Origin of the sequence: Streptomyces sp. NPDC089799, from assembly GCF_040684755.1 — a bacterium.
GTDB lineage: Bacteria > Actinomycetota > Actinomycetes > Streptomycetales > Streptomycetaceae > Streptomyces.
In genome coordinates this window covers 226,753-283,851 of the sequence record NZ_JBFBGR010000003.1, presented here as the reverse complement: position 1 = coordinate 283,851, position 57,099 = coordinate 226,753, and the positions used below count along the sequence as shown (strand labels likewise).

The 57,099-nt window shown below is 72.7% G+C and carries 48 protein-coding genes and 2 pseudogenes (2 of these 50 cut by a window edge); 38 read left to right on the top strand and 12 right to left on the bottom strand.

All coding sequences use genetic code 11. The annotated features are described in order from the left end of the window. Positions 1–556, bottom strand: the 5' portion of a protein-coding gene (locus AB0O36_RS04420) for a hypothetical protein (protein WP_365103873.1). 98 nt of this gene lie to the left of the window's left edge; the window shows 556 of its 654 coding nt (coding positions 1–556); it begins with the start codon at positions 554–556; the stop codon falls past the left edge of the window. Between the two features lie 274 nt (positions 557–830). Between AB0O36_RS04420 and AB0O36_RS04415 the strand changes: the two genes are divergently transcribed. From AB0O36_RS04415 to AB0O36_RS04365, 11 genes and pseudogenes are all read left to right on the top strand, one after another. After that, positions 831–1,844 carry a ketoacyl-ACP synthase III family protein gene (locus AB0O36_RS04415; protein WP_365103870.1) on the top strand — a complete coding sequence of 338 codons (1,014 nt, stop codon included), beginning with the start codon at positions 831–833 and terminating at the stop codon, positions 1,842–1,844. A gap of 213 nt (positions 1,845–2,057) precedes the next feature. Further along, positions 2,058–3,008 carry a hypothetical protein gene (locus AB0O36_RS04410; RefSeq protein WP_365103868.1) on the top strand — a complete coding sequence of 317 codons (951 nt, stop codon included), beginning with the start codon at positions 2,058–2,060 and terminating at the stop codon, positions 3,006–3,008. A gap of 14 nt (positions 3,009–3,022) precedes the next feature. Further along, positions 3,023–3,904, top strand: coding sequence for a diiron oxygenase (locus AB0O36_RS04405; protein WP_365103866.1), 882 nt, complete (start codon positions 3,023–3,025; stop codon positions 3,902–3,904). Further along, positions 3,901–4,146: a phosphopantetheine-binding protein gene (locus tag AB0O36_RS04400; RefSeq protein ID WP_365103864.1), complete on the top strand. Its 246-nt coding sequence runs from the start codon at positions 3,901–3,903 to the stop codon at positions 4,144–4,146. The genes AB0O36_RS04405 and AB0O36_RS04400 overlap by 4 nt, the downstream gene beginning before the upstream one ends. Beyond that, positions 4,146–4,973 carry a hypothetical protein gene (locus AB0O36_RS04395; protein WP_365103862.1) on the top strand — a complete coding sequence of 276 codons (828 nt, stop codon included), beginning with the start codon at positions 4,146–4,148 and terminating at the stop codon, positions 4,971–4,973. The genes AB0O36_RS04400 and AB0O36_RS04395 overlap by 1 nt, the downstream gene beginning before the upstream one ends. After that, positions 4,973–5,956, top strand: coding sequence for a nitronate monooxygenase (locus AB0O36_RS04390; protein ID WP_365103860.1), 984 nt, complete (start codon positions 4,973–4,975; stop codon positions 5,954–5,956). The genes AB0O36_RS04395 and AB0O36_RS04390 overlap by 1 nt, the downstream gene beginning before the upstream one ends. Positions 5,957–5,961: 5 nt before the next feature. Next, the gene (locus AB0O36_RS04385; RefSeq protein ID WP_365103857.1) at positions 5,962–6,828 is read left to right on the top strand and encodes an alpha/beta hydrolase; all 867 of its coding nucleotides are present in this window, start codon (positions 5,962–5,964) and stop codon (positions 6,826–6,828) included. Beyond that, positions 6,821–7,075 carry a hypothetical protein gene (locus tag AB0O36_RS04380; RefSeq protein ID WP_365103855.1) on the top strand — a complete coding sequence of 85 codons (255 nt, stop codon included), beginning with the start codon at positions 6,821–6,823 and terminating at the stop codon, positions 7,073–7,075. Before AB0O36_RS04385 ends, AB0O36_RS04380 begins: the two co-directional genes overlap by 8 nt. An 18-nt stretch (positions 7,076–7,093) precedes the next feature. Then, positions 7,094–7,270: pseudogene (locus tag AB0O36_RS04375) on the top strand (hypothetical protein); the annotation flags it as partial. A gap of 246 nt (positions 7,271–7,516) precedes the next feature. After that, positions 7,517–13,792 (top strand): sulfolipid-1 biosynthesis phthioceranic/hydroxyphthioceranic acid synthase, encoded by a 6,276-nt coding sequence (pks2, locus tag AB0O36_RS04370; protein WP_365103853.1) that lies wholly within the window; start codon positions 7,517–7,519, stop codon positions 13,790–13,792. A gap of 38 nt (positions 13,793–13,830) precedes the next feature. After that, positions 13,831–14,949, top strand: a complete 1,119-nt coding sequence (locus AB0O36_RS04365; RefSeq protein WP_365103851.1) for a thioester reductase domain-containing protein — start codon at positions 13,831–13,833, stop codon at positions 14,947–14,949. A 183-nt stretch (positions 14,950–15,132) separates the two neighbouring features. On the opposite strand, the gene AB0O36_RS04360 is transcribed toward AB0O36_RS04365, so the two are convergent. After that, positions 15,133–17,385 (bottom strand): amino acid adenylation domain-containing protein, encoded by a 2,253-nt coding sequence (locus AB0O36_RS04360; protein WP_365103848.1) that lies wholly within the window; start codon positions 17,383–17,385, stop codon positions 15,133–15,135. Beyond that, entirely contained in the window at positions 17,375–17,674 is a 300-nt protein-coding gene (locus tag AB0O36_RS04355; protein ID WP_365103846.1) for a phosphopantetheine-binding protein, read from the bottom strand. Before AB0O36_RS04355 ends, AB0O36_RS04360 begins: the two co-directional genes overlap by 11 nt. A 219-nt stretch (positions 17,675–17,893) precedes the next feature. Here AB0O36_RS04355 and AB0O36_RS04350 point away from each other — a divergent pair, with 219 nt between their 5' ends. Next, on the top strand, positions 17,894–18,853 hold the full coding sequence (locus tag AB0O36_RS04350; protein WP_365103843.1) for an alpha/beta hydrolase: 960 nt from the start codon (positions 17,894–17,896) through the stop codon (positions 18,851–18,853). An 80-nt stretch (positions 18,854–18,933) separates the two neighbouring features. Here AB0O36_RS04350 and AB0O36_RS04345 read toward each other — a convergent pair whose 3' ends face one another. From AB0O36_RS04345 to AB0O36_RS04330, 4 genes are all read right to left on the bottom strand, one after another. Next, positions 18,934–21,690, bottom strand: coding sequence for an AAA family ATPase (locus AB0O36_RS04345; RefSeq protein ID WP_365103841.1), 2,757 nt, complete (start codon positions 21,688–21,690; stop codon positions 18,934–18,936). Between the two features lie 76 nt (positions 21,691–21,766). Beyond that, positions 21,767–23,038 (bottom strand): cation:proton antiporter, encoded by a 1,272-nt coding sequence (locus AB0O36_RS04340; protein WP_365103838.1) that lies wholly within the window; start codon positions 23,036–23,038, stop codon positions 21,767–21,769. A gap of 51 nt (positions 23,039–23,089) precedes the next feature. Next, complete coding sequence (locus tag AB0O36_RS04335) at positions 23,090–23,680, bottom strand: response regulator transcription factor (protein WP_365103835.1); 591 nt, start codon at positions 23,678–23,680, stop codon at positions 23,090–23,092. Positions 23,681–24,943: 1,263 nt separating this feature from the next. Next, complete coding sequence (locus AB0O36_RS04330; protein ID WP_365103832.1) at positions 24,944–25,579, bottom strand: TetR/AcrR family transcriptional regulator C-terminal domain-containing protein; 636 nt, start codon at positions 25,577–25,579, stop codon at positions 24,944–24,946. A 121-nt stretch (positions 25,580–25,700) separates the two neighbouring features. Here AB0O36_RS04330 and AB0O36_RS04325 point away from each other — a divergent pair, with 121 nt between their 5' ends. The 9 genes from AB0O36_RS04325 to AB0O36_RS04285 all read left to right on the top strand — a co-directional run bounded on the left by AB0O36_RS04325 (position 25,701) and on the right by AB0O36_RS04285 (position 35,317). Further along, positions 25,701–27,158 (top strand): MFS transporter, encoded by a 1,458-nt coding sequence (locus AB0O36_RS04325; protein ID WP_365103829.1) that lies wholly within the window; start codon positions 25,701–25,703, stop codon positions 27,156–27,158. A gap of 161 nt (positions 27,159–27,319) precedes the next feature. After that, positions 27,320–28,507 carry a histidine kinase gene (locus tag AB0O36_RS04320; protein WP_365103826.1) on the top strand — a complete coding sequence of 396 codons (1,188 nt, stop codon included), beginning with the start codon at positions 27,320–27,322 and terminating at the stop codon, positions 28,505–28,507. Further along, complete coding sequence (locus AB0O36_RS04315; RefSeq protein ID WP_365103823.1) at positions 28,504–29,223, top strand: response regulator transcription factor; 720 nt, start codon at positions 28,504–28,506, stop codon at positions 29,221–29,223. The genes AB0O36_RS04320 and AB0O36_RS04315 overlap by 4 nt, the downstream gene beginning before the upstream one ends. 225 nt (positions 29,224–29,448) lie before the next feature. Beyond that, positions 29,449–31,647, top strand: coding sequence for an MMPL family transporter (locus AB0O36_RS04310; RefSeq protein ID WP_365103821.1), 2,199 nt, complete (start codon positions 29,449–29,451; stop codon positions 31,645–31,647). Positions 31,648–31,694: 47 nt separating this feature from the next. Next, complete coding sequence (locus tag AB0O36_RS04305; RefSeq protein WP_365103818.1) at positions 31,695–32,222, top strand: hypothetical protein; 528 nt, start codon at positions 31,695–31,697, stop codon at positions 32,220–32,222. Positions 32,223–32,600: 378 nt separating this feature from the next. After that, positions 32,601–32,762, top strand: coding sequence for a hypothetical protein (locus AB0O36_RS04300; RefSeq protein WP_365103816.1), 162 nt, complete (start codon positions 32,601–32,603; stop codon positions 32,760–32,762). Further along, complete coding sequence (locus AB0O36_RS04295) at positions 32,762–33,427, top strand: 4'-phosphopantetheinyl transferase superfamily protein (RefSeq protein WP_365103813.1); 666 nt, start codon at positions 32,762–32,764, stop codon at positions 33,425–33,427. Before AB0O36_RS04300 ends, AB0O36_RS04295 begins: the two co-directional genes overlap by 1 nt. Before the next feature lie 290 nt (positions 33,428–33,717). Next, positions 33,718–33,981, top strand: coding sequence for a DUF5988 family protein (locus AB0O36_RS04290; RefSeq protein WP_365103811.1), 264 nt, complete (start codon positions 33,718–33,720; stop codon positions 33,979–33,981). Positions 33,982–34,255: 274 nt separating this feature from the next. Beyond that, the gene (locus AB0O36_RS04285; RefSeq protein ID WP_365103808.1) at positions 34,256–35,317 is read left to right on the top strand and encodes an NAD-dependent epimerase/dehydratase family protein; all 1,062 of its coding nucleotides are present in this window, start codon (positions 34,256–34,258) and stop codon (positions 35,315–35,317) included. Between the two features lie 140 nt (positions 35,318–35,457). On the opposite strand, the gene AB0O36_RS04280 is transcribed toward AB0O36_RS04285, so the two are convergent. Both AB0O36_RS04280 and AB0O36_RS04275 read right to left on the bottom strand, forming a co-directional pair. Then, the gene (locus AB0O36_RS04280; RefSeq protein WP_365103805.1) at positions 35,458–36,576 is read right to left on the bottom strand and encodes a HAMP domain-containing sensor histidine kinase; all 1,119 of its coding nucleotides are present in this window, start codon (positions 36,574–36,576) and stop codon (positions 35,458–35,460) included. Then, on the bottom strand, positions 36,573–37,295 hold the full coding sequence (locus tag AB0O36_RS04275; RefSeq protein WP_365103802.1) for a response regulator transcription factor: 723 nt from the start codon (positions 37,293–37,295) through the stop codon (positions 36,573–36,575). Before AB0O36_RS04275 ends, AB0O36_RS04280 begins: the two co-directional genes overlap by 4 nt. Positions 37,296–37,411: 116 nt before the next feature. On the opposite strand from AB0O36_RS04275, the gene AB0O36_RS04270 reads away from it, so the two are divergent. The 11 genes from AB0O36_RS04270 (at position 37,412) to AB0O36_RS04220 (ending at position 46,337) form a co-directional block, all read left to right on the top strand. Then, positions 37,412–38,113 (top strand): glycosyltransferase family 2 protein, encoded by a 702-nt coding sequence (locus tag AB0O36_RS04270; RefSeq protein WP_365103799.1) that lies wholly within the window; start codon positions 37,412–37,414, stop codon positions 38,111–38,113. After that, positions 38,110–38,739, top strand: coding sequence for a DUF2064 domain-containing protein (locus AB0O36_RS04265; protein WP_365103796.1), 630 nt, complete (start codon positions 38,110–38,112; stop codon positions 38,737–38,739). The genes AB0O36_RS04270 and AB0O36_RS04265 overlap by 4 nt, the downstream gene beginning before the upstream one ends. Then, positions 38,736–39,464: a methyltransferase domain-containing protein gene (locus AB0O36_RS04260; protein ID WP_365103793.1), complete on the top strand. Its 729-nt coding sequence runs from the start codon at positions 38,736–38,738 to the stop codon at positions 39,462–39,464. Before AB0O36_RS04265 ends, AB0O36_RS04260 begins: the two co-directional genes overlap by 4 nt. Beyond that, on the top strand, positions 39,461–40,924 hold the full coding sequence (locus AB0O36_RS04255) for a glycosyltransferase family 87 protein (RefSeq protein ID WP_365103790.1): 1,464 nt from the start codon (positions 39,461–39,463) through the stop codon (positions 40,922–40,924). Before AB0O36_RS04260 ends, AB0O36_RS04255 begins: the two co-directional genes overlap by 4 nt. 32 nt (positions 40,925–40,956) lie before the next feature. Then, complete coding sequence (locus AB0O36_RS04250; protein ID WP_365103788.1) at positions 40,957–42,330, top strand: molybdopterin-dependent oxidoreductase; 1,374 nt, start codon at positions 40,957–40,959, stop codon at positions 42,328–42,330. Next, a complete protein-coding gene (locus AB0O36_RS04245; RefSeq protein ID WP_365103785.1) occupies positions 42,327–42,881 on the top strand; it encodes a hypothetical protein in 555 nt (184 codons plus the stop codon). The genes AB0O36_RS04250 and AB0O36_RS04245 overlap by 4 nt, the downstream gene beginning before the upstream one ends. A 218-nt stretch (positions 42,882–43,099) precedes the next feature. Continuing rightward, the gene (gene panD / locus AB0O36_RS04240; protein ID WP_365103783.1) at positions 43,100–43,519 is read left to right on the top strand and encodes an aspartate 1-decarboxylase; all 420 of its coding nucleotides are present in this window, start codon (positions 43,100–43,102) and stop codon (positions 43,517–43,519) included. 35 nt (positions 43,520–43,554) lie between these two features. Beyond that, a complete protein-coding gene (locus tag AB0O36_RS04235) occupies positions 43,555–43,893 on the top strand; it encodes a GNAT family N-acetyltransferase (RefSeq protein WP_365103780.1) in 339 nt (112 codons plus the stop codon). After that, positions 43,890–44,573 carry an arylsulfatase gene (locus tag AB0O36_RS04230; RefSeq protein ID WP_365103777.1) on the top strand — a complete coding sequence of 228 codons (684 nt, stop codon included), beginning with the start codon at positions 43,890–43,892 and terminating at the stop codon, positions 44,571–44,573. The genes AB0O36_RS04235 and AB0O36_RS04230 overlap by 4 nt, the downstream gene beginning before the upstream one ends. Before the next feature lie 42 nt (positions 44,574–44,615). After that, positions 44,616–44,789 (top strand): hypothetical protein, encoded by a 174-nt coding sequence (locus AB0O36_RS04225; RefSeq protein ID WP_365103774.1) that lies wholly within the window; start codon positions 44,616–44,618, stop codon positions 44,787–44,789. A 258-nt stretch (positions 44,790–45,047) separates the two neighbouring features. Then, entirely contained in the window at positions 45,048–46,337 is a 1,290-nt protein-coding gene (locus AB0O36_RS04220) for a transglycosylase family protein (RefSeq protein WP_365103771.1), read from the top strand. Between the two features lie 198 nt (positions 46,338–46,535). Here the strand turns inward: AB0O36_RS04220 and AB0O36_RS04215 are convergent. Next, positions 46,536–47,342 (bottom strand): annotated as a pseudogene (locus AB0O36_RS04215) (DMT family transporter); the annotation flags it as partial. Between the two features lie 239 nt (positions 47,343–47,581). Here AB0O36_RS04215 and AB0O36_RS04210 point away from each other — a divergent pair. Next, complete coding sequence (locus AB0O36_RS04210) at positions 47,582–49,063, top strand: SDR family NAD(P)-dependent oxidoreductase (protein WP_365103769.1); 1,482 nt, start codon at positions 47,582–47,584, stop codon at positions 49,061–49,063. Here the strand turns inward: AB0O36_RS04210 and AB0O36_RS04205 are convergent. Then, positions 49,042–49,665: an HD domain-containing protein gene (locus AB0O36_RS04205; RefSeq protein WP_365103979.1), complete on the bottom strand. Its 624-nt coding sequence runs from the start codon at positions 49,663–49,665 to the stop codon at positions 49,042–49,044. The genes AB0O36_RS04210 and AB0O36_RS04205 overlap by 22 nt on opposite strands. Before the next feature lie 339 nt (positions 49,666–50,004). Between AB0O36_RS04205 and AB0O36_RS04200 the strand changes: the two genes are divergently transcribed. Further along, positions 50,005–50,178 carry a hypothetical protein gene (locus AB0O36_RS04200; RefSeq protein WP_365103986.1) on the top strand — a complete coding sequence of 58 codons (174 nt, stop codon included), beginning with the start codon at positions 50,005–50,007 and terminating at the stop codon, positions 50,176–50,178. Between the two features lie 169 nt (positions 50,179–50,347). Beyond that, positions 50,348–51,355: an NAD-dependent epimerase/dehydratase family protein gene (locus AB0O36_RS04195; protein WP_365103766.1), complete on the top strand. Its 1,008-nt coding sequence runs from the start codon at positions 50,348–50,350 to the stop codon at positions 51,353–51,355. Here the strand turns inward: AB0O36_RS04195 and AB0O36_RS04190 are convergent. Next, complete coding sequence (locus tag AB0O36_RS04190; protein ID WP_365103763.1) at positions 51,335–52,834, bottom strand: lipase maturation factor family protein; 1,500 nt, start codon at positions 52,832–52,834, stop codon at positions 51,335–51,337. The two genes, AB0O36_RS04195 and AB0O36_RS04190, sit on opposite strands and share 21 nt — an antisense overlap. 223 nt (positions 52,835–53,057) lie before the next feature. Here AB0O36_RS04190 and AB0O36_RS04185 point away from each other — a divergent pair, with 223 nt between their 5' ends. From AB0O36_RS04185 to AB0O36_RS04175, 3 genes are all read left to right on the top strand, one after another. Then, positions 53,058–54,611, top strand: a complete 1,554-nt coding sequence (locus tag AB0O36_RS04185) for a DUF6777 domain-containing protein (protein ID WP_365103760.1) — start codon at positions 53,058–53,060, stop codon at positions 54,609–54,611. A 7-nt stretch (positions 54,612–54,618) separates the two neighbouring features. After that, positions 54,619–56,682: a SpoIIE family protein phosphatase gene (locus AB0O36_RS04180; protein ID WP_365103757.1), complete on the top strand. Its 2,064-nt coding sequence runs from the start codon at positions 54,619–54,621 to the stop codon at positions 56,680–56,682. Between the two features lie 172 nt (positions 56,683–56,854). Continuing rightward, positions 56,855–57,099, top strand: partial view of a DNA-formamidopyrimidine glycosylase family protein gene (locus AB0O36_RS04175; protein ID WP_365103754.1) — the beginning only. 619 nt of this gene lie beyond the right edge of the window; the window shows 245 of its 864 coding nt (coding positions 1–245); it begins with the start codon at positions 56,855–56,857; the stop codon falls past the right edge of the window.

Here is a 57,099-nt window from a genome sequence, read left to right as displayed (position 1 = left end):
CGACGAGCAGACGCAGACCGCCGGGCAGGACCGACCGGGCGCGGAGCAGCCGGTCGACGACACCCGAGCGGAGACGCGCGAAGACGTACGCGGGATCCGCACGGCGGTCATCGAGGAGCAGCTCTCCGGCGGCCCGGACATCGGCGAGCGGAACCCCGCCGAGCACGACCGCCAGTACGGCGGGCTCGACCGGATCCTCCGCGCCCACCCAGGTTGCCCACCGCCCGAGGAGATCCGGGAGTGGCTCACGGATCCCGCCGACCGGCTCGACGAGAGCCGGGTGAACCGGCAGGTGCCACTTCCGGCCGCGCCCGCGACGCCCTGAAAGAACCGGCCTCGACGAGGACGGCCCGGCCCTGGCGCCGGTGGCGCTCGGCGCGAGACCCACCGCGCCCCGGTCCCGGTCCTCGGGGAACGGCGATCTGCCGTCCCCCACGTCGACGATCGCGATGGGTTCGTGCTCCTTGAGTTCGGCCCAGCGCAAGTTCCGGGTGGCGCGTTGGAGTCCACCGGTGAATTCCTTCAGGTACTGACGCTGCTTCTCCTCATCAGCCATCGGTCGTGCGGCTCTCCGGTTGAATTACCAGGACCGATTGGCGCGCCCGGGAGGGAATGGCTGATGGCCATGTTGATTCCCCACTGAATGTACTGCGCGGCCCTGCGCCCTGATACCCCACCGTGACCCCTATGCGCGCCTGTCAGCCGGACGGCTAAGGGTGTCTTAGGGGTTGATCGGGCATCGGGGGCCGGGTAGCAAGGGACAGCCGCGGCGGATCGCAGCCGCCGTGTATTCGTTCCGGACGTTCAACTGGGAAGAGGTCGAAAAGCCGATGGCTGAACAGGGCAATGGGCTGAGCATCAAGGCGGCGGCGGCCTGGTTCCCGCCGGACAGGGAGACCGCGCCCGACGGGCTCGGTCCGGCGGACCTCGAACGCATCGGTGTCACCGAGCTGCCCGTCGCGAACGGGCTGGCGGCGCCCGAGATGGCCGTGCTGGCCGCGCGGGAGGCGATCGGGGCGAGCGGGGTGGAGCCGGGTGCCGTCGGACACCTCCTCCACTCGAACCTGTACCACCAGGGCTTCGACATCTGGTCGCCGGCCCACTACATCGCGCAGGAGTCGGGAGCCGTCGCCGCCCTGCCGGTCAACGTGCAGCAGACCTGCAACGGTGCCGCTGTGGCGCTGCACCTCGCGTCCGTCCTGCTGACCGCCGCGCCGGACTCGACCGCGGCCCTCGTCACGGCCGCGGACCGATTCTGCGGGCCCGGCTTCGACCGCTGGCGCAGCGACGACGAGGCCGTCTACGGGGACTCGGGCGTCGCGGTCGTGCTCGGGCGCAGCGGTGGCGGCAACGACCTGCTGGACCTCCTGGCGCTGGAGCTGGGCGCGGACCCGGCGTTCGAGATCCAGATGCGCGGGGACGACGGGTTCGGCCCCGCCCCGCTCCACCACGGCGCCCCGATCGACCTCGTGCGCCCCAACAACGTCTTCCGGGCCTCGGGCCAGGCGGCGCAGCTCGGCAAGGCCGGTGTCGAGAAGCTGTTCGGCGCCGCGCAGCGGGCCATGGCCAAGGCCGGTGTCACGCCGGAGGGCATCCACCGCGTCGCGATCCCGCGGCTCACCCGGCACATGCGCGAGAACGTGTTCAAGCCCGCGATCGGCATGCTCCTCGGCCGGCCGCCGGAGTTCCTGGAGCACGACACCGGCTGCCTGGGTCCGGGGGAATACCTGGCGAGCCTGGCGGAGATGGCGGGGGCGCTGGAGCCCGGTGAGGCCGGTCTGGTCATCCAGGGCGGCGGCGGGTTCACCTTCTCCTGCACGATCGTCCGACGGTCGGTGAACTGAGTCCGGGATTCCGGAAAATGCTGATCGCCTCGGCGGGATTCGATCCCGGTGAGGCGATCAGTCATTCCCTTTTTCGGAATGAAGAATGCACGGTCGATTGTGCGGAGCTAATCTTTCGGCGTGAATCAGCGCGCTGCTATCGTCGGAAAGGTCATTGAGGAGCTGGGCGTCGAACGTCGGGGGAGATGGACTGTGCCGGGCCAGCCTGTAGTGGTGGATATACCCTGGGAAAGGGTCGCCAAATCCATCGAATTCATTCCCGCCGAATATTCCGAACGGACCCAGCCGGAATCGGTGGCGCAGGAGATGCTGCGCTGCGGGCCGGCGGAGATCGACCGGCTCGTCGCCGTGGGCCTCCCCTTCGAGGAGCGCGACGGCGTTCGCTGCTTCGACCCGAACGATCTCTACAACCTCGGCATGTACTCGAACACGGCGCAGACGCAGCCGGAGCTCGCGTTCCGCATGCTCTTCCGGTTCGCGGGCCGGCCGGTGGACGACCTGCTGCGCACCAAGACCTGGGACTTCCGGGTCCGGCTCGAGTGCCCGGACTGTGCCGGGGAGGCCCCCTGGCGCCTGGAGGAGCCGGACATCGCCCGGTTCGGCGGCGCCGTCACCGACGTGACGCCGCCGGTGCCCGGTGCGGGTTCCGCCACCTACGCGGCCACGGTCACCACGACGGGCGCGCACACTCCGGTGGTCTCCCCGGTCCTGCGGGAACTGACCGCCGCATACCTGGCCGCCGGCTACCGCTGGCAGATGATCCCCGTGCCCATGCAGGCCGACTACCGGTTGGTGCACGAGCTGGGCGCGACCAGCTGCATCGCTGCCAGCCTGCTGCTGGCCGAGCGCTTCCGGGAGGCCGGGTACCGGGCCGAGGCGAAGCGCGGCTGGTTCTGCGGCGTGCTCGGCGGCGCCCTCGACCTGCCGCACGCCAGCGTGGAACTCGAGGACGACGACGGCAAGGTCAAGACCATCGACATCGCCAAGTCGCAGCTGGCCGCCCGGCTCCCGGGGAACACCGGCCGATTCCGGGAGCTGTGCCTCGGATCCATCTACAACAAAGTCATTCCGTCCACGGCTCGGGGCAACGCCGCCCTGGGCCATCACGAGTGCGGCTCGCGGACACCGGTCCACGTGCGCGCGGACATCCGATCGGTGCGTTGAGGAGACGAGTGCACATGGCGACACGTGAGATCGAGCCGGTCGTTCTGGACCTGGACCGGCTGGAGCAGATGGCCGAGTCCGGCTACTACAACCCCTATACGATCTTTGACTGGCCCGACGAGATCGAGTCCGACAAGCCGTGGATGAGCGAGAGCCTGACCACGCTCGCCGGCACGGAGATGTGGGACGAACTGACGCGCGAGCAGCAGCTGGCGCTGACCAGGTTCGAGGCGGTCAACTTCTTCAGCCTCAACATCCACGGCATCCGCGAGCTGATGAGCGAAGTCGTGATGCGCATCCACGAGCGGACCTACGCCGACGTCTCGGAATTCCTCCACCACTTCATCGGTGAGGAGAACGAGCACATGTGGTTCTTCGCGCAGTTCTGCCTGCGCTACGGCGGCAAGCTCTACCCGGCCCAGCCGGCGCTGAAGGCCGACTCCGTGGACCACCTCTCTCCGGTGGCACGTGAACTGGTCGTGTTCGCCCGCGTCCTGATCTTCGAGGAGATCGTCGACCACTTCAACGCGCACATGGCGACCGACATGACGCTGCCGCACATCGCCCGTGAGGTGAACCGGGTGCACCACCAGGACGAGAGCCGGCACGTCGCCTTCGGCCGGATGATCTTCACCAACCTGCTGGAGCAGGTGACCCGGAACGATCCCGCCGAGGTCCCCCTGATCGCCGAGTACCTGGAGGGATACCTCCAGTACAGCATCGCCACCCTCTACAACCCCGCCGCCTACCGGGACGCAGGCATCCCGGACGCGCTGGGGCTGCGGCGCCGCGCCCTGGAGCACCCCGCCCGTCAGGAGGCGCACGAGCGGATCCTGAAGCGGACCCGCAAGTTCCTGGCGAAGTCGGGCGTGAGCCTGAAGGAGCTCGCCGAATGATTGCCGAGGCCATGAAGGGCGTTCACGAGTTCATCCTGGCCCGCAACCCCGGGCTCGAGAAGCTCGACGGCGACCTGGACCTGATCGACAGCCGGGCGATCAACTCGCTGGCCTTCGTCGAGTTCATCTTCCTGCTGGAGGAGCTGACCGGGGTGCAGATCGACCCCGAGGACGTCAATCTGGACGACTTCCGCACCCTCGACGCGATCGAAGCACGATTCTTCAGCCGGAAGGCGAGCTGATGACCACGGAGACCGACAACGGCCTGGGCGTCCTCGACGCCGGTCAGCTGCGACTGATGAGGGCACTCGACTCGGTGTTCCTGCGCCTGGCCGACGGATGGCAGGCACCGGAGTTCCGGTTCCCGTTCCTGATCCGCTGCCAGGACCTGGACCGCTTCGACTACTTCGACAACTTCCCGCACCTGGGCCTGGCCGCGACCCGGCTCGACCCGGCCCGGCTCGGCAAGCTGCTGACCGAGGCCGAGCGACCGCTGGACCGTGTCCCGCCCGGGATCATGGAGCCGACCGCCTTCGCCCTGCCGTCCGCGGCCTGCTACGCCATCTACCTGGACCTGGCAGGCCGGACGCTGCCCGACGCGGGGGTGACGCGGACCACGGTCGCCACCTGCTTCCGCAACGAGGACCGCTACGACGGCCTGCAGCGGCTGCTCGGCTTCTCCATGCGCGAGATCGTCTTCATCGGCCCGGAGGACGGCGCCAAAGAGCACCTGCAGCGGGCCAAGGAGACCGTGCTGGCGCTGCTGGGCGAGCTCGGTCTGGACGTTCGTGTCGAGGTCGCGACCGACCCCTTCTTCGACAGGAACGGCGGCAAGGCCACGATGCAGCGGCTCTTCCCGGTCAAGGAGGAGTTCGTCGTCGACGGCCTGGCGATCGGCTCGGTCAACTACCACCGGAACTTCTTCGGCGAGCGGTGCTCCATCCAGGCCGGCGGCGACACGGCGCACACCAGCTGCCTCGCCTTCGGGCTGGAACGCTGGGTGCACACCCTGACCCGGCGCTTCGGCAACACCGCCGCCGCGTTGGCCGCCGTGGAGAGCCTGGGCTGATGCGCACCACGTTGGCCCGGAAGCTCGGGATCCGGGTGAGCCTGCTGCAGTCGGGGATGGGCGGTGTCGCGGGCCCGGACCTGGCGTGCGCGGTGTCCGAGGCCGGCGCGGCGGGCTGCGCGGGCGGCTACAAGCTGGTCGGCGACGCGATGTCGGCGATGCTCGGACGGCTGGTCGCGGGGACCGGGCACCCGGTCGGGGTGAACCTGATCGAGGAGGTCGTCGGGTCGCGGACGCTCGCCGAACAGGTCGGGCAGGTGCTCGACGAGACCCCGCGGCACGTGTACCTCTCGCTCTTCGGCCCGGCCGACGACGCCGTACTGGAGCGGATCACCGCCGCGGGACGCAAGCTCGTCGTCCAGGTCGGGACCGTCGAGGACGGCCTGCGCGCGGCCGCGCACGGCGCGATCGTCGTGGCGCAGGGCACCGGGGCGGGCGGCCATCTCCTCGGCACGGTGCATCGGGACGACCTGGTCGCCGAGCTGAGGACACTGCTGCCCGATGCCTGCATCGTCGCGGCGGGCGGGATCGGTTCCCCGGCCGCGGCGGCCGGGGCGGTCGCCGCCGGCGCCGACGGCGTGCTCCTCGGCACCGCCTTCGTGGTCGCCCGGGAGTCGATGGCCCACCCCTACTTCAAGACCGCGGTCTGCGACTCCGCCGAGGCCGACACGGTGATCACCGATGTGTACGGGATCGGTTGGCCGGGCCGGCCGCACCGCGTCCTCGCGACGGACGTCACCCGCGACCCGGACCAGCCCAGGAACTTCATCGGCCGCACCGTGGTCGAGGGGAAGCCGTACGTGGTGCCGCGGTTCAGCGCCGCGGTGCCGACCGTCACCACCAGTGGCCGCATTGAGGAGATGGCGATGTACTGCGGCCTCTCCTGCGGTGACATCTCGCAGGAGGTCGCGGCCGCCGACATCGTCGCCGGATTCGCGCGCGTGCTCCCGGGCCCCGCGACCCTCGAATCAGAGAAAGGATAAAAACCATGCCAGGTTACGAAAACCTGTCCCGGCTGGACCTCACCTACCGCGAGGACGTGCCGCGGATCCGGACGCGTGAGGGCGTCGAGATCTACTACGAATCCCGCGGCGAGGGCACCCCGATCACCCTGCTCAACGCCTTCTTCCTGACCACCCCCTCGTGGCGGGTCTTCACCGAGCAGCTGGAGAAGGACTACCGCCTCGTCAGCTACGACCTGTGCAACCACGGCGAGTCCTCGCACGTCGGCGAGGAGCCCACCTGGGACGAGCACATGGCCGACCTGATCGGGCTGCTCGACACGCTGGAGATCGAGTCGACGTACCTCGTCGGGGTCTCCACCTCCACCATCCTGGCCCGCGACATGGCGATCAAGCACCCGGACCGGATCAAGGGCATCGTGCTCGCGGGCCCCGTCTTCGGTCCCAAGGGCATGCGGCGGCAGCGGCAGGTCCAGCGGGCATGGCTGCGCACGCTGGAGACCCATGGCATCGCCGCGCTCTACGAGCACCTGTACCCGGAGGTCTTCAGCGCCGAGATGAACGAGTTCCTCGGCACCCCCGGCTTCCTCGGGTTCCGCGAGGCATTCTCGGCGCTGTCCACCGTCGAGGACCTGGGCAACGGCCTGCGCCGGGCCATGACGGACGAGCACAAGCCGGAGCTGCTCGCAAGCATCGAGGCGCCCGCGCTGGTCGTCGTCGGCGACGACGACTTCCTGCTCAGCCCGACCGGCGCCCGTCAGCTGGCCGAGCAGTTCCCGAACGGCCGCGCCGAGATCATGCCCACCGCCGGCCACGTGCCCTACGTGGACGACGCCGAGACGTTCCAGAAGCTGGTCCACGCGTTCATCCAGGGAGTGGACACGAATGCCTGACCAGGCGGCCGAGGTGCGGTTGCGCATCAGGGACCTGCTCGCCGGGCTGTTCACCGAGGCGGACTTCCTCGGGGCGGTCACCGACTCCGAGTCACTGCGCAAGGCGGGGGTCTCGTCCAACGCCCTGGTCAGCCTGCTGGTGGCGATGGAGGACGACTTCGGCTTCGAGTGGGACGACGACGTCCGGCCGGAGGTCCTCCGTTCCATCGACTCGCTCGCAGACCACGTGCTGGCGCTGCGAGTCTGAGGCCGCCGCCGCGGGGCTTCGGCGGCGCCGGCCGCGGCCGGCGCCGCCGATACGGCCGTGCCCCGGGATCCTGACGGAAGACCGCGTTTCCCACGCGGGTTCGCCGGCTCGATCCCGCACACCGGCCGGCCGGCCGTCGCGGTGGTCACCCCCGCCGCCGCGGCGGTCGGCATCGACATCGAGGACGCGCGGTGACCGGTTCCCGCGTCACCCGGTTCGTCCTGCGCGAACCGGAGCGGCACGCCCTGCTCGTGCCGCGAACCGGATTCACACCACGTGATCCCTTCGCCGCCCAGGAGGCGGCCTTCACAGCGCTCCACGGCCCTGACGCCGAGGACGCGGGTGCCGGGCTGGGGCCGTTCCGAGCCGGAACTCTCCAGCGCTGTGGCAGTTCTGCACCAATCCATCGCACAGACCACGAACAAATCTGAAGGAGTCGTCGTGTCGGACCCGAGGGACATAGCGGTCATCGGCATCGGGTGCCGATTTCCGGGCGGAGTCGATTCACCGGAGGCTTTGTGGGACCTGATCGAGCGCGGCGGCGACGCGATCACCGAGATCCCGCCCGACCGGTGGGACGCCGAGGAGTATTACGATCCCGAGCAGGGTGTACCGGGCCGCTCGGTGTCCCGGTGGGGAGGCTTCCTCTCCGACATCGCCGGATTCGACGCGAAGTTCTTCAAGCTCAGCGAGCGTGAGGCGCTGGCGACCGACCCGCAGCACCGGGTGCTGCTGGAGACCGCCTGGGAGGCGGTCGAGCACGCCGGCATCCAGCCCTCCGCGCTGGCCGGCACGCGCACCGGCGTCTTCGTCGGCATGGCCCACATCGACTACGCGCTCGCCAGCCACGGCCCCCAGGAGCAGGAGCAGGTCCACCCCTACGGGTTCACGGGCCCGGCCCTGAGCATGGGTTCCGGCCGGATCGCCTTCGCGCTGGACCTCGCCGGTCCCGCCCTGAGCATCGACACGGCCTGCTCCTCGGGCCTGATGTCGGTGCACCTCGCGGTCCAGAGCATCCGCAGCGGTGAGAGCGACATGGCGCTGGCCGGCGGCTGCATGCTCATGCTCGTCCCGGAGGCGGCGACGTCCGCGTCCGGCCTGGGCATGCTTTCGCCCACCGGCCGGTGCCGGCCGTTCGACCAGGACGCGGACGGGTTCGTTCGCTCCGAGGGCTGCGGCATGGTGCTGCTCAAGCGCGCGAGCGACGCGCTGGCCGACGGCGACCGCATCCTCGCGATCATCAAGGGTGTCGCCTCGAACCAGGACGGTCGCACCGAGACGGTCACCATGCCCTCGGAGTCCGCCCAGGTGGCCGTCCACCGGGCCGCCCTGGCCGACGCGGGCGTCGCGGCGGAGACCGTCGGCCTCATCCAGGCCCACGGCACCGGTACCCCGGTCGGCGACCCCATCGAGTTCCGCGCCCTGGCCGAGGTGTACGGCCGCGGCGGCGACGGGTGCGCCGTCAGCTCGGTCAAGTCCAACATCGGTCACACCGAGTCTGCGGCGGGCGCGGCGGGCCTGATCACCGCCGTCCTCGCGCTCCGGAACGGCGTGGTGCCGGGGACGCTCCACCTGAAGGAGCTGAACCAGGAGATCAGCCCGCTGCCCACCCAGCTGTTCGTCCCGGCCGAGATGCAGCCCTGGCCGGTCGCGCAGGGGCCCCGCCGTGCGGCGGTCTCCTCCTTCGGCATGTCCGGCACCAACGCCCACGTGATCCTGGAGCAGGCGCCGTCCGTCGCCGGCGAATCGGCGCCCGAGGAGGAGCCGAGCCCGGAGCACACCCCCGTGCGGCGGCTGTTCCCGGTCTCGGCCACCTCCGCGGAGGAGCTCGCGCCGACCGCGGCACGGATCGCGGACTGGCTCGCCGCCCACGAGGAGACGAAGCTGCCCGACCTCGGCCGCACCCTCGCCCGCAGCCGCGAGCACCGCGGCGTGCGGACCGCCGTGATCGCCACGGACCGCGCCGAGCTGATCGCCGGACTGCGCGGCATCGGCGAGCAGGTCGCCGAGCGGCCCCCGGCGCCGGTGGTCGGCGACGACTCACGCGGCCCCGTCTGGCTCTTCTCCGGCCAGGGCTCCCAGTGGGCCGGGATGGGCACCCAACTGCTGGAGAAGGAGCCGGAGTTCGCCGCGATGGTGGCCCGGGTCGAGCCGCTCGTCCAGCGCGAGTCCGGCTTCTCGGTGACCGAGGCGATGACCCGGCCCGAGACGGTGACCGGCATCGACCGGGTGCAGCCGACGCTCTTCGCCATGCAGGTCGCCCTCGCCGCGGCCTGGCGGGCGGCCGGCGTACGCCCCGGCGCGGTCATCGGGCACTCGCTCGGTGAGGTCGCGGCCGCCGTGGTCGCCGGAGCGCTCTCGCTGGAGGACGGCGTCAAGGTGATCTGCCGCCGTTCCAAGCTCTGCGCCAGGCTCGCCGGCGCCGGCGCGATGGCCTCCATCGAGCTGCCCGCCACCACGCTCGAAGCAGAGCTCGCGGAGTTCGACGACGTCGTCGTGTCGGTCATCGCCTCGCCGGAGTCCACCGTCATCGGCGGTACCACCGAGCGCGTCCGCAGCCTGGTCGAGGAGTTCGAGCGCCGCGGCGTGCTCGCCCGCGAGGTGGCCGTCGACGTCGCCTCGCACTCCCCGCAGGTGGACCCGATCCTGGACGAGCTGGCCGAGGTGCTCGCCGACCTCGCCCCGACCACGGGCACCGTCCCGTTCTACGGGACGGCCCTGGACGACCCGCGGGCATGGCCGTCCTTCGACGCCGAGTACTGGGTCAACAACCTCCGCCGGGCCGTCCGCTTCGGCAGCGCGGTCACGGCCGCGCTCGACGACGGCCACCGCGTGTTCCTGGAGCTCTCCCCGCACCCGCTGCTGACCCGCGCGGTCGACCAGTGCGCCGGCTCCGCCAGCCTGCCGGCCGCCGCCATCGCGAGCATGCGCCGCGGCCAGGAGACCCCGTACGGCCTGCTGAACGCCCTCATCGAGGTGCACGCGGCGGGCGGCGGCGTCGATTTCGCCACCCTCCACCCGGACGGCGTGCTCGTCGACGCCCCGCTGCCGACCTGGACCCGGCAGCACCTGCTGGTCCGGACCGGCCAGTCGCGGCCCGCGCACACCGTCAAGATCCACCCGCTGCTGGGCGTGCACGTCCGTCTCGACGAAGACGAGGAGCGCCACGCCTGGCAGTCCGACGTCGGCACCGCGGTGCTGCCCTGGCTGACGGACCACCGGGTCCGGGACGTCGCGGCCTACCCGGGAGCGGGGCACTGCGAGTCCGCGCTCAGCGCCGCCGCCGAGGCCTTCGGTCCCGGCGCCGAGGTCCGCGGCCTCAAGTTCGAGCGCATGCTGCTGCTCAGCGGCAGCACCGAGCTGACCACGACCGCGGTCGTGGAGAGCTCGGGGCGGGCGCACTGGGAGGCGTCCACCACCGAGAACGACGAGCGGGCACGGCTCGCCTCGGCCACCCTGCACAGCGCTCCGGCGGACCGGACCGAGCCCGTCCCGCTGGACATCGACCTGCTGATCGAGGAGCACACCGAGCGGCTGTCCGGCGACGAGCTGCGCCACACCCTCACCGAGCGCGGCATCCAGTACGGCACCGCGTTCCAGGGCGCCGTCGCGGCCCACCGGCGCGTGGCGCCGGACGGAGGTCAGACGGTCCTGGCCGAGGTCTCGCTCCCGTCGCAGCTGCGCAGCTCCCAGGACGGCTTCTTCGTCCACCCCGCCCTCCTGGACGCCTGCTTCCAGTCCGTCGCCGCGCTGCCCGCCGTCTCCGGCGAGGGGGGTGGCGGCCTGCTGCTCCCGCTGGAAGTGCAGCGGCTCCAGGTGTGGTCGCCCGTCGGCAGCGCCGGATACTGCCACGTCCGGCTCCGCTCCAGCGACAGCAACCGGGTGATCGCCGACCTGCAGCTGACCGACAAGCACGGCGCGGTGCTGCTGACCGTCGAGGGCCTGGTCATGGGCACCCACGCCGGGGGCGAGGAGAACGCCGGCCAACTGCTCAACGAACGCCTGCTCACCATCGGCTGGCAGCAGGCGGAGCTGCCGGACGTCCCCGCGAAGGCCGACGCCGGTCCGTGGCTGATTCTGGCCCCGGCCGAGTCCGCGCCGGACGAGCTCGCCGAGGCGCTGCGCGCCCGGGGCAGCCGGTGCGAGGTCCGGGAGTGGCCGGTCGCCGGCACCCGGCCCGTGCTGTCCGACATGCCCTGGCAGGGCATCGTCCTGCTCTGCCCGCCGCCGTCCGGGCCCGTCGGCGCGGACGCCATCGCACGCGGTCGCGACCTGGTGGGGGCCGTCGTCGAGGTGGCGCAGGAACTCGCCGCCACGGACGGCGCCCCGCCCCGGCTGTACGGGATCACCCAGGGCGCGCAGCCGGTGCTGCCGGGCGACCGGGTCAACCTCGAACACGCCGCGATCCGGGGGCTGTTCCGCGTGATCGGCGCCGAGTTCACCGACCTGCGGGTCACCCAGATCGACATCGACGCCGACCCCGACCGGGGTTCGGCGGCCAAGCGCCTGGCGTCGGAGCTCACTTCGGACACGGCGGAGGACGAGACCGCCTGGCGTGCGGGCCGCTGGTACACCGCGCGCCTCCAGCACTCGCCGCTCGCCGCCGACGAGCGATGGCCTGCCACGGCCGGCGGCCGGGACGACGCCGTGCGGATGGAAATCCGCCGGCCCGGCGACCTGGACACGCTGGACCTGACGCTGGTCGGCCGCCGCGCACCCGGCGCGGGTCAGATCGAGATCGAGATCGGCGCCGCGAGCGTCAACTTCCACGACGTCCTGTTCGCCCACGGCAACTACTTCGCCTTCGAGGGGGTGACACCGGCACTCGGCGTCGACTGCGCGGGCACCGTCGTCCGGGTCGGCGAGGGCGTCACCGAGTTCCGGGTCGGCGACCGGGTGATGACCGGAGCCGCGACCGAGGGGGCCTGGGCGACCCACGCCACCATCGACTCGGCGCTCGCCGCGCCGCTGCCGGACGACATGGGCGTCGAGGAGGGCGCCGCCGTCCCCGCCGTGTACGCCACCGTCTGGTACGGGCTGATGGACCTGGCCCGGCTGCGCTCGGGCGAGCGGGTGCTCATCCACTCCGCCACCGGCGGCACGGGGCAGGCGGCCATGGCGGTCGCCCGGTACGTGGGGGCGGAGATCTACGCCACGGCCGGCAGCGAGGAACGCCGGGAGTGGCTCCGGGCGCAGGGGGTCGAGCACGTCTACGACTCCCGCAGCCTCGGGTTCGCCGAGCAGATCCGCGAGGACACCGGCGGCGCCGGCGTCGACGTCGTGCTCAACTCCCTCACCGGCGCCGCGCAGCGCGCCAGCCTCGACCTGCTCTCCTTCGGCGGACGCTTCGTCGAGATCGGCAAGCGGGACATCTACCGCGACGGGAAGCTGGGCCTGGCGCCCTTCCGCCGCAACCTGGCCTTCTTCAGCGTCGACCTCGAGCTCATGGCCGTGGCCGATCCGGCCCGGCTCGGCCGCCTGCTGAGGGAGGTGTCCGACCGGATGGCGGCAGGGGAGCTGGCACCGCCGATGGCGACCGCGTTCCCGCTGGCCGACGCGGCGACCGCGATCCGGCAGATGGCCTCCGCCCAGCACATGGGCAAGCTCGTCCTCACCACGGCGGTGGAACCGGGCACGCCGGCCGTGCTCCCGCCCGACCGGGTCCCGGTGTTCCGCGCCGACGGCGCGTACATCGTCACCGGCGGCCTGGGCGGCCTGGGCCTGCGCCTGGCCCGCCACCTCGCCGCGGCCGGCGCCGGCCGGATCGTGCTCAACGCGCGGTCCGCGCCCGACGAGTGGGCGCTGAGCGAGATCCGGGCGATGCGCGACGCCGGCACCGAGGTGCACGTCGAGCGCGGCGACATCGCGGACCCCGGCACCGCCCAACGGCTGGCGGCAGCGGCCCGGGCCACCGGGCTGGCGTTGCGTGGCGTCCTGCACGCCGCGGCCGTGGTCGAGGATGCGACCGTCCCGAGCATCACCCCGGAGCTGCTCGACCGGGACTGGGCGCCGAAGACCTACGGCGCCTGGTACCTCCACGAGGCCACCGCCGTGGACGACCTGGACTGGTTCTGCACCTTCTCGTCGGCCGCCGCGCTGCTGGGCTCGCCCGGTCAGGGCGCCTACGCCGCCGCCAACAGCTGGCTCGACGGCTTCGCCGCCTGGCGGCACGCCGAGGGGATGCCGGCGACCACGATCGCCTGGGGTGCCTGGGGCGAGATCGGGCGCGGCGCCGTCCTCGCGGAGGCCGGGGACACCACCATGATCACTCCGGAGGAGGGCACCTACGCCTTCGACGCCCTCCTGCGCCACACCCGGGTCCACACCGGGTACCTCCCGCTCGCCCGGGCGCCGTGGCTGACCGCGCTCGCCCGGCGCAGCCCCTTCGCCGAGGCGTTCCAGGACGACCGGGGCGACCAGGCCCAGTCCTCGGAGCTGCGGCTGGAGTTCGAGGCGCTTCCGGCGGAGGAGCGGATCGGCTGGCTGCGCCGCTTCGTCGCGGGTGAGGCGGCGGCGATCGTCCGAGGCTCCGTCGACCCCAGCCGGCCCTTCAACGACTACGGCCTGGACTCGCTCGGCAACCTGGAGCTGCGCACCCGGATCGAGACCAACCTCGGCATCCGCATCGCTCCCAAGGCGGTGGCGGAGAACAACTCGGCCCAGGCGCTGGCCCAGCACCTGGCGGACCTCATCGGCAGTACGCCGAACGGCAGTTGAAACGCCGGCCCGCTGCCGGTGCGACCCTTGGGGGAAGCATGACCTCGATCGTTCTGTCCGGTGCGACCGGATCACTCGGCGGCCATCTGGCCGCGGCCCTGCTCGAACTGCCGGACTCCGTCATCCACTGCCTGGTCCGGGCGAAGGATCCCGCGGCCGCCGACCGGCGGCTGCGGGACCGGATGGCCGAGGTCGGCACGGACGACCCGGCACGGCTCGTCGCCGTGCCGGCCAACCTGGAAGCTCCCCGGCTCGGCCTGTCGCCGCAGGCATGGAACCACCTGACCGACGAGGTCACGGAGGTCTTCCACTGCGCTGCCTCGGTGCACCTCACCGCGGCGTACCAGCAGCTTGCGCCCGCCAACGTCGGCGGCACGAGGGAACTGCTGGAGCTGGCCACGGCCATCGGCGAACGCCGGCGCACCGCGGTCCGGTTCCACTACGTCTCGACGCTCGCGGTCTTCCTCGACGCGATCCGCGCCGGGATCGACGTGGTGGACGAGTCCACGCGGCCGTCCATGGACACCGCGGGGGAGCTCGGCTACCCGCGCTCCAAGGTCGCCGCCGAACGCGCGGTGCGTCGTGCGGCCGACAGCGGCGTCGTCGGCACGATCTACCGCCCCGGGCTGGTCACCGGGCACTCGGTGACCGGTGACACCTCCACCTCGGACCTGCTGATGCCGGTGCTGCGCGCGGCCGTCGCGATCGGGTACGCCCCGGACGGGGCCGAAGCGGTGCCCGGGGAGGCCGTCGACCTGGTCGCGCGCAACATCACCCGGCTCTCCGTCGGCGCGCGCGGGGGTGACGCGTACCACCTGGTCAGGCCCCAGCCGGTCTCGCTCATGCTCGGCTTCGAAGCGCTGCGCCGGGCCGGATACCGGCTGGAGGAGGTGTCGCGGTACGAGTGGTGGGAACTCGCGGCGCAGCGCCGGGAGGACCCCGAGGTCGCTCCGCTGATCCACCTGGGGGCGATCGGCCGCCGGATGCTGGGCCTGGAGCCGGCGTACCCGCCGCCGCCGGTCCACAGCAAGCACACCTACGACACCCTGCTCCGCTCGTTCCCGGAGCCGGTGGCGCTTGACGGGTCCTTCTTCGACCGGCTGATTGCAGGCGGACTCAGCCGGTTCGCCCCGCTGCCGCAGACCCAGAAGGTCTGAGCCCGGCCCGGGTGAGGGCCCTTCCGGCCGGTGCGGAAACTGTCCGCCCGGCCGGGAGGGCCCTCTCTGCGTTGCTCCCAGGGCCGGGAGCGACCGCTCCCGGCAACGACCGCTCCCGGCAACGACGGTGCCCCGGCCACCGGGGGGTCGGTGGCCGGGGCACGGGTGTCCGAGGGCGGCGGGTCAGGCCTCCCGGCCGGGCCGGTTCGCCCGGGCGAACGCGTTGGCGGGAAGCGCCGCGGCGGTGAGCGCGCGCCGGTCGACCTTGCCGTTCGCGGTGACGGGCATCCGGTCGACCACGGCCCACAGCGTGGGCACCATGAACGAGGGGAGCCGGTCGGCCAGCCGGTTCCTCAGTTCGACGGGCGTGACGTCCGTCCCCGGGGCGAGCCGGACGGCGCTGAGCAGCCGCTTGTCGGTGCCACCGTCGGCGATGGTGACGACGGTGTCCTCGACCTCCGGGTAGCCGTTCAGCACGTCGCTGATCGCGGTGAGCTCGATGCGGTAGCCGCGGACCTTCACCTGGTGGTCGGCCCGGCCGAGGAAGTGGATCCGGCCGGCCCGGTCCATCCGCACCAGGTCGCCCGTGCGGTAGATCCGCTCGGGGACGTCGGGGGAGAACAGGCCGAAGCACCGGTCGGTCTCCTCCTTGTCGTTGACGTAGCCCGTGGCGAGGCCCTCGCCGCCGGTGTACAGCTCGCCGACGGCCCCCGGCGGCAGCAGCCTCGCCCGCCGGTCCAGGACGTAGACGCGGGTCCCGGGGACGGGTGTACCGATCGGCAGGGGGCCGTCGACCTCCTTCGGCTCCCGGACCGAGTGGAACGTCGTGAAGGTGGTGTTCTCGGTCGGACCGTAGCCGTTGGTGACGGTCAGGCCGGGGTGGTCCGAGAGCGCGCGCGCGACGTGTTCGTGGGGGACCACGTCCCCGCCGCTGAGGAGTTGGCGCAGCGTGCCCAGCGAGGCCGGCGCGAACTCCTGAACGAGCCGGAAGAGACCGGCAGTCAGCCAGGCCACCGTCACCTCGCGCTCGGCGATGAACTCGCCCAGCTCGCCCGGCGACAGCAGACCCGGCGGGCAGACCTCCAGGGTCGCCCCGGACAGCAGCGCGCCCCAGAGCTCGAACGTCGAGGCGTCGAAGGCCAGCGCGGACAGGCGCAGCACCCGCTCGCCCGGCCCGAGCAGGAGGTAGGGAGCCTGGTGGACGAGCCGGATGACGCCGCGGTGTGGGATCACCACGCCCTTCGGCTCACCGGTGGAACCCGACGTGAAGGCGATGTAGGCCACCCGTTCGGGATCGGCCGGGGCGGGCGGCACGGGCTCCGTGCCGAGGTCCCAGTCCGGTTGCCAGGGGCCGACCACGGGGATGCCGTGCCGGGACACCCCGTCGGCGTCGTCGGCGCCGACGACGGCGGCGGCCGGTGCCGTCCTGGCGACGATCCGCGCGGTGTGCGCCTCGGGCTGGGCGAGGTCGACGCCGATGTACACACCGCCGGCCCAGAGCGTGCCCAGCACCGCGACCGCCTCCGCCACCGACCGCTCGACCGCGATCAGCACCGCGTCGCCGTTGCGGACACCGGCGGCACACAGCCGCCGCGCCTGCTCGGCGGCGGCACGGGCGAGTTCGGCGTAGGTCAGGGCCGACTCCGCGTCCCGGACCGCCACCCGGTCGGGGTGGCGGTCCGCCACGGCGCGGAACAGCTCGTCCAGCGAGGCGGAGGGGAAGTCGCCGTCGGTCTCGTTGACGAGCCGGAGGACCTCCAGTCCGGCGGGGGAGACGCACCGGACGTCCGCCAGTGTGCGGGCGTCGGCGTCATCCCCGGCGAGCTGTTCCACCGCCGCCAGGTAGGTGAGGACGAAGCCTTGCGCCTCCTCCAGGCTCCACAGATCCGTCGCGTATTCGGCGTGGCCGGCGCCGATCTCCTCGTCCGGGCCGAACCGGACGCTGAGGTCCAGGCACGACTCCTCGTCGTGCGTGCCGAAGCCCGCCTGGACCAGGGGATGGCCCGGGCCGGCCCCGTCGACGCCCAGGTGCTCCACGAGCTGCGGGAAGGCGACGCCGGGGGCGCCCAGGCTCCAGGCGAGCGAATCGCGGACGGTGCCGACGAACGCGCCGGGTGTGAGGTCGTCGTCGATGTCGATGCGGACCGGAAGGAGGCCGTCGGCGGGCGAGGCGACGCCCACCAGAAGCCGGTCGGCACCGGTCAGCCGTCCCAGGGCCAGGCCGAAGGCGGCGAGGAGGAAGGTGGACGGGCTCACCTCCAGGGCCCGGGACCGCGCCCGGACGGCCTGCGCCGTCCAGGCGGGGAGTTCGACGGGAAGCCGGACGGTGGTGGTGTCCCGGTGGTGGGCCCGCGGCCGGTCGGACGGTATTTCGAGGACCGTCGGCACCCCGGCCAGCTGCTCCGCCCACGTGTGCACATCGGCCTCAGGAGCCATGGGTGGACTCCTCGGGCCGGGCGCGCCGCATCCGGGCGAGCAGTTCGGCCTGGCCGCTGACGGTATCGGCCCGGATGACGTCCAGCGTCTTGAGCCGAACCCCGCCGGCCTTGGAGAGGTGCTCGACGAGCACGAAGAGCCGGTGCGAATCGCCCCCGCAGTCGAAGAATCCAATGTCGTCGTCCGGTTCGAAATCCAGGATGTCCCGCCAGATCGAACGGACGAGGCCGATGACGTCGGACGGGTCGCCGAATTCATGGCTAATAGATTGCGAAGGCAAATTCTCCATCACCAACACCTTCTTTGATTTCACCGACCTGTCACGATATCGGCGGCCGCGGCGCCGAGACGATATGAGAAACACACCAATCGTCGTGCATCGAGCACTTCTCCTGCGCCCGGCCTCTCCGTCGATACCGGTCGCGAAATAGATTCGGAGCACGTGTGTTCCGGCCCGGTGCCCGGGGCACGTCCGATCGGATACGACCGAGTACGTGGGAGAGTTGCGATGCCTCTGGACCGACTGCTCCGGCACCTGATCGCCTGGCAGAGCTCGGACGGCGTCCCGGTTCCGGACCGCGAACTGCCCGTCGAGCAGGCCCGCGAACGGTACCGGGTGAACGCCGTCCGCCCGGACGCGGGCCGGTCCGGCCCGGCCGTGACCTCGGCCGACCGGACGATCGGCGGCCCGGACGGGACGGCGCTCCGGGTCAGGGTCTACACCCCGCAGCCGGCGGAGTCGTCGGGGCGACGGGTGGTCACCTTCCTGCACGGCGGCGGGTGGGTGCTGGGCGACCTCGACAGCCATGACCGGGCCTGCCGGATCCTGGCGGCTTCGCTGGACTCGGTCGTGGTCGCGGTCGAGTACCGGCTGGCGCCGGAGTACCGCCATCCCGCGCCGCTGCACGACGCCGTCGCCGCGGCCCGTTGGACGGCCCGGATCTTCCCCGGCCGGGCGCACGTGATCGCGGGCGACAGCGCGGGCGCCAGCCTCGCGCTCGGGGTCGCCCTGGAGGCCCGTGACCTGCGCTTCGCCGCGCAGCTCCTCGTCTACCCGCCGGTCGATCCGAGTCTGGCCCTCGCCTCCTCCAGTCCGCACGCCGAGGGGTACCTGCTGAGCGTCGAGGACATGGCCTGGAACTACGGGCAGTACGTCCCCGACGCGCGGCAGCGGGCCGATCTCACCGTGGACCTGTTGAACGCGGACCTGCGCAACCTCGCGCCGACGGTCGTCGTCACCGCCGAGTACGACCCGCTCCACGAAGAGGGCGCGGAGCTGGTGACGCGGATGCGTGCCGCGGGAGTCCCGGCACACCTGGTCACGGGGGAGGGACTGGTGCACGGCTTCCTGTTGATGCAGGACATCGTTCCGGCGGCGGCGGCCTGCACCGAGCGGGCCGTCCGGGCACTGGACGCCCTGCTGCCGGGGCAGGGGAGCGGACCGGGGGCCGGGGGCGGGACCGAGTAGCCCGGGCCGGGGCGGGCGGTCCGCCGCCGGTGTCCTCGACGACACCGGCGGCGGCCTCTACGAGCCCGGGACGGTGGAGGTCACGGGACGAGCTCGGACAGGCGCGAGGGCAGTTGGGTGCGGCGCCGGATGCCGAGCTTCCGGTAGGACCGGGTGAGGTGCTGCTCGACCGTGCTGACCGTGATGAACAGCTTGCGGGCGATCTGCTCGTTCGTGGAGCCCCCGGCCGCGAGTTCGGCCACTCGCCACTCCGCCGAACTGAGCCGGCGGACCGGCTCGGCGGTACCGGAGGGGTTCTCGTCCGCCCGTGCCTTCCCGGGATCCGTCACCGGTGTTTCCGGCAGGGGCGCCGCGGCGCACCGGGCGGCCAGCGTCTTGGCCCGGTGGCCGTGGAAGCGGGCCTGGACGGGGTCCTCCAGCGACATGTAGGCATGCTTGAGGTCGGCGAGGGTGTGCGCCAGGTTCAGGGAGTCGCCGCAGCGGTCGAGGGCGCTCGCGGCCTTCAGCAGGACGGGCGGACGCTCGTTCGTGCGGAGGGTGGCCGCCAGCGCCCGCTGGGCCAGGCCGCGGGTGCGCGGGTGGCCCGAAGCGACCAGGGACAGCTGTTCCGTCAGCAGCTCCGTCGCCTTCGCCGTCAGACCTTGATGGAGGTAGGCCCGGGCGGCGTCGACGCGCCAGGCCACCGTCGAGGGGCAGTCGGCCCCCCAGAGCCGCATCAGGTGCCCGGCGGCCAGGAAGTCCTGGAGAGCCGCGCCGTGGCGGCCGCGTGCGAGATGGAGGTGGCCCCGGGCGTCGAGGTAGACCACCCCGCCCAGGGTCCCGAAGGCGGCGCCGGGAACGGGAAGGTCGAGGTAGGTCTCCGACTCTGCGAGGTCCCCCATGGCCGTGGTGGTGAGGATGAGGAGCGACAGGGGGATGACGACCGCTGTGCCCCAGCTCTCCCGCGGCATCAGCGCGAAGGCCGCCTTCGCCTGGCGCTTGGCGTCCGCCAGCTCTCCGAGCCGGTAGTGGATCTCCGCGCGCGCCGAGATCAGCAGGGCGTTCCAGACGAGCCCGTACGCCTTCCCGATGGAGGCGAGCAGGGCGTCGCACCACGCCGATGCCTTGTCGAGGTGGTCGGAGTAGATCAGGACCAGGAGCGAGGCGAGTGACGAGGCCGGGCCTGCCGCACCGGCCAGGGCCTTCCGGAGGACGAGTTCCGCGGCGGGAAGGGCGTCCTCCTCGCCGGTACATCGCAGGACCGCGCCCAGCGCGGCGCCGGCACGGTGCTCGGGATCGAGTCCGGGGTCCATCGGGGACACGTCCAGGGCGTCCGGTGCGGGCGCGATGCCCGGATAGGCGAGCGGGAGCCAGAGGCGCAGCGGCTCGGCGTACCGGTCGGAGTCCTCGCCGGCCGTCCCGGGGGAGTCGCCGCAGAGGTGCGCCATCAGGCGCATGGCCGGCTCCACCTGGCCGTTCCACAGGAGGCTCCGGACGACGGGAACGGACTGCCGCAGGGAGAGCTCGCCCCGTTCGGCGGCCGCCACCAGGTCGGGCAGGTAGCTCTTCGCCGCCGCCGGGTCGTAGCGCCACACGATGTCGACGAGCTTCGCGGCGGTGTCGAGCTGTTCGAGTCGGCTCATGCTCCCGCGATGGGCCCGCTCCAGGTATCCGACGGCCGTCTCGTGGTCCCCGCTCGCGAGGGTCTGGTCCGCGGCCTCGCACAGGACCCGGCCCGCCCAGGGGATCGCCTCGTCGACGCGCATCAGGTGTTCGGCCGTCACGACCGCCGGGGCGCCCTCGTGGTGCAGGAGGCGGGCGGCCCGGGACCGCAGGGCGTGGCGCTCCGCCTCGGGGATGCTGCGGAGCACGGCCGCGCGAACGCTCGGCTGACGGAGCAGGTCGTGGTCCAGCAGCGCACCGACCCCCGGCGTGGCGACGACCCGCCCAAGGGACTCCGGGTCCATGCCGCACAGGCGCGCGACCACGGCGGTCGAGCGGAAGTCCCCCAGCACGGCCGTGGCCTGGGCGATCCCGAGCACGACCGGCTCGGCCCGGTAGAGGCAGTTCAGGACGGCCCGGCCGAAGGCCGGGCCGGGGACGGGCCGGCATCGGGCGTCCGGCTCCGCCGCTCCCCTGCCGTAGTCCTCCGCCAGGGCGCGCACCAGCAGCGGCCGGCCGCCGCTGAGCCGTCGGCATTCGGACGCGATCCGGTCGGCCGTCCCGGGATCGAGACGGTCCTTGAGCACGGTGGCGACGCCGGTCGTCGAGAGCGGCTCGATGTCCAGCCGCGTGCAATTCGGCAGCCTGAGGATCTCGGCCTGGACGATGCGCTGGACATCGCCCCGGCCCACGTCCGGACAGTAGCTGAGGACGATCGTCATGGGCGCGTCGCCCATCCGCCGGACGAGCGCGAGCAGGTATTGCAGTGACTCGACGTCCGAGAAGTGCGCGTCGTCGATGCAGACGACCAGGGGCGGACCGGCGGTCAGGCGCTGGAAGGCATCGTGCAGCATGCCGAGGACGGACGGGCGGATCTCGCTGTGCGCCGGCGTCCCGCCGGCGCCGTCCGCCGGTGAGCGGACTTCGGGGGCTGCGCCGTGCGAGAAGAGGTGCCGTGCCCGCAGGAGTTGGTCGATGACCCCCAGCGGCTGGTGGCGCTCGACCCTGGACGCGGTGGCCTCGAGGACCTTCGCACCCGCGTCGGCGGCGTGGCGGGCGAAGGAGGCCAGCAGGGCGGTCTTTCCGCTCGCCAGCGAGCCTCCGAGGGCGACGATCCGGGACCTGCCCCGGGAACACTCGTTGTAGACCCGGGTCAGCGTCTGTACTTCCTGGTCCCGTTCGACCAGCTTGTCCATCACTTCTCACCATCTCGCGACACAGTGAAGGGGGAGAACCGGCACTCGACGATCGTGGCTGATCGCCGGTGCGAGGTCAGGAGCGGCCGCGCGCTTCGGCGACCGGTACCGGCGCGTGGGGCACCGGGAGGGCGGCTGTCCTGCGCTCGATCGCGGTGATGAGCGGCCCGGTCATGCCGGTGGTGATCAGGGCCATGAGGACCAGGACCGTGAACAGCCGTCCGTCGATGAGGCCCGCGCTGAGTCCCACGTTCAGTGCGATGAGTTCGGTGAGCCCGCGGGTGTTCACCAGCGCGCCGATCATGGCCGAGCACCGGGTGTCGAGACCGCCGAGCCGCGCCATCGCGTAGCCCGCGGCGGCCTTCCCGCCGACCCCGCAGACGAGGATCACGACGAGCAGTGCCACGTCGGAACCGCTCAGCGTGCCGAGGTTGGTCGTCAGCCCGGTGATGACGAAGAACAGGGGCAGCAGCAGCCCGCCGGACTGTTCCGTCGAGCGCAGCACGTCCGCGTCCGGCGTGCCGTCCGGCTTGGGCATGACGAGGCCGGCGACGAAGGCCCCGAAGATCGCGTGCAGGCCGATGCCGGCGGTGGCCCACGCTCCCGCCGAGGCGAGCACGAGGGCGATCGGGATCTGACTCGACATCACGGCGTTCGGGCGCCGGAACCACCAGCCGAGCACGGGACGGACCACGAGGACCATCACGGCCAGGAAACAGGCGAGGAGCAGCGCCGTCCCGAGCCAGGATCTGTTTCCGGCTCTTTCGGTGCCGATGAGGGCGGCGGCGAGCACGAGCCAGGCGGAGACGTCCATGAGCCCGGCGGACGCCGTGGCGATGTTGCCCACGGGGGTTCCGGCGAGTCCCCGTTCCCGGACGATCGTCGCGAGCACCGGGAGCGCCGTGATCGACGTCGCGACGCCGAAGAAGAGGATGAAGGAACGGCCGTCGGCGTGCCGGCCGTCGAAGGCGTCGGTGTGCTGCACCGCCAGGGCGATGCCCGTACCGAGGGCCAGCGGAATGAGCATCGCCCCCACCGAGATGAGGGTGACCGGTCTGCGATGGCTGTGCACGGACTTGAGGTCGATCTCGTAGCCCACGCCGAACATGAAGATCACGACGGCGATCTGGGCGATGACGGAGATGAACGGCATCGCCTGGGCTGTGAACGGGTGGGACGTCGGATCACCCGGGAGCCGCCCGAGCAGAGTCGGTCCGAGGATGATGCCGGCGGCGATCTGGCCGACCACGGTCGGCTGCCCGAGCCGGCGCGCGAGGGCGCCGAGCAGACTCGAGGCTCCGAGCACCACGGCGATGTCCCCGACGACGTTGGCTGTCACTGCGTCCATGTTCATTTTCTACGCCCCCCGAATAGTTGATGAATTCGCGTAGACAGCCGTTCACAGCCAGTGCGCGTCCCGGGCGATGCGCAGCGCGTCGATGCGGTTGCGCGCACCGAGCTTCGTCACCAGGGATGTGAGGTAGTTGCGCACGGTCCCCTCGGAAAGGTGCAGCCGCGCAGCGATCTCGACGGTGCTGTCGCCGCGGGAAAGGCGTTCCAGCACGGCCAGTTGACGCATGGTCAGCGGGCAGCCCGCATTGACCAGGGCGGCGACCGTCAGGTCCGTGTCGAAGAAGCGTTCGCCCTGGTGGAGCCGGTGCAGGGCCTCGAAGAACCGGCTGGGGGCCACGCTTCGGTGCAGCATCCCGTCCACCCCGCCGGAGAAGGTCTGCCGGACGATCGACCGGGTGAAGCGCTCGGCCAGGACGAGGCTCCGGCACTCCGGAATGCTCGAGATCTTCTCGGCGACGGTGATCACGCTGCTGTCCGCGCCGTCGAATCCGATGATCGCGATGTCCGGCCTGTGGATTTCGGCGAATTCCAGTGCGTCGGCATCGCCGCCGACGGCGCCCACGAGGCGAACGCGGTCGTGTTTCTCGATCAGCGCGGCGAGCGCGCTCCGGGATAACAGCAGATCATCGGCGACCATCACTCGGATGCTCATTGGCTCCCTCGCGAACGACAGGTGCCTTGTGAATGGCCGGAGACGGGCCCGCCTGAATACCGCGGTGGTGGTTCGCGCCACGGTGGAGGCTTTGCCGCCAGACCGAGTTCCGTCGTACGACGCCGGAGGCATTGCTCTCCGGCGTCGCCGAGGCGACAGACGGCGTGCGTCGGTGACGCCGCGCCGCAGGCCGACTCGCTCTCATAGCTCTTGCGAACGCTCTGGACTAACCACTCGATCCCAGACCGCAACGTGCTCAACTCCCCCGTTTGGAGCCGCGCATGACGACAGTAAGCCTGTTTGAATTTTCGATTTTCGGGGCTCGGTCCGGGGTTTGTGCGCTCCCCGTCCGTGACCGGTGCCTACCCCTGTCCCGGCCCTCCGCGCCCGGAGGTTCCGCCTGCTTCCAGTGCTCCGGCGACCTCGATGGTTCCGGCGTGTTCGGGCGTGATGGCAACCGGCGCCGAAGCCCCCGAACCGTTGTCGCCGACACGCATGACACTCACCCCCCTACGCCTGTGAAATCGGGTTCTTCCCCCGTCGGCACCGGAACCGCTGCCGGCCAAGCCCTTGCCGCTTTGCCGATCGGCGGCTTGGACGGGCAGCGTGGTCGCGAAGACTTGCGGGCTCCTTGGGGCTGATCGCCGGTAACCCAGTCGCGCACCAGGCCTGACCGCCTGCTCCTTGCGTCCCTCACTGCAAGCGGCGGTCGAGCCAAAATCGAACATAAGATAGGCAGGCAAGATGATGAAGGTCAAGGACGATGAGGCGGGCCCGGCGCCCGGCCATGAGTATGCCCTTCGTGGCGGGCAGGGCGGCCCCTCGTGGGCGGCGGCCCCGTCGATGGCGGGTCCGACGGCTTCGGAACCGGGTTGACCAGCGCGGTCGGTGGGTGTGTGAGTGGGCGGCGGTGAGGCCGGGGCGGCGCGAACGGCCGCGGGTACCCGCCGGCCCGAGGGTGTGACGGTCACGGCGTATCGGCCCGGGTTGTTGATCGGTCGTCAAGTCATGTGCGGTGATGCCGTGTTGGAGCAATCTGCGCCACCGGCGTCCCCTGGCGCCGGGCTCGGCGGACGGCCTCGTCCGAGCCCGGCGCGGGACGCGCTCGCGCACGGGCCCGGCCCCCACCGGTCCCGGACCGGCGGGGGTTGAATGTCCCACGTGCGCCAGTGTGCGCCCTGGCGCATCCCCGGGCGTAATCGCGGGGAGGGGCGGGAGGGGTTTCCCGGACCGGTGGGCCGACCCCGCTCACGCATGCCGCGTCGGCCGGGTCGGCTGCAGCCGGCGGATCCCCTCCAGGAAGATGTTCAGTCCAAATTCGAACCGCTCCGCCGGGTCCGATTCCGCCAGCCCGTCGAGTGCCGCCGCGTACTGTGGCGACACCTGGACGCGGAGCCGCTCGGTCCGCGCCCGCCAGTCGTGCTCGGGTGGCAGCCGCAGCTGGGCCTGCTCCTCGATGGCGTGGCCGAGCACGTAGTAGAACAGCGCGAAGCTGATCCAGCCCGCCTGGGCCGGGGGCAGTCCGGCCCGGCAGAGCACCTGGACGGCCACGTCCGAGCCGACGATGGTGTTGGCCCCGGGGGCGAACGTTCCGGCCACCACCCGGGCACCGTCGCGGTGGCCGAGCAGGGCCGCGCGCAGCCGGCCGCCCAGTATCCGCAACTGGTCGAGCCAGGGAACGTCGGGCAGGGGATCGCCGACACCCTCGACGATCTTGTCGGCCACCGCGTCGAGCAGGGCCTCCTTGTTCGGGAAGTGCCGGTAGAGAGCGCCGCCCTGGACGTTGAGCGCTGCGCCGAGCTTGCGCATCGTGAGCCGGTCCAGGCCCTCGGTATCGAGGAAGCACAGTGCCTCGTCGACAACATCTGCTGTACGCAGGCGCATTGACTCTCCTTCAGATCGATTGACACCCCCCGGGCTCCAGGTTATCTTGAGCACCCTTCGCGAGTGAACACTGTTCACTAGTGAACAGTGTTCACTCGCGGGTCGTTACTGAGGAGACGTCATGTCCGAGGCCCGAGTCGCGTCCGCACCCGCCGATATCCGGCCCCAGGTGCCGCTCGGCCTGGTCGTGACCATCTCCTGCCTCGCCCTGTTCATGGTCGTGCTCGACGCCACCATCGTCACCGTGGCCCTGCCGGACATGCGAACCGGGCTGAGCCTGTCGACCGGCCAGCAGCAGTGGGTGGTCAGCGGCTACCTCGTCACCCTGGGCGGTTTCCTGCTCCTGGCGGCGAGGGCCGGCGACCTCTACGGGCACAGGCGGGTCTTCCTGGTGGGGGCGGCCGTCTTCACCGTCGCCAGCCTGATCGGTGGCCTGGCGTCCGGCGGGGGCGTCCTGATCGGCGCGCGGATCGCCCAGGGCGCCGGCGCCGCCGCTCTGGCCCCGACCAGTCTGAGCCTCATCACCGCCACCCACACCGACGCGCACGAGCGCGAGCGCGCCCTGTCGCTGTGGAGCATGATGAGCGGGGTCGCGGGCCTGGTCGGCGTGGTCCTCGGCGGGGTGCTCACCGCCGAACTGAGCTGGCGCTGGGTGTTCTTCGTCAACATCCCCGCGGGCATCGTGCTGCTGGCCATCGGCGCGCGGCTCGTGCTCCCCTCCGCCCTCGCCGAGCGCACTCGACTCGACGTGTTCGGCGCCCTCTGCGTCACCCTCGGCATCGGGGCGCTCGTCTACGGGCTCTCGGAAGCCGCCGACGGCTGGGGTTCGGCGAACGTCCTGCTCCCGCTGGCCGCGGCCGTCGTGCTCCTCGCCGCCTTCCTGGTCGCCGAGGCCAGGAGTCCCCACCCGCTCATCCCACCGGAGCTGCTCCGGCTGCGCAACCTCCGGGTCGCCAACCTGCTCATGTTCTGCCTGGGCGTGACGCTGACCGCCCTGATGTTCTTCCTCTCGCTCTACTGCCAGCAGGTGCTCGGCTACAGCGCGCTGCGGACCGGCATGGCGATGCTGCCCATCACCGTCGTCTTCATCGCCGGCGGCCTCACCTCCCGTCGGCTCATCTCCGTGGTCGGCCCCCGGCCGCTGCTGGTGGCCGGCGGTCTCCTCGCCACCGCCGGCATCGCCTGGCTCTCCACCATCTCCACGGACTCCTCCTACCCGAGCCACATCCTCGGCCCCAACCTGGTCGCCGGGTTCGGCATCAGCCTCATGCTCCTGGCCGTCACCATCAGCGGAACCGTCGGCGTCGAGCCGAAGAACGCCGGTGCCGCCTCGGGGCTGCTCAACACCTCCCGCCAGATCGGCGGCGCCGTCGGTCTCGCCGTGCTCGTGAACGTCGCGTCCACGTTGACCTCCCGCGCGAGCGACACCCGCGGTGACCTCGACGCCCTGGTCCAGGGCTACCGCGCCGCGTTCCTGGTGAACGCGGGCCTCATGCTCGTCGCCGCGCTGGCCGCCCTGGCGTTGTCCGCCGTGGGGACGGCCGCGGCGAAGCACCACGAAGCGCCCGAAGGCCGGTAACGGCCAGTGGACGCGGAACCGATGGAAGGGCTCGGTGGGATGCCGCTCGGACCGGCGCCGGCGGCGCGCACCGTGGTCAGGGAAGCCGGACCGGCGAAGGAGTCCCGGCCGATGGAGGAGCGCCCGTGCTGAAGGCCGCCCTTGTCCCCTGGAACAGGCTCATGGCGAAGCAGCAACTGCTGTTGCTGCTCTCCTCGCTCGGGTCGATGGTGCTGTTCACGCTGGTGACCGTCCCCGCGGCCGTGCCCGTACTGGGCTCGCACTGGCCGCTCAGCGGGCCGGTGACCGTCGCCGTCTACGCGACCCTGGCGCTGCGCCACCGGTTCCCCCTCGGCACGGTGGGGGTCGCCACCATCGGGTCGCTCGTTCTGCTGGCCGACGGGATGGTCTACCCGGTGACCCTGCTCGCGCTCTTCTGCGCGCTGTACTGGGTCGCGCTGGACTCCTCGCCCGTACGGACGCTCGTGGTCGGCGTCACCGTCAAGGCGACGCTGCTCGTCGGTTCGCTCTTCACCCATCCCGGCATGACGGGCGTGGTCATCGTGATGTGGGCGGCGCTGGCCGTGACCACCGGCAGCGCCGCGCGCAGCCACCGCGCCTACGTGGCCGAGGCCGACGAGCGCGCCAGGCGAGCCGAACGGGCCAGGGAGGAGGAGGCGAACCGCCGGGTCGCGGAGGAACGGCTGCGGATCGCCCGCGAGCTGCATGACGCGGTGGGCCACCACGTCGCGCTGATCAATGTCCAGGCCGGCGCGCTGGGCTGCCTGTTGGAGGACGAGGACCGGTCCCAGGCCATGGAGTCGGTCGCGCACATCCAGCAGGCCAGTGAGGAAGCCCTGGAGGAACTGCGGCTGACGGTCGGGCTGCTGCGTCAGCCCGGAACGCCCGAGTCGGCAGAGCCGGCGGAGCCGGTGCCGGGCCTCGACCGGCTCGGCGACCTGATCTGCTCGTTCGCCGGCACGGGCCTGCAGGTCACCCGCGAGGTGACGGGCCGGGCCAGGCCGCTGCCCGAGGCGGTGGAGCTGACCGCCTACCGGGTGATCCAGGAGTCGCTGACCAACATCCGCAAGCACGCGGGCTGCGTTCCCGCGATCGTGCGGCTGGGGTACGGGCCCGGCGCGCTCAGGCTGGCGGTCGAGGACGAGGGCGAGGCAGCTGCCCGGGGGAGCGGACGCAGGGCCGTGGTCGGCATGGCCGGAGTCTCCACGGTCGGAGGGCACGGCATCGTGGGCATGCGGGAGCGGGTGACCGCCGTGGGCGGACGGTTGGCGGTGGGGCCGCGGCCCGAGGGTGGCTATCGCGTCTTCGCCGAGCTCCCGCTGCGGTCGGCCGGAATCGAGGGGGCGTGAACGGGAGCGTCACTGCCCCGCCGGACTCCACCGGCACGGCGCCGACCCGTGTGGTCATCGCCGACGACCAGGATCTCGTCCGCGCCGGCCTGCGGCTGGTGATCGACCGCGCACCGGGCCTGACCGTGGTGGGCGAGGCGGCCAACGGCCACGACGCGGTCCGGACCGCCCGGGCGGAACGCCCCGACGTCGTTCTGATGGACATCCGGATGCCGGACCTCGACGGGCTGGCCGCGACCCGGCGGATGGCCGCCGACGACAGCCTCGCGGGAGTACGGGTGCTGATCCTGACCACCTTCGAGGTCGACGACTACCTCTTCGAGGCGCTGCGGTCGGGCGCCAGCGGCTTCCTCGGCAAGGGCGCGCGCCCGGAGGTTCTCATCGAGGCGATCCGTACGGTCGCCTGTGGCGATGCCTTGCTCTCGCCGTCCGCGACCCGGGGCCTCATCACCAGGTTCCTCACGCTGCACGACAGCGAGCCGGTCAGTCCCTCGCCGCTGATCGCCACGCTCACCGAACGCGAACGCCAGGTGGTGGCCCTGGTCGCCGAAGGCATGACCAACGCCGAGATCGCCTGTCAGCTCACGCTCAGCCCACTCACCGTGAAGACCCATGCCAACCACGCCATGGCCAAGCTCGGCGCGCGCGACCGGGCACAACTCGTGGTTCTCGCCTACCAGACAGGACTGGTGGACGCACCGCGTCCCCGGCACTGACCCCCGCCGCACCACCCGCTGTCGCGGTGCCCCCGCGACGGCGGGGCCAGGCATGCCCACTTCCTCGCCCTTCCCTGATCCGGCCTACTGCGAACGCAGTAGGCCAAGCCGGGCGCCCGCGCCCGATGGCGCGGTCACACCCCGGGCAATCACTGCGGCCGGCCGGAGACGGGGAGCGTGCAGAACCGGACGATGGGCGGATGAAAGGAAGGGAGCGGAGTAATCATGTCAACCCTTGCACGCTGGTGTTATCGCCACCGCTTCGTCGTGATCATCGCCTGGGCGGGGCTCCTGGTCGGCCTGGCGGTGATGTCGCAGTCGGTCAAGACCGCCTATGACAACTCGCTCGTCCTGCCGGGAACGGGCTCCGGCAAGGCCCAGCAACTGCTGCAGCGGTCGGCGCCGGCCGAGGCGGGCGACGTGGACCAGATCGTCTGGCAGGTGAGCCGGGGCAGCGTCACCGACCCGGCCATTGAGCAGCGGATCTCGGCGATGCTCACCGAGGTGTCCCACATGCCCTCGGTGGCCTCGGTCGCCGGCCCCTACGCAGAGGGCGGCCGGATCCAGGTGAGCGCGGACAAGCGCACCGCCTACGCCACGGTGAACTTCACCGACGCGGCGGACAACCTGGACCACGCCGACATCAGCCGGGTGATCGACGCCGCGACCGCGGCCCGCCAACCCGGCCTTGAGGTCGAACTCGGCGGCAAGGGGATCTCGGCCGCCGAGGAGACCCCGGCGTCGGACGCGTCGCTGATCGGCATCGTCGCGGCGGCCGTCATCCTCCTGGTCGCCTTCGGATCGCTGCTGGCCATGGCGCTGCCGATCGTGACCGCTGTGGCGGGGGTGGGCAGCGGCATGATGCTGATGACCCCGCTCGGCCACGTGATGTCCGTGAACGGCATCGCACCGATCCTCGGCGCCCTGATCGGCCTTGGGGTCGGGGTCGACTACGCCCTGTTCATCGTGACCCGGCACCGCCGCGGCCTCGGGTCCGGGCTGGAGCCGGAGGAGTCGGCCGTGCAGGCCCTCAACACCTCCGGGCGCGCGGTCCTGTTCGCCGGCGGCACGGTGTGCATCGCCCTTCTCGGCCTGCTCAGCGTCAACCTGGAGTTCATCAACGGGCTGGCCGTCCCGGCGGCGATGACCGTGGTGTGCACCGTGGTCGCGGCCGTCACGCTGCTTCCCGCACTGCTGGGCGTGTTCGGCATCCGTGTGCTGAGCCGCAAGCAGCGCCGCGCGCTGCAGGCCGGCGGGGCGGTCCGGACCGAGGGCGACGACGGCCTGTGGGCACGTTGGTCGCGCATCGTGCCGAGGTTCCCCGCCGCGCTGACCGTCGTGGGTCTTGCGGTGATGATCGTGGTGTCGCTGCCCGTGTTCAGCCTGCGGCTCGGCTTCGCCGACGCCTCCAACGACGCGACGTCGACCCATACGTACAAGTCCTATCAGATGCTGGCCGAGGGATTCGGGCCGGGCTTCAACGGCCCGCTGGTCCTGGTCTCCCGGGTGCAGAGCCCGGCCGACCGCGCCGCGCTCGACAAGCTCGACCAGGCGCTGGCCGGCGTGCCCGGAGTGGCCGCCGTGCAGACCGCGCCCGCCCGGAGCGCGGAGGGCGCCGACCCGTCGATCGCGATCACCCAGGTCATCCCCACCACGGCTCCTCAGGACGAGGCCACCTCCACGCTGATCAACCACCTGCGTGACACGGTCGTGCCGCAGTACGCGCAGGGCACCACGCTGGAGGTCCACGTCGGCGGGCTGACGGCCACGTTCATCGACTTCGCGGCCGTGACCAGCGACAAACTTCCCTGGCTGCTCATCACCGTCGTGGGGTTCAGTTTCCTGCTGCTCGTGCTTGCCTTCCGCAGCCTGCTCATCCCGGCGGTCACCGCGGTGCTCAACCTGCTGTCGGCGGCGGCCTCGTTCGGCATCCTCACCGCTTTCTTCCAATGGGGCTGGGGAACCGACCTGTTCGGCCTCGGCGCGCCGAGCCCGATCGAGGGATACCTGCCGGAGCTGGTGCTGGCGGTCCTGTTCGGCCTGTCCATGGACTACCAGGTGTTCCTGGTCAGCAGGATGGCCGAGGAGTGGGCGATCAGCCGCGACAACGCCCGGTCGGTGCTGGCCGGCGTGACCCACACCGCAAGGGTGATCACCGCCGCGGCGCTGATCATGATCGCCGTGTTCACCGCCTTCATCTTCACGGGTCATCGCGGCATCGCCGAGTTCGGCGTCGGGCTGGCGGCCGCCGTGGCGCTGGACGCCTTCGTCCTGCGGACGGTGCTCGTGCCCGCGGTGATGTACATGTGCGGCAAGGCCAACTGGTGGCTGCCGCGGTGGCTGGACCGCAGCCTTCCGCACCTGGCCATCGAGCCGACCGTGGAGGAGCCACCCGCCCGCGTGCCCGGTCCCGCCCTCGTCTGACCGCACCCGCAGGTGTTCGGTCTCTTTCGTTGTCCCGGAGGTTGCTGATGCCGTCGACGTTGGGGCTCGCGAAGGTCCTGGAGGCATGGACGTGGCGCGAAGTCGAGCGACTGCGCTGCGAGGGCGCCCAGTTGGCACTCGCGCTCGGTGAGGTGGAGAGGGAACTGTCGCGGCTGGCCAGCGCCCGGGAGGCGATGCGCCGGGCACACCGGGCACTGCGCACGGACCTCGGTGACTGCGAGGACCCGACGGCGGCCGGCGGTGCCGACGCGGCCGGCGGGGGTCTGGGCGGGGGGATCCGGGTGACCGTGCCGACGCGGGAACCGGGCATGGACCTGACGGCGCTTCCGGGAATCTACCGGAACCTGGCGCAGGTCCTGAACGAGTCACGGACGACCCTGCAGGCCCATGAGCTGACGCGGCTTCTCGGACTGGAGCCGACGGCCTCGTCGGTGGAGGGTGTGCGGGCGAGGGCGAAACGCCTGGTCGCGCGCGGGTGGGCGGTGCAGGCCGACCGGGGCCGGTTCGCCTCCTCACCGGCCTGTGCGCGTGCTGACGGAGTGCGCCGCCCCTGAGCCGGGGGCGGAGGACACCGCCATCCGGTGCAGCGAACCGGCAGGCGCACGCCGTCGTCGAGCCGGTGGGCGTCCCGGCAGCTCCGGACGTCCGTGTCCCGGAGGCGATGCGGTGACAGGGGAGGACATTAGGGGTTACGTCAGGGCGACCGCGCATGTCAGCCTACGGGCGTCCACCGGTCCGGCCCACAGGGTCGGGCGTGATGCGCGAGAACCGTGGCTCACGTCCGGCTTCAGCGCCCGCCCCGGTTCCTCACCTGCCGCGCGCCGGACCGCAAAGCCGCACCGTCCGTCTGGGCTGCCCCCGTTCCGGACGGACGGTGCTCCCCGCGCCCGTGGCCGTTCGGGAGGCCCCGGTCGGACGAGAGGAAGCACCGAGTGCAACGTACGCGCGGCAGCCGGCCGGCCATCAGCGCTCTGCACGCCGCCCACCAGGAGAACCGCGGGAGCGTCGCCGGGCTGCGCCCCGAGGCCGACGGCGGCCGGCTCCTGGTCGCGGGAGACCCGCCGTTCGCCGGGCCGGACCGCGGGGAGCCCTGATGCTGAAGCGCATACTGCCGAGCGGGGTCGCCGTCGTCGAGTCCTTCGGCGATCCCCCGGAGGCCGTGCTCTACCCCGAGGAAGCCCTGCTGGTCCGGAACGCGGTGGAGAAGCGGCGCAAGGAGTTCACCACGGTCCGGTACTGCGCCCGCCGAGCCCTGGGGCAACTGGGACTGCCGCCAGGACCGGTGCTCCCCGACAGGTGGGGTGCCCCGTGCTGGCCCGCAACGGTCGTCGGCAGCCTCACCCACTGCGAGGGATACCGGGCAGCAGCGCTCGCGTACGGGACGGACGTGACGATGCTCGGGATCGATGCCGAGCCCCACGCGCCGCTTCCCCGCGGGACCCTGGAGGCCGTCGCAAGCCCCGCCGAGCGAATGGGGGTACGGTCCGCGCCGGCCGGTACGCACTGGGACCGGCTGCTGTTCAGTGCGAAGGAGTCCGTCTACAAGGCGTGGTATCCGCACACGGGGCAACGGCTCGAATTCGAAGACGCGGAAATCGGTTTCGAGCCGGCGGCGGGCACCTTCCGGGCCAGGCTGCTGGTCCGGCCCGAGGGATCCGGCCCGCGTTCGCTCCCGAGTGTGCTGAGGGGCCGTTGGCTGGTGCGGGACGGACTGGTGGTCACCGTGGTGGCGGTGACACCCGGCCGGCAACACCGGTGACACACGTCGTGGGTACCCCGGAGCCCCGCACGGCAGGCTGAGATCAGGCTCGCACGGCGGCGGTGGCCGCCGACGTGCCCTCACGCCGGACACCCCTTCTCCATGCCCCTCATCCGGGAAATAGGGGCAGGTAGGGGTTAACCGGCAGATGTGCCGACCGTAGCCTCTCGGAACACAAGGGTGGGCGCGGGCTGACATCGTCCCTTCCGGGGTCCGATGGGGGGAGTCGATCAGGGGTGTCGGGAGATCGGAATCCACGGAAGAACGGGCACGAGCAGAGAGGCGATTTCATGGATGAGGCGGCAGGGGTGAATGCCCTCGGGTCGGCGAGGGCGGTCGTACGGCTCGAAGGGGGTCCCCACGACGTTTCCGGAACGGTTGACCTGGAAGAGTTGACGGGTGTTCTGCTCTCTCCGGAGAAGATCAAGATCCGTCATCTCGGCGGATACGAGCACTATGAACCCGTCGATGGCACCACCACCGAATGCGGCGACTCCGCAGATTCTTCACCTCCCGTCTTTCGGTGGTCGGGTCGGACGAAGATCGCCGAGTGACGGGCTCCACTCAGCTCGGGGCCTCTGCCGGAGGGCAGCAATGCGCATCCGTTGCCCCCGGCCGGTGACGGCAGGCAGTCCCCGCTGACCTCGGACATCGTGCCGCTCGGCGTCGCCGGTCGCACCCTCTGAGGGTGGCCGGCGACGCCGTGCCCGATTCCGCCGGCCTGGCTCGGTGTGCGACCCCCTGCAGCTGTTCCTCCACCATGACGGAACCCTTACGGCCCGGTGCGGGAGCGGCCGCCGTCGGACCGGATTCCGTAGCGTGCCTGACATGCGAGTACTCGTCACAGGAGGAGCCGGTTTCATCGGCTCGAAGGTGGTCGCCGTGCTGGCGGCCGGAGGGCATGCGCCGGTGGTGCTCGACGCGCTGCTGCCGGCCGCCCATCCCCGTGCTCCGCAACTGCCGGACGCCGAGTTCGTCCACGGCGACGTCCGGGACGCGGAGGCGGTGCGCGGCGCCCTGCGCGGTGTGGACGCGGTCTGCCACCAGGCCGCGATGGTCGGCCTGGGGAAGGACTTCGCGGACGCACCGGACTATGTCGCCTGCAACGACCTGGGCACCGCGGTGCTCCTGGCCGCCATGGCCGAAGCCGGGGTGCGCCGGCTCGTGCAGGCGGGGTCGATGGTGGTGTACGGCGAGGGGCACTACGCGTGCGGAGAGCACGGGGCGGTGCGGCCGGGCCCGCGGACGGTGGCGGACCTGGAGGCCGGCCGCTTCGAGCCGCGCTGTCCGCGCTGCGGGGCCGAGCTGGTGCCGGGGCTGGTGAGTGAGGACGCGCCGGCGGACCCGCGGAACGTCTACGCGACGACCAAGCTGGCGCAGGAGCACCTGGCCGCGGCCTGGGCGAGGAGTGTGGGGGGCACGGCGGTGTCGCTGCGGTACCACAACGTGTACGGGCCCGGGATGCCGCGGGACACCCCGTACGCGGGCGTGGCCTCGTTCTTCCGGTCGGCACTGGCCCGGGGCGAAGCGCCGCGGGTGTTCGAGGACGGCGCGCAGCGACGGGACTTCGTCCACGTGCGCGACGTCGCCGGGGCGAACGCCGCCGTGCTGGCGGGCATCGAGGACCGGCCGGCCGGTGGCCACACGGCGTACAACGTGGGCAGCGGCGACCCGCACACCGTGGGGGCGATGGCCGCCGTGCTCGCGGCCGAGCACGGCGGTCCGGCGCCCGTGGTGACGGGGGAGTTCAGGCTGGGCGACGTCCGGCACATCACGGCGGACTCGTCCCGGCTGCGGCGCGAGCTGGGCTGGCGTCCCGAGGTCGGTTTCGCCGAGGGCATGGCCGAGTTCGCCCGCGCCGGGCAGCGGGCCTCGGCCGGGGTGGGGTGACCGGCTGCCGGGCGTGCACGCCCCGGCCCGCGTTCCGCGGCCGACCGCGGACCGGAGCCGACCGGCCCGGTTCCGCGGCCGACCGCGGACCCGAGCCGACCGGCCCGGCCCGTGCCGGCGTCCGGGCAGCGGTCGGCCCGTCAGACGTTCTCGCCCGCGAGCGGCAGGGTCACTTCGAAGCGGCAGCCGCCGGGCACGTTGTCCACCCGTGCCCGCCCGGCGTGTGCCTCGACGATGCCCCGTACGATCGCCAGCCCGAGTCCGGCGCCGGCAGGGGGTGTGCGGGCCGGGCTGCCGCGCCAGCCGGTGTCGAAGACCTTGGGCAGGTCCTCCTCGGGGATGCCGCCGCAGCCGTCGGTGACGGACAGGACGGCGCTGCCCTCGCGCCGGCCGACGCGTACGGCGACGGTGCCGTCGGCCGGGGTGTGGCGGATGGCGTTGACCAGGAGGTTGGCCAGGACGCGGGTCATCTCCTTGCCGTCCACGTCGACCGGCGCGTGGGCGACGTCGTCGGCGCGCAGCCGTACGCCGCGTTCGCGGGCGAGCGGGTCGGCGCCCAGGAGGGCGTCGGCCGCCAGGTCCTGGAGGGCGACGCGGCCGGTGGTCAGTTCGAGGGCGCCGGCGTGGATGCGGGAGAGCTCGAAGAGGTCGCCGACCATGGTGTCGAGGCGCTCGACCTCGGTGCGGATCTGCCGGTGGTAGCGGGCGGGGTCGGCGGCCACCCCGTCCTCCAGGGCCTCGGCCATGGCGCGCAGCCCGGCGAGCGGGGTGCGCAGGTCGTGGGAGATCCAGGCGACGAGTTCACGGCGGGAGGCCTCCAGGGCGCGTTCGCGCTCCCGGGAAGCGGCGAGCCTGGCGCTGGTGGCGGCCAGTTCGCGGGTGACGGCGGTCAGTTCCGCGGTGGCCCTGCCGGGCGGCGCGGCGAAGACGCCGCCCTCGCCGAAATCCCGGGCCGCATGGGCGAGATCGCGGCCGCGTGCCACGACCCACCGTCCGAGCACGAGCGCGGTGGCGAGCGAGACGACGGCGGTCATGGCGGCCACGAGCGTGACGACGGTCAGGTCGTGCGGGGACAGGAACATCGCCCGGGCGACGGCGAGGGTTCCGGTGAGCATCGCGGTGACGGTGACCGCGGCGACGACGGTCAGGGAGACGGTGACCGACCGGTGCCGCAGCACGCGCAGCGCGACCGCGCCGAGCGCGCCGGCGCAGGCCGCACCGGCGAGGGCGAAGGCGGCGATCAGCAGGACGTCCTTCATCGGGAACCCTCCGGTCCTGCCGGTTCGAAGCGGTAGCCCACGCCCCAGACCGTCTGGATCAGGCGGGGAGAAGCCGGGTCGTCCTCGATCTTGGCGCGCAGGCGGCGTACGTGCACGGTGACGGTGGACAGGTCGCCGAACTCCCAGCCCCACACGTCCCGCATCAGTTCCTCGCGGCCGTGCGCCCGGTCGGGGTGGGTGAGGAAGTGCGCGAGGAGGTCGAACTCCCGCAGGGTGAGGGCGAGGTCCCGGCCGTCCTTGGTGGCCCGGCGCGTCTCGGGGTGGACGCGGATTCCGGCCGCGCTCAGCACCGTCGCGGAGGAGGTGGCGGGGACCGCCGTGCGGCTGCGCCGCAGTACGGACTCCACGCGCAGGACCAGCTCGCGCGGGCTGAACGGCTTGGTGACGTAGTCGTCCGCCCCCAGCTCCAGGCCCGCGATCCGGTCGTCCTCGTCTCCGCGCGCCGTCAGCATGATCACCGGTACCGGTCGTTCGGCGCGCAGCCTGCGGCACACTTCCAGACCGTCCATACCGGGGAGCATCAGGTCGAGGACGACCAGGTCGGGTCGATCGCGGGCGGCGGATTCGAGCGCGGCGGGGCCGTCGGCGGCGTGTCCGACGGTGTGGCCGGCCCGGCGCAGGTAGCCCGTGACGACCTCGGCGACGGTCGGATCGTCGTCCACGACGAGAACCCGGGCGGACTGCGATGGCGTACTCATGGGCCCAGCCTCGCACTCCCCGGGCTCCGCACTCCCCGACCGGGATGTCTCGTACGGCCGACGTCCGCGTTTCGTAAGGAGTCGATGTCCGCTTTTGCCCCCGCCGTGTTCCTACGGTGGCTGCCGTGAGCGAACACACCGTGGACGTCGTCCTTCCCTGCCTCGACGAGGCCGAGGCCCTTCCCTGGGTACTCTCCCGCATCCCCGCCGGCTGGCGGCCCCTGGTCGTGGACAACGGGTCCACCGACGGATCCGCCGACATCGCGCGCGACCTCGGCGCCACGGTGGTCCCCGAGTCGCGGCGGGGCTTCGGGGCCGCCTGCCACGCCGGGCTGCTGGCGGCCGGGGCCGAGTTCGTCTGCTTCTGCGACTGCGACGCCTCCCTCGACCCGGCCCTGCTGGCCGGCTTCGTACGGACGGTCGCGGCCGGCGAGGCCGACCTGGTGCTCGGCCGCCGGCGACCGCGGAGCCGGGGAGCCTGGCCCCTGCACGCCCGCGCCGGGAACCTGGCCCTGTCCCGGATGCTGCACCGCCGCACCGGCCTGCGCCTGCACGACCTCGGCCCGCTGCGGGCGATGCGGCGCGAGGACCTGCTCCGCCTCGACCTCACCGACCGGCGCTCCGGCTACCCCCTCCAGATGGTCGTGCGGGCCGCCGACGCCGGCTGGCGGGTACGGGAGGAGGACGTGCCCTATCTGCCCCGGACCGGAAAGTCCAAGGTCACCGGCACCTGGCGGGGTACCTGGCAGGCAGTCGGGGACATGCGCGCGGTGCTGGCCGAGCCACCGCACGCCACGGCCCTCGGCGGCGCGCGGTGACCAGTCTGCTCGTGATCGCCAAGGAACCCGTACCGGGCAGGGTCAAGACCCGCCTCACCCCGCCGTTCACCCCTGCGGAGGCGGCGGCCCTGGCCGAGGCCGCCCTCGCCGACACCCTGGCGGCCGCGGCGGCCACCCCCGCCGACCGGCACGTCCTCGTCCTCGACGGAACCCCGGGCCCCTGGCTGCCGTCCGGCTTCGAGGTCGTACCCCAGTCCGGCGGGGGGCTCGACGAACGCCTCGCGGCCGCGTTCGCCGCCTGCGCCGGCCCGGCGCTGCTGATCGGCATGGACACCCCCCAGGTCACCCCCGAACTCCTCTCGCCCGCCCTGGACTTCGACACCTGCCAGGCCTGGTTCGGCCCCGCGGCGGACGGCGGATTCTGGGCCCTGGGCCTGGCGGAGCCGGACCCGGCCCTGCTGCTCGGCGTACCCATGTCCGTACCGGCGACCGGTGCGGTGCAGTACGAGCGGCTGCGGGCGGCCGGGCTGCGTACCCGCCTGCTGCCGCGCCTGCGGGACGTGGACACCGCCGCCGACGCCGCCGAGGTGGCCGCCCTGGCACCGGCCGGCCGATTCGCCACACGTCACCGGCGGCTCGGCAACCGGGCACCGGTGGCACGATGACCGCCCCGGCCACCTCCCGACCGCGCGGCACGACGGCACCGGCATGGCGGGCCGACCCGTACGCCCTGGCCCTGCGCGCCGGTCGAGGTCCCCTCTACCTGCACAGATCGGACGGCTGGCTCCTGCCGCTGGACGTCGAACGCTGGTGCGCCGGGACCGACGCCGCCGACGAAAGCGTGCTGACCCGCTGCCGCGGGGCCGTGCTCGACATCGGCTGCGGTCCAGGCCGCCTCGTCGCGGCCCTGGCCGAACGCGGCCGGAGTGTCCTCGGCATCGACGTCTCCCCGGCCGCGGTGGCACAGACGGTGCGCCGCGGCGGAACGGCCCTGTGCCGCTCGGTGTTCGACCCCCTCCCCGGTGAACGCCGCTGGAACACGGTCCTGCTGATGGACGGCAACATCGGTATCGGCGGTGATCCCGCGGCCCTTCTGGAGCGCATCGCGAGGCTGCCGGCCGCCGGGGGGCGCCTGCTCGTCGAGGCCGCGCCCGTCGAGGTCGACGAGCGGTGCGAGGTGCGCCTCGACGACGGTCGCGGCACCCTCGGCACCCCCTTCCCATGGGCCCGGACCGGCCGCGGCGCCCTGCTGCGCCACGCCGAGAACACCGGATGGCGGAGCGTCCGCAGCTGGACGGTGACCGGACGGCACTTCGCCGAACTCGTCCCCGCCACCCCGCCCACCACCGCTTCCGCCGGAACCCCGTCCTCCCCCGGAGTCACGCCGTGACGCGACAGCCGGAGACTTCCACGTTCCGGGCCACCACCGTCACCGCCGCCCTCGTGGCCGCTCTGATCGCGGCCCTCGTCCTCACCGTCCGCAAGGACGGCTACTTCACGGACCCGGCGGGCCTGTCCCGGCTCTACGCCGCCTGCTGGGCCCTGTTCGCGGCGGCCGCCTGGTCCCTGCGCCGGGTACCCGCCCGGCACGCCGCAGCCCTCGTCCTCGCCGGCGGTGTCGCCGTCGCCGCGACCGGTCTGGTGGCCGCGCCCCGCACCAGCACCGACTCCTTCCGCTACGCCTGGGACGGCCGCGTCCAGGCAGCGGGCATCTCGCCCTACGACCACGCCCCGGCCGACGCCGCCCTCCTGCCGTACCGCGACAGCTGGCTGTTCCCCACCGGGCCGGCGTGCGGCGCACCGGACCTCGCCGCCGTGTCCGAGGGAGTCTGCACCCGGATCAACCGTCCCGCCGTCCACACGATCTACCCCCCGGCCGGCGAACTGTACTTCCTCCTCGTGCACGCCCTTTCGCCCGACGACGTCCGCCACAAGGCCCTCCAGGCGGGCGGCGCCCTCCTCGCCGCGGCCACCACATACGTGCTGTCGAGGATCCTGCGCCGCAGAGGGGACCCCCGCACCGCGGCCTACTGGGCCTGGTGCCCGGCCGTCCCCGTCGAAGCCGTCAACAACGCCCACGCCGACGTCCTCGCCGTCCTGCTGTCCGTCGCGGCACTCGGCCTGACGGTCCGCCACCGGGCGTGGGGCGGCGCCCTGCTCGGCCTGGCCACCGCGGTCAAACTCCTGCCCGCCGTCCTCATCCCCGGCGCCCTGTCCGGGGTACGCCGCGCCCGCGACGCGGCAGCCGTCCTGCTCCCGGCCGCAACGGTCCTCACCGCCCTCTACGTGCCGTACGTGCTGGTCTCCCATTCCTCCGTGCTCGGCTACCTCGGCGGCTACGCCGAGGAGGAGGGCTACCAGGACGCCTCCTCCGGCAACCGCTACGCCCTCCTGCGCCTGCTGCTCCCCGACCCCTGGGCCCTGCCCGCCGTGATCGCCGGCATGCTCGCCGTCAGCCTGTACGTGATCCGGCGGGGCGACCCCGAACGGCCGTGGAGCGGCGCCCTCCTGGTCACCGGGACCGCGTTCCTCCTGACCACTCCCGGCTACTCCTGGTACGCCCTCCTCCTGATCGCCCTCGTGGCTCTCGACGGCCGCTGGGAGTGGCTGGGCGTGCCGGTCGCGGGCGCGGCGGCCTACCTGACCAGCCGCGCGTTCGCCGGCGCGGGCACGGTGACGTACGCCGTCGCGGCCCTGGCCGTCGTGTGCGGCTGGGCGGCCCGCAGACGATCCGACGGGCCCCACGACGCGGGCGCGGACCGTGCCGCCGGGCGACGCCCGGGCAGCGCGCCACGAGCCTTCCCGTACCTGCGGAAGGCCACGTCCTCCTCGGCGGGGGAGCCACGGTGAACCCTGGAATGCGGAAAGCGCGGAGGCGCCCCATGGACGAGAAGGCAAACCAAGAGCCCGCCCCCGGTGGCCCGCCGGCGCAGGTGGAAAGGGATCCCGAAGACGGGCGGCCGACCCGCCGGGTCCGGCTGCGGTCGGCCCTGGCGTCCGCCGGAGCGGCCGGCCCGCCGCCGGGTCCGTCCCGCCCGGAGTTCTGGCGCAGCCCGCTGCGCGGCCCGTGGCTGACCGCGGTGCTCGGGATCGTCCTGCTCTTCGGCATCACCATCCTCTTCGTGACCGGCCTGCTGTCGTACACCGCGTACAACCCGGACCTCGCGGCGGTCAACGACCAGACCCCGGACAAGGGATGGCTCGGCTTCCACCTCTTCTCCTGGCCCACCTCCCCGTACTGGCTCTACCGGGTCACCCAGGGCGTGCACGTCACGCTCGGCATCGTGCTCGTACCCGTGCTCCTGGCGAAGCTGTGGTCGGTGATCCCGAAGCTCTTCGCCTGGCCGCCGGTGCGCTCCGCCGCCCAGGCCGTCGAGCGGATCTCCCTGCTCCTGCTGGTGGGAGGCGCCGGCTTCGAGTTCGTCACCGGCATCCTCAACGTGCAGCTCCACTACGTCTTCCCCGGCTCCTTCTACACGCTCCACCTCTACGGCGCCTGGGTGTTCATCGGCGCCTTCACCGTCCACGTGGTCTTCCGGCTCGGGCGGGCCGTGCGGGCCCTGCGCGCCGGACCGCGGCAGCCGGCGCCCGACAGCGAGGAGGCGGCCGGCCTGGTCTCGCCCCGACCGGCCGCGCCCACGATCTCCCGGCGCGGCGCGCTGGGGATGGTGGGGCTGGGTTCGCTGGCGCTGTTCGCGGTGACCGCCGGGCAGAGCGTGGGCGGCCGGTGGCGGCGGACCGCGCTGCTCGCCCCGCACGGCCGGGAACCGGGCTCCGGGCCGAACGGCTTCCAGATCAACAAGACCGCCGCCTCCGTCGGCATCCGCCCCGGCGACATCGGCCCCGCCTGGCGGCTCACCGTACGGGGCGCCGGCCGCCAGACCGACCTCGGCTACGACCGGCTGCTGGCCCTGCCGCAGAACGACGCGCTGCTGCCCATCGCCTGCGTGGAGGGCTGGTCGACCCCCGACCAGCACTGGAGCGGCGTCCGCCTCACCGACCTCGCCGCGCTCGTCGGCCTGGGCACGCGCACCCCGCAGGTCCTGGTCGAGTCCGTCCAGCGGGGCGGATCCTTCAGCTCGGTCGTCCTGAGTGGGGAACAGGTCCGGGACCCCCGCTCGCTCCTGGCCGTTCGGGTCAACGGGGCGGTCATCTCCCTCGACCACGGCTACCCGGCCCGGGTGATCGTCCCCGGCGCCCCCGGCGTCCACAACACCAAATGGGTCACCCGCCTCACCTTCGGGGAACCGGCATGATCCCTCCCGCTCACGCGGCCACCACCGCCTTCCGCCGCCGCTACGGCGCCCCGCCCCTCCACCTGCTCCTCGTCCTCGCCTCCTTCGCCCTGGCCTGCTACGCCGGCCTCCGCCTCCTCAAGGGGGACGCGCTCGGCGTGGCGATGTGGTTCGTCGGGGCGGCGCTCCTGCACGACCTCGTCCTCCTGCCGCTGTACGCGGTCACGGACCTGGTCGTCCAACGGGTCCTGGGACACCAGCCGGGGGAGGGCGGGAGCAGACCGAGGTTCGGTGTCAACCACGTCCGTGTCCCGGCCTTCGTCTCCGGCGTCCTGCTGCTCGTGTACTGGCCCCTGATCCTCCGCCGGGTCGGCCACTACACGATCTACACCGGCCTGCCGGCGGACGTCTTCCTGGGACGGTGGCTGCTGATCACCGCCTGCCTCTTCGCGGCCTCCGCCGCCGTCCTCGCAGCACGGCTCTGGACCGGCGGCAAGGACGCGCGGAAGGCCCGGGCCCGGGTCCGCGCGCAGGCCCGGGCCCTGGCGCGGGAGCGCCGGGGTGGGCAGTGACGGCGTGCGTCAAACAGGCGTGAAGATTGCCGGCAGCCTGCCGCGGGGGGATCGACACGTCTGCATGACGTGCCGTCAGGCAAGCGCAGGCCGGGAGCCCTCTCGTCGGAGGGGATCGATTTTCCTCGGGACCTCCGATCCGATGCCTGCCGGTGTAGAGTGCGGGACGCCCTTGACCTGCAGAAAGCCGGCAGGGAGCCGTCTTACAGGAGTCCGACATGCTGCGCACCATGTTCAAGTCCAAGATCCACCGGGCCACCGTCACCCAGGCCGACCTGCACTACGTGGGTTCCGTGACCGTCGACGCCGAGCTGATGGAGGCGGCGGACCTGCTGCCCGGGGAGCTCGTGCACATCGTCGACATCACCAACGGCGCCCGGCTGGAGACGTACGTCATCGAGGGTGAGCGCGGCTCGGGGGTGATCGGGATCAACGGGGCGGCCGCCCACCTTGTGCACCCCGGTGACCTGGTCATCCTCATCTCCTACGCCCAGGTCGACGACGCCGAGGCGCGGGCCCTGAAGCCGAGCGTGGTGCACGTCGACGCGGAGAACCGGATCATCGAACTGGGTACGGACGCGTCCGCTCCCGTGCCGGGCACGGACCAGCTCCGCAGCCCGCACGCCGTGGGCGCCTGACCCGTACTCCGACAGGGACCGACAGAGGGGGAGCGGTGGCGATCGACATCAGGGACCGGCGGGAGTCCGGGCGGCTGGAGGCGTGGGACGGCGATCGGCTCGCAGGAGTGATCGCCTACTTCGTGCTGGAGAAGGCGGCACCCGGAGCGCTGGTCGCCGTGCACACCGTGGTCGAGCCCGGCCACGAGGGGCGCGGCATCGCCGGGGAGCTCGTACGGACCTTCTACGGGATCGCCGCGGCCGAGGGCGTGCCGGTGGTGCCGCTCTGCCCGTACGCCGCCGCCTGGGCCGCCAAGCACCCCGACGTCGCGCCGGCCCCGCAGCCGGAGCTGGTGGCGGCGGCCGAGGAGCAGCTGGCCGGCGGGAGCCGGTGACCCGGGGCCTCACGCTGCTCCACACCTCGCACCGGCACGTCCCGGTCTTCGACGCGCTCCGGGACCGGCACCACCCGGGGGCCCGGCTGTGCCACGTGGTCCGGCCCGGTCTGCTGGCCCGGGCCCGGGCGGAGGGGCCGGAGGCCGTGGTGGACGAGCTGCGCGGTCTGCTGCGGGAGGCCGGCCCCGTCACCCCCGCCTCACATGTCACCTCCGCCTCCCGGCCCCCCGCCGTCCCGGTCGTGCTCTGCACCTGCTCGACCATCGGCGCGGTCGCGGAGGGCCTCGCCGCGGAGCTCGGGGTGGCCGTGCTGCGGGTGGACCGGCCGATGGCGGCCGAGGCCGTCCGGCTGGGGCCGCGGATCGTCGTCCTCGCAACGGTCGGGAGCACCCTCGGCCCCACCGTGGAGCTGATCGAGGAGGAGGCGCGGGCCGCCGGCCGGGAGGTGGCCGTACGGACCGTCCTCGTGCCGGGCGCCTTCGACCGCTTCGAGGCCGGTGACCTGGACGGATCCCTCGCCCTGGTGGCCGCCGCGGCCGATGTGCACACCCCGGCCGACACCGACGTGATCGTGTCGGCCCAGGTGTCGATGGCCGGCGCCGCCGCGCTGACCCGCACCCCGGTACCGGTGCTGGCCGCCCCCGCCCTCGGACTGGCGGCCGCCCTCCGCATGGAGTGACCGGACGGGCATACCCGGACGGGCCGGGGGAAGGTGGGAGGTATGGCACCCAAGCTGGACCAGACCGAACCTCCCCCCGACCCGGCACCGCCCTTCCCGGACCCCGAGCCGGTACCGCGGCCCGTGCCGCCGACGCCGCCGCCCTTCCCCGAGCCCGACCCGGTGCCCCCGCCGCCCGGGCCCGCGCCGGTCCCGCAGCCCGGCCCCTGGAGCTGAGAGCGCCGGCGGTACGGCCGTGTCCGTGCAGGTCGCGCCCGTGCGGGCCTGGCGAGCGGGGCGCGTGCGCCGTCGCGGACCCCGGTGCGCCGCCCGTTGACGGCCTTCCGCCCCGGCACCCCGCACCTTGATTCACGACCGCCCGGTCGGCCGTCAACTCCCGCTCGCGTGCGCCCGGTTGCGACCCTTGCGACTCTTGTCAACCCCGCGGGCCGACACTACGTTGGGCCGTTACGGATGTCATCAAGGGGGGCTCCCATGGGTGAACGGGGCCGGCACCGCCGGTACCAGCCGAGCAACATCAACCGGGCCTCGCTGGCCGTCACCGCAGGTGGCGCGGGGCTCGCGTTACCCTTCGTCGGAGCCGGCACCGCGCACGCCGCGTCCGCGGACACCTGGAACAAGGTCGCGTCCTGCGAATCCACGGGCAACTGGCACATCAACACCGGCAACGGCTACTACGGCGGCCTGCAGTTCAGCCAGAGCACCTGGCGCGCCTTCGGCGGCACCGCGTACGCGCAGCGCGCCGACCTGGCCACCAAGGAGCAGCAGATCGCGGTCGCCGAGAAGGTGCTCCGCGGGCAGGGTCCGCAGGCCTGGCCGGTGTGCTCGAAGAAGGCGGGGCTCACCCGCGCCGGGCAGGCGCCCCGTACGGCCCCGGACACCACGAAGCACGCGAACTCCGGGACGAAGACGGCGAACCCGAACACGGTGAAGACGCAGGGCGAGCGTCCCGTGTTGCTGACGCAGACCGTTCCCAAGCAGCAGACGGCATCGCCCCGGCCGACCCGGACCTCGGTGCTTCCGAACCCCTACGTCGTCGCGCCGGGCGACTCCCTCTCCGCCATCGCCCAGCACCAGCACGTCGAGGGCGGCTGGCAGGCGCTCTACGAGACCAACCGGGCCACCGTGGGCGCCGACCCGGACCTGATCTTCCCCGGCCAGCGCCTCACCCTGCGCGTCACCGCCGCGCCGCCCGCCCAGCGCCCCGCACCCCCCAAGGCCACGCCCCCCAAGGCCACGCCCCCCAAGGCCGCGCCTCCGAAAGCCGCCCCGCCCAAGGCCGCCCCGCCGAAGTCCGACGACACCGCCAGGCCGGTGCCGGTCAAGAGGGACGACAAGCCGGCCGTCCCGCAGCGGACCGGCGGCTACACCCTGCCCGTGGACGCCTCCATCGGCACCGGCTACGGGGTGGCCGGCTCCTCCTGGTCCAGCGGGTACCACACCGGGATCGACTTCCCGGTGCCCACCGGCACGTCAGTCAAGGCCGTCGGGCCGGGCCAGGTCGTGTCCGCGGGCTGGGCCGGCGCCTACGGGTACCAGGTCGTGATCCGTCACGCCGACGGGAAGTTTTCCCAGTACGCGCATCTGTCGGCGCTTTCCGTCCAGAGCGGCCAGCAGGTCGGCGGCGGACAGCGCATCGGGCGCTCCGGGTCCACCGGCAACAGCACCGGCCCCCACCTCCACTTCGAGGTACGGACGGGCACCGGGTACGGCTCCGACATCAACCCGCTCCGCTACCTCCGCGGCCACGGCGTCGGCATCTGAGGCACCGGGGACCGGCTCCGGGTCCAGGAGGCCGAGGCCCAGGGCCGCGTCCCGCTCAAGGCCGAGCTCCAGGGCCACATCCCGCTCCAGGCCGAGGCCCAGCGCCGCGTCCCGGTCCGCGATGGCGACCAGGACCGGCTCCACGCCCACGTCCACGGCCGGTACGGATGACACCCGCCCGTGCGGCGGCACGGCCATCAGCATCAGCAGGCCGGCCGCCGCCAGCGCCCCGCTCAGCAGTGCGGCCGTCGTACCCAGCGCCCCGTACCGGAACCCCTCGTCGAACAGCGTGATGCCCACCGCGGCCGCCACCACCGGGTTCACCACGGTCAGCGTGGCCAGCGGGGCGGTCAGCCCGGCACCCCGGTAGGCGGCCTGCGACAGCATCAGCCCCGCCGCGGCCAGCGCCGCGATCGCGGCCATGTCCCGCCACTGCGCCAGCAGCGCGCCCGGGTCGAAGCCCTCCGCCACCGACTTGGTGAACACCGAGGCCATGCCGAACGAGGCCCCGGCCGCCACGGCCAGCAGCACGCTCCGGGTCACCTTGCGCCGCACCGCCCGGGCCGCCAGGAACAGCACCGCCGCCCCTGCGCCCGTCGCGGCCAGCAGCACCAGCTGCTCCGGCCCGCTCAGCGTCTGCGACCGCCGGTCCCCGCCGGTCAGGGCCAGCAGCCCGGCCAGACCCACGGTGGCGATCAACGCGCCCCGCCAGGCGGCCGAACCGGCCCGGCGCCCCACGAACACCGCCGCCAGCGGCAGCGCGAACACGATCGTCAGGGCACCGAGCGGCTGCACCAGGCTCAACGGCCCGAACGCCAGGGCCACCACGTGGAGCACCGCACCCACACCGTTCAGCGCGACCGCCACCCACCAACCCGGCTGCCGTGGCGCCGCGTAGGCGCGGTCGGGATGGGCAAGGGCGACCTGCTCCTGGACGATCGCGCCGGCCGCGTAAGCCAGCGCCGACACCAGGCTGAGCAGTAACGACAGGGCGAGGGCACTCATGTATCCCAGAATGCCGTGCAGTGATCCCCTATTCCTCCACCCGTGGTAGAAGATCGCTCATACTCCGGTCGTAGTACAGGACTAGTCCGATCGCTCTCCGTGGCCTTCCGCGCCCGTCGCATCACGGAGCGTCGCCGGGTTTGGTTCCCGAGCCGCCCGATCCGTACAGTTCCCCTTTTGGGGGTGTCCACAGGACCACAGGACACAGGAACACGAGTGATCGAGGAACGGCAGCGGCCATGACGGTGACCGAGACCGAAGACAACCAGGCGTACGGCCCGGGCATCGACCCCGAGCGACTGGCGGTCTGCCTCAGCGTGCTCGACGAGCTCGACGAGCTCGACGTGGACCACCCCGACGCGATCGTCGTCCGCCGGGCCACCGCCGGCATCTACCGGACGGTCAAGCAGCGCCGCCGCCAGGAGCGCCGCGCCGCCAAGACCGCGAACGACAAGGCCGTCACCGAGGCCACCGCCACCGGTTCCGCGCAGCGCATCGACGACGAGACCGAGGGCATCCTCCCCTCCTCGGTCACCGAGGCCGGCCGGATCGCCGGGATACTCCAGCGCCCGCGCTCCTGCTACGTCTGCAAGACGCGGTACACCGAGGTCGACTACTTCTACCACCAGCTCTGCCAGGACTGTGCCGCGCAGAACCGCGCCAAGCGCGAGGCCCGCGCCGACCTCACCGGCAAGCGCGCCCTGCTCACCGGCGGCCGCGCCAAGATCGGCATGTACATCGCGCTGCGGCTGCTGCGCGACGGCGCCCACACCACGATCACCACCCGCTTCCCCAAGGACGCCATCCGCCGCTTCAAGGCGATGGAGGACTCGGCGGACTGGATGCACCGCCTGGAGGTCGTCGGCATCGACCTGCGCGACCCGGCCCAGTCCGTGGCGCTCGCCGAGCAGGTGGCCGAGGCCGGCCCGCTGGACATCCTGATCAACAACGCGACGCAGACCGTACGCCGCCTGCCCAGCGCCTACGCCGCGCTGGTCGAGGGCGAGACCGCCCCGCTGCCGGCCGGTGAACTCCCCGCCCACCACGTCATCGGCGCCTTCAACTCCGGTTCGGTCGACGGCCTGGCGGCGCTGCCCGTCGGAGTGAGCGGCCTGGAGGCGCAGAAGGTCGCCGACCTCGCCCTGGTCGCGGGCAACGCCAGCCTCGAACGGCACCTGGCGGGCACGGCCATCGACGCGGGCGGCCTGCTGCCCGACGTCGTCGACACCAACACCTGGGTGCAGACCATCGACCAGATCTCCCCGGTGGAGCTGCTCGAAACCCAGCTGTGCAACTACACCTCGCCGTTCATCCTGATCAGCGCCCTGCGGCCGTCGATGGCCGAGGCCGCCCGCAAGGCCGCCAGCGGACGCGCGTACGTCGTCAACGTCTCCGCGATGGAGGGCGTGTTCGGCCGCGGCTACAAGGGCGCGGGACACCCGAACACCAATGCCGCCAAGGCCGCGATGAACATGGTGACGCGGACCAGCGGCCAGGAGATGTTCCAGACCGACGGCATCCTGATGACCTCGGTCGACACCGGCTGGATCACCGACGAGCGCCCGCACTTCGACAAGCTGCGCCTGGCCGAGGAGGGCTTCCACGCCCCGCTCGACCTGGTCGACGGCGCGGCCCGGGTCTACGACCCCGTGGTCCGCGGAGAGCAGGGCGAGGACCTGTACGGCGTCTTCCTCAAGGACTACTCGCCGGCCAACTGGTAGGTCCCGGGGTGGCGGGCGCGGTCACGGGCCCGGTCGAGGTCCCGGCCGCGTTCGAGGTCCCGGGCGCGTTCGAGGTCACGGGCCCGGTCCCGGGCGCGGGCCGCGACCAGGCGGAGGACCTCGCGCCAGTCCTCCATCACGCCCGCGTCCAGGCCGACGACCTTCCCCGCGTCGTCGGCCTGCCGCAGGATCACCGCGGCCTCCGCCTCAGGGTCGGAGACGAACGCCCGTAGCTCGGCCGCATCCATCAGCCCGCCCTGCGCCCGCATCGTCAGGCCGCTCTGCGGGGACAGCGGCCGCCCCGGCTCCACCGTCGCCAGGTACCGCTTCGCCGGCACGTGCAGTTCCACCAGCCGCGCCACGCGGTCCCCGAGCAGCGGCCGGACCGCCGCCGCACCGGCCCGCGCGTGGCCGGCGTCATCACCCGGTCGGAGCAGATGGCCGAGATCGTGTACCAGGCCCGCCACCTGGAGTTCCTTGTCGTACGGATGGGACCGCCGCAGCAGGGCCGCCGTCTGCAGCCCGTGGTCGTGCAGATCCACCGGATCGCCGCTGCCGCCGGGCGTGTCCCAGGCTCCCCGGCACGCGTGCAGCAGCTCCATCAGCTCGTCGACGCCGCGGATCCCGCCGGTCTCCGTCACCACGCATTCCCTCCGTCGTCCCGGCCCAACCGATCACAACTGCTCCCCGAGCAGACCAGCTTCGGTCGACACGCCGACGTACGAGGTGCTGAACTCCTGGAGAAGACAAGCAGTCCAGAGCGGATTTTACTTTCCCGTTGAGCGGAACCCCGCTCAAATGTGTAACCTGAGGCACACGGACGGCCCCACCAGGGCCACGCTCCGTATCCAGAACGACGGCGCCACCGCGACCGGACTGCCCTCTTCTCCCTGCCCCGGTGCGGTACGCCCGCCGGGTTTCGCGACACGAAGGAGTGCGCGGTGACACGAGATCTGAAGAAGAAGCACGAGCCGGGCCTGACGGAGGGCCCGGAACGGCACACCCGCTCCGATGAGCTCGGCAGCCTGGAGGTGTGGGCCCGCTCCGCACCGATCCGGCTGGCCGGGTACGAGGACGACCTGGCGGAACCGCACATCCTGCCCGGCATCGACTGATCCGCCCGGCAGCACCACGACGCCGCCCCCGCGCCGCCCGGCACGGGGGCGACGCATGCTCCCCGCGCACCCCCGGCCCCCTCGCCCCCGCGCCGCGTACGCTCTCGGCGTCATCGCTCAGGGCGATCATCCCTTCCCCGCCGTGCCCGCCGGACGCATGCTGGCCCGCATGAAACTTCTGCTACTGGGCGGTACCGAATTCGTCGGCCGGGCCATCGCTGAGGACGCTCTCGCGCGCGACTGGGACGTCACCGTCTTCCACCGGGGCCGCCACGAGCCCCCCGCCGGCACCCGTTCCCTCCACGGCGACCGCACCGCCCCCGGCGGACTCGACGCGCTCACCGGGCCGGACACCTGGGACCTGGTGGTCGACACCTGGAGCGCCGCTCCCACCGCCGTCCGTGACGCCGCCCGCCTGCTGCGCGACCGCGCCGGGCGCCACGTCTACATATCCAGCCGCTCCGTGTACGCCGATCCCGATCCCGCAGACCCCGCCGTCGACCGGGCCGGGGCCGAGGCCATGCCCCTGGTCGACGGCTCGCCGGACGCCCCCGCCACCGCCTACGCCGAGGACAAGCGCGGCGGCGAACTCGCAGCCCTCGACGCCTTCGGCGACCGCACCCTGCTGGTCCGGGCGGGCCTGATCCTCGGCCCGTACGAGAACGTCGGCCGACTGCCCTGGTGGCTCACCCGGATGGCCGAGGGAGGCCCGGTCCTCGCCCCCGGACCGTACGACTTGCCGATCCAGTACATCGACGTACGCGACCTGGCCCACTGGACCCTGGACACGGCGGAAGCCGGACTCGGCGGCGCCTACGACCTGGTCTCCCCGTCCGGACACGCCACCATGGGCTCTTTCCTCGACGCCTGCGCGGCCGTCACCGGAGGCACCGCCGACCTGCGCTGGACCGACCCGCAGCGGATCCTCGACGCGGGCGTGCAGCCCTGGACCGAACTTCCCGTCTGGTTCCCGCCGGGCGAGGACCACGCCTCCGTCCACGGTGCCGACGTGTCCAAGGCGGTCTCCGCCGGACTCCGCTGCAGGCCCGTCGAGGACACCGTCGCCGACACCTGGGCCTGGCTGGAGACCCTCGGCGGCAGCGCTCCGCTGAGGCCCGACCGGACCGCGAAGGGCCTGGACCGCGAGCGGGAGCGCTCACTCCTCGCCGGGTCCTGACGACGGTCCCGGCGGTCCTTGCGCCCTCGACGACCCCGACGACCCCGACGACTCCCGCACCGGAACCGCGAGACGGGTGGGCGGCAGGTACTCCCGCACCAGCCGGCGGTGCCACCACGCACCCGTCGCGCGCAGCTCCCGCCAGGTGGTGAAGCGGTACCGGTACAGCCGGGCCCGTACGAACACCGGCGGAGCGTCCGGGAAGGGGTTGTGCCGGAGCAGCCGGAGCGTGTCCCGGTCGTTGACCAGCAGCCGCTCCACGAACGGCCCGAACCAGTCGCGGGCATAGCCGGGGGAGAGCGCGGCGAACCACATCAGCCAGTCCAGCCGCAGGTGGTACGGCGCGAACTGGCGCGGCATCCTGCGCACGTCCCCCGGCTTGCCCCGGAAGCCGTACTCCCGCCAGTTCCCGTCCTCCCGCGGCACGTGGTCCACGGTCCCCTCCACCACCACCTCGTCCCGGATCCGCCCGACCGTGCCGAAGGCGCCGTACGTGTTCACCAGGTGCAGCGCGTCGAAGGACCGGTTCATCACCTGGCGCCGGGACAGCATGTTCCGCACCGGATGCCGGCTCAGTACGAGCACCAGCACCGTCACCGCGCACACCAGCGCCCCAAACCACACCGGCGGGGACCGGTACGCCGCGGCCGGCGGCGGACCGGTGAGCCCGGTGAAGTCCACCGCGGACACGGCGATCGTGATGGTGATCCAGTTCAGCCAGGCGAAATTGCCCGACACCACCAGCCACAGCTGGGTCGCGATGATGACCCCGGCCGCCACCGACGCCACCGGCTGCGGGGTGAACAGCAGGACCGGCACACCGAGTTGGGTCACGTGGTTCGCCGCGCACTCCACCTTGTGCAGCGGCCCGGGCAGATGGTGGAAGAACCAGCTCAGCGGCCCCGGCATCGGCTGGGTCTCGTGGTGGTGGTGGAGACAGGTCAGCTGCCGCCAGCAGGGGTCCCCGCGCATCTTGATCAGGCCCGCGCCGAACTCCACCCGGAACACCAGCCAGCGCAGCAGGAACAGCACCAGCACCGGCGGCCCGACCTCCGCGTTCCCCAGGAACACCGCCAGGAAACCCGTCTCCAGCAGCAGCGACTCCCAGCCGAAGGCGTACCAGGTCTGCCCGACGTTCACGATCGACAGGTAGAGCAGCCACAGCGCCGCCCACATCGCCATCGCGCCGCCCAGCGGCACCGCATCGCCCGCCCCGGCGACCAGGGCGGCCGCCAGCAGTGCCCCGCCCCAGGCGCACGCTGCGAAGAGCCGGTCGGAATAGCGCCATTGGAACAGGCTGGGCGCCCGGCGGAACGGCACGTACCGCACGTAGTCCGGCACCGGGAGCATCCCGCGGGAGCCGATCAGAGCCCGGAACTGCAGCACCGCCGCGAGGAAGGCGACCAGGTAGAGCCCGGCCAGGGCCCGCTGGAAGACCAGCCGGCCCAGCCAGTAACCGGGTGCCGTGAACCAGTCCATCACCACCAGTATCGGCCCGGTCCGGACCGCCGGTGCGAACCTGCGGAACCCCAGGGGGGTGTCCGTACCCGTCACGTCACCCGGCCGGGGGCCGCCGGGCCCCCGGGTTTCGGCCGGTCGGGGGGAGTAGCGGGACGTGGGAGCAACGGGCGGCGGACCCCGCTTGCGACACCCCCGGGCATACGTCAGACAAGAGGGAGTATCCGGGGAAAGGAAGAACCACGTGAGGCCGAACCACGTGCAGCACCACGTGCACGGACCGACACACGGACCGGCACACGGACACGGACCGACACCTCGTCAGGGACCGCGCCGCCACGCACCGGCCGGTGCCGCCCTCCTCGCGCTGCTCGGCCTCCTCGCCGCGGGCTGCAGCGGCTCGGAGGAGAGCCCGCCCCCGCAGACCGAGAGCCAGGAACTGTTCCTGCAGCCCGTCGGCGCGGCAGAACCCGACCCGTTCACCCAGTCCACCTCCACCGGCGAGTCCGCCCCGCTGCAGCCGCCGGTCCCCAACCAGACCGGCCAGGGGATCCGCACGATCGGCGGCGCCACACCCGGCCTGTACGGCGGCACCGCCCGGCTGGGGAGCTGCGACATCGAACAGCAGGTCAAGGCACTCACCGACGAGAAGTCCAAGGGCAAGGCCACGGCGTTCGCCGAGGCCACCGGCATCGAAACGGACCGGATCCCGGAATACCTGCGCTCCCTCACCCCGGTCGTGCTGCGCGCCGACACCCGGGTGACCAGCCACGGCTTCCGCGACGGCAAGCCGCGCCCCTTCCAGTCGGTGCTGCAGGCCGGCACCGCCGTCCTGGTGGACACGCACGGCATGCCCCGGGTCCGCTGCTCCTGCGGCAACCCCCTCGCCCCGCCGCGCGCCGCCAAGGGGGCGCCGGCACCCCAGGGCCGGCCGTGGTCCGGCTACCACCCGAACCAGGTCGTCGTCATCGAGCCGACCGCGCACACCCTCGACAGGCTGGTGATCGCCAACCTCGCCGACAACACCTGGATCGAGCGGCGCACCGGCGACTCCGGGGCCCAGGACCGCCCCCCGCAGGTGATGCCCCCGTACAACCCGGCGGACGGCATCCCGGCGAACGCCCCGGCACCCGCCCCGGCCGGGACGGCGGAGGCGGACGCCTGTACGCCGGGCGAAGCGGACTGCGCCGCGTCCGTACCGGTCCCGCCGGGCGGGCAGACCCGGCCGATCGACCCGGGGCCGCTGCCTCCGCCGAACGCCCGGCCCGCCCGCCCCCAGGACCAGCAGCAGCCGCAGCAGGGCGGCGACCCCTGGCAACAGGGGGGCGACCCGTGGCAGCAAGCGGGTGACCCCTGGCAGCAGGGTGGCGACCCGTGGCAGCAGGGCCAGGCCGGCGGTGATGCCGGCGCTGACCCCTCCTTCGGCCCGAACGGGCCGGGTGACCCGCAGGGCCAGGCCCTGCCCGGGGACCAGGCCGTGCCCGAGGACCAGCTGCTCCAGGCCGACCCGCAGGGGCTGGAGCTGCTGCCCGACCAGCAGCTCCGGCAGGACGGGCAGCTGCAGCCCGACCAGCAGTTCGCCCCCGATCAGCAGTTCGCGCCGGACCAGCAGTTCGCGCCGGACGGGCAGTTCCCGCAGGAGCAGCAGGGACTGGAGGGACTGGAGGGGCAGGACGGGCAGGACGGGCTGCAGGGGTTCCAGGACCAGCAGGGGCAGCAGGACGGCCTGCAGAACGGCCTGCAGGACGGCATGCAGAACGCCCTGCCGGATCAGGGGGCGCAGCTGGAGAGCGCCTGACCCGCCCGTGTGTCATGGTGGACCGGTGCCGACCACCGTATCCGTGCCGGACGACTGGCCCGCACACCCGGACCGGTCCCTCGCGCTGAACCGGATGGGCAGCTTCGACTGGGACCTGGTCACCGGGTACATGCACATGGACGTGCCGGCACTCGACGTCTTCGACACGGACGCCGCGGACTACGACGGCCGGCCGGAGTCGCTCTCCCCGCGCGTCCCGCCGGCCGAGTCGGCCCGGCTCGACGCGCTGGTGTCCAGCGCGCTCAAGAGCGGGGCCGAGAGCTACGGCGCCTACTTCCGGATCCGCTGCCGGGACGGGGAGCTGCGCTGGACCCACACCCAGGGCCGGGTGATGCGCGATGCCGAGGGCCGCCCGTACCGCATCATCGGCATCGTCCGGGACGCCACCGAGGAGCTGAACCACTCCGCCGAACGCCTCGGACTGGACGAGGAGCGCCGCCGCCAGACCACCGTCGTCGAGGCCACCACCGCCGCCCTCGCCCACGCCCGCACCGTGCAGGACGTCATCGACGCGCTCAGCGACGCGCACGGCCTGGAACGGCTCGGCTCCATGGGCATGGTCATGGGGCTGGTCGAAGCCGGACGGATCCACCTGGTCGCCGAGGGACCGCAGGGCAGCTTCGTCCCCGGCACCCGGTTCACCCGGATCGACGAGGAATACCCGATGAGCGAGGTGGTGCGCTCCCTCCAGCCGAAGTTCATCCAGTCCCCCGCGGAGTTCGCCGACGGCTACCCCTACCTCTGGTCGAAGATCACCCACATGGACATCTCGGCGGCCGCCTACCTGCCGCTGATCGCCCAGGCCCGGCCCATCGGCGCCATCGGGCTGCTCTACCAGGACAAGGACGGGTTCACCCAGGAGGAACGGAACCTGCTGGTCGCCCTGGGCAGCAGCATCGCGCAGAGCCTCCAGCGCGCCATGCTGCTGGAACAGGAGCACGACATCGCGGAGGGGCTCCAGCAGGCCATGCTGCCCCGCCGGATCCCCAAGGTGCCGGGCGCTCAGATCGAGGTCCGGTACCGCTCCGCCCGGATGGGGCGGGACATCGGCGGGGACTGGTACGACGTGATCCCGCTGCCCGGCGGCCGGGTCGGCGCGGTCATCGGCGACGTCCAGGGGCACGACACGCACGCCTCCGCCGTCATGGGCCAGCTGCGCATCGTGCTCCGCGCGTACGCCACCGAGGGGCACTCCCCGGCGACGGTGATGGCCCGCGCCTCGGCGTTCCTGCACGAGCTCGACACGGACCGCTTCGCGACCTGCACCTACGCCGAGGCCGATCTGGACACCGGCGTGCTGCAGCTGGTCCGGGCCGGGCACATCGACCCGCTGGTCCGCACCCGGGACGGGGACTGCCGGCAGCTCCCGGTGGAGGGCGGCATGCCGCTGGGCCTGTCCTCCGAGTTCGGCCGCCTGGAGTACCCGGTGACCACCGTCGAGCTGGATCCCGGCGAGACCCTCCTGTTGTGCACCGATGGCCTGGTCGAACAGCCGGGAGCCGACCTCGACGACGGCATCCGGCTGCTGACCGGCCTGGTCCGGGGCCTGCCGGGGGACCTCCGGCGGCTCGCGGACCGGCTGTGCGAGCTGGTCGACGAGCGGGGCGGGGACGACGACATGGCGCTGCTGCTGCTCCGCCGCGAGGTCCCGGACTCCGAGCAGGGCGGCGGCCGCCTCCAGCAGCACGTGGCCCAGAACGACCCGGAGGCCCTGGTCTCCGCCCGCCACATGATCGGCGCGGCGGTACGGGCCTGGGGCGCGCGGGAGCGGGCCGACGAGATCGAGCTGGTGGCCGACGAGCTGATCGTCAACGCGCTGATGCACACGGACGGGCCGGCGATCGTCACGCTCCGGGTGCTGGCCGGGCCGGAGCGCCGGCTCCGGGTGGAGGTCGAGGACCGGTCGAGCGCCCTGCCGCGGCGCCGCGAGGCGGGGGAGTCGGGCGTCTCGGGCCGGGGGCTGATGCTGGTGGACCGGCTGGCCGACGTATGGGGCGTGGAGCCGCGCGGCGGCGGCAAGTGCGTCTGGTGCGAGTTCTCCATGGCCTGATCCACTGCGCCTGACCCCCTTCGACCGATGCACTTCGCCTGACCCACTGCGCCTGATGCACTTCGCCCGACCCGCCCGCACGATCCGCTCCGCCCCATCCGCTCCGCCCGGTGCCCGGGACACGGACCGGCTCCGGATGGCGGTGCGTGCCGGGCGGCGGCAAGGTGGTGGCATGCCCGAGCTGCCCGAGGTGGAGGCCCTCAGGGACTTCCTCGGCGAGCACCTCACCGGCCGGGTGGCCGTCAGGGTGCTGCCGCTGGCCGTCAGCGTGCTCAAGACCTACGACCCGCCGCTGGGCGCCCTCGAAGGCGGCACGGCGGGGGCCGTCACCCGCCACGGCAAGTTCCTCGCCCTCCGCATCGGCGACCTGTACCTGGTCACGCACCTGGCCCGGGCGGGCTGGCTGCAGTGGCGGGA

What these genes read in the sequence shown, in the direction of transcription:
- AB0O36_RS04320 (WP_365103826.1), top strand. Translation starts at nt 27,320, where the DNA reads ATGGCGAAGCAGCAACTGCTGTTGCTGCTCTCCTCGCTCGGGTCGATG.
- AB0O36_RS04245 (WP_365103785.1), top strand. Translation starts at nt 42,327, where the DNA reads ATGATCCCTCCCGCTCACGCGGCCACCACCGCCTTCCGCCGCCGCTAC.
- AB0O36_RS04395 (WP_365103862.1), top strand. Translation starts at nt 4,146, where the DNA reads ATGACCACGGAGACCGACAACGGCCTGGGCGTCCTCGACGCCGGTCAG.
- AB0O36_RS04285 (WP_365103808.1), top strand. Translation starts at nt 34,256, where the DNA reads ATGCGAGTACTCGTCACAGGAGGAGCCGGTTTCATCGGCTCGAAGGTG.
- AB0O36_RS04360 (WP_365103848.1), bottom strand. Translation starts at nt 17,385, where the DNA reads ATGGCTCCTGAGGCCGATGTGCACACGTGGGCGGAGCAGCTGGCCGGG.
- AB0O36_RS04350 (WP_365103843.1), top strand. Translation starts at nt 17,894, where the DNA reads ATGCCTCTGGACCGACTGCTCCGGCACCTGATCGCCTGGCAGAGCTCG.
- AB0O36_RS04280 (WP_365103805.1), bottom strand. Translation starts at nt 36,576, where the DNA reads ATGAAGGACGTCCTGCTGATCGCCGCCTTCGCCCTCGCCGGTGCGGCC.
- AB0O36_RS04380 (WP_365103855.1), top strand. Translation starts at nt 6,821, where the DNA reads ATGCCTGACCAGGCGGCCGAGGTGCGGTTGCGCATCAGGGACCTGCTC.
- AB0O36_RS04335 (WP_365103835.1), bottom strand. Translation starts at nt 23,680, where the DNA reads ATGGTCGCCGATGATCTGCTGTTATCCCGGAGCGCGCTCGCCGCGCTG.
- AB0O36_RS04205 (WP_365103979.1), bottom strand. Translation starts at nt 49,665, where the DNA reads ATGGAGCTGCTGCACGCGTGCCGGGGAGCCTGGGACACGCCCGGCGGC.
- AB0O36_RS04290 (WP_365103811.1), top strand. Translation starts at nt 33,718, where the DNA reads ATGGATGAGGCGGCAGGGGTGAATGCCCTCGGGTCGGCGAGGGCGGTC.
- AB0O36_RS04390 (WP_365103860.1), top strand. Translation starts at nt 4,973, where the DNA reads ATGCGCACCACGTTGGCCCGGAAGCTCGGGATCCGGGTGAGCCTGCTG.
- AB0O36_RS04400 (WP_365103864.1), top strand. Translation starts at nt 3,901, where the DNA reads ATGATTGCCGAGGCCATGAAGGGCGTTCACGAGTTCATCCTGGCCCGC.
- AB0O36_RS04330 (WP_365103832.1), bottom strand. Translation starts at nt 25,579, where the DNA reads ATGCGCCTGCGTACAGCAGATGTTGTCGACGAGGCACTGTGCTTCCTC.
- AB0O36_RS04295 (WP_365103813.1), top strand. Translation starts at nt 32,762, where the DNA reads ATGCTGAAGCGCATACTGCCGAGCGGGGTCGCCGTCGTCGAGTCCTTC.
- AB0O36_RS04210 (WP_365103769.1), top strand. Translation starts at nt 47,582, where the DNA reads ATGACGGTGACCGAGACCGAAGACAACCAGGCGTACGGCCCGGGCATC.
- AB0O36_RS04405 (WP_365103866.1), top strand. Translation starts at nt 3,023, where the DNA reads ATGGCGACACGTGAGATCGAGCCGGTCGTTCTGGACCTGGACCGGCTG.
- AB0O36_RS04355 (WP_365103846.1), bottom strand. Translation starts at nt 17,674, where the DNA reads ATGGAGAATTTGCCTTCGCAATCTATTAGCCATGAATTCGGCGACCCG.
- panD (WP_365103783.1), top strand. Translation starts at nt 43,100, where the DNA reads ATGCTGCGCACCATGTTCAAGTCCAAGATCCACCGGGCCACCGTCACC.
- AB0O36_RS04415 (WP_365103870.1), top strand. Translation starts at nt 831, where the DNA reads ATGGCTGAACAGGGCAATGGGCTGAGCATCAAGGCGGCGGCGGCCTGG.
- AB0O36_RS04385 (WP_365103857.1), top strand. Translation starts at nt 5,962, where the DNA reads ATGCCAGGTTACGAAAACCTGTCCCGGCTGGACCTCACCTACCGCGAG.
- AB0O36_RS04225 (WP_365103774.1), top strand. Translation starts at nt 44,616, where the DNA reads ATGGCACCCAAGCTGGACCAGACCGAACCTCCCCCCGACCCGGCACCG.
- AB0O36_RS04310 (WP_365103821.1), top strand. Translation starts at nt 29,449, where the DNA reads ATGTCAACCCTTGCACGCTGGTGTTATCGCCACCGCTTCGTCGTGATC.
- AB0O36_RS04195 (WP_365103766.1), top strand. Translation starts at nt 50,348, where the DNA reads ATGAAACTTCTGCTACTGGGCGGTACCGAATTCGTCGGCCGGGCCATC.
- AB0O36_RS04250 (WP_365103788.1), top strand. Translation starts at nt 40,957, where the DNA reads ATGGACGAGAAGGCAAACCAAGAGCCCGCCCCCGGTGGCCCGCCGGCG.
- AB0O36_RS04365 (WP_365103851.1), top strand. Translation starts at nt 13,831, where the DNA reads ATGACCTCGATCGTTCTGTCCGGTGCGACCGGATCACTCGGCGGCCAT.
- AB0O36_RS04190 (WP_365103763.1), bottom strand. Translation starts at nt 52,834, where the DNA reads ATGGACTGGTTCACGGCACCCGGTTACTGGCTGGGCCGGCTGGTCTTC.
- AB0O36_RS04260 (WP_365103793.1), top strand. Translation starts at nt 38,736, where the DNA reads ATGACCGCCCCGGCCACCTCCCGACCGCGCGGCACGACGGCACCGGCA.
- AB0O36_RS04325 (WP_365103829.1), top strand. Translation starts at nt 25,701, where the DNA reads ATGTCCGAGGCCCGAGTCGCGTCCGCACCCGCCGATATCCGGCCCCAG.
- AB0O36_RS04305 (WP_365103818.1), top strand. Translation starts at nt 31,695, where the DNA reads ATGCCGTCGACGTTGGGGCTCGCGAAGGTCCTGGAGGCATGGACGTGG.
- AB0O36_RS04220 (WP_365103771.1), top strand. Translation starts at nt 45,048, where the DNA reads ATGGGTGAACGGGGCCGGCACCGCCGGTACCAGCCGAGCAACATCAAC.
- AB0O36_RS04345 (WP_365103841.1), bottom strand. Translation starts at nt 21,690, where the DNA reads ATGGACAAGCTGGTCGAACGGGACCAGGAAGTACAGACGCTGACCCGG.
- AB0O36_RS04275 (WP_365103802.1), bottom strand. Translation starts at nt 37,295, where the DNA reads ATGAGTACGCCATCGCAGTCCGCCCGGGTTCTCGTCGTGGACGACGAT.
- AB0O36_RS04340 (WP_365103838.1), bottom strand. Translation starts at nt 23,038, where the DNA reads ATGGACGCAGTGACAGCCAACGTCGTCGGGGACATCGCCGTGGTGCTC.